At 49.0% G+C, this 57,671-nt stretch carries 60 protein-coding genes and 1 riboswitch (2 of these 61 only partly in view); of the genes, 50 read left to right on the top strand and 10 right to left on the bottom strand.

From position 1 onward, the window contains the following. Positions 1-867, bottom strand: the 5' portion of a protein-coding gene (locus tag KNO76_RS08710) for a SulP family inorganic anion transporter (RefSeq protein ID WP_214884771.1). The gene continues 615 nt to the left of window position 1, outside the view; 867 of the gene's 1,482 nt are visible here — the first part of the coding sequence; it begins with the start codon at positions 865-867; its stop codon lies off the left edge, out of view. A 203-nt stretch (positions 868-1,070) separates the two neighbouring features. Here KNO76_RS08710 and KNO76_RS08705 point away from each other — a divergent pair, with 203 nt between their 5' ends. The 9 genes from KNO76_RS08705 to KNO76_RS08665 all read left to right on the top strand — a co-directional run bounded on the left by KNO76_RS08705 (position 1,071) and on the right by KNO76_RS08665 (position 10,923). Next, positions 1,071-1,388, top strand: coding sequence for an ArsR/SmtB family transcription factor (locus KNO76_RS08705; protein ID WP_214884767.1), 318 nt, complete (start codon positions 1,071-1,073; stop codon positions 1,386-1,388). Between the two features lie 13 nt (positions 1,389-1,401). Beyond that, the gene (gene arsD, locus KNO76_RS08700; RefSeq protein WP_214884764.1) at positions 1,402-1,761 is read left to right on the top strand and encodes an arsenite efflux transporter metallochaperone ArsD; all 360 of its coding nucleotides are present in this window, start codon (positions 1,402-1,404) and stop codon (positions 1,759-1,761) included. Positions 1,762-1,797: 36 nt separating this feature from the next. After that, positions 1,798-3,084, top strand: coding sequence for an arsenic transporter (locus KNO76_RS08695; protein ID WP_214884761.1), 1,287 nt, complete (start codon positions 1,798-1,800; stop codon positions 3,082-3,084). A 12-nt stretch (positions 3,085-3,096) separates the two neighbouring features. After that, complete coding sequence (locus KNO76_RS08690) at positions 3,097-4,755, top strand: FAD-dependent oxidoreductase (RefSeq protein WP_214884759.1); 1,659 nt, start codon at positions 3,097-3,099, stop codon at positions 4,753-4,755. A 195-nt stretch (positions 4,756-4,950) separates the two neighbouring features. Then, entirely contained in the window at positions 4,951-7,872 is a 2,922-nt protein-coding gene (gene pulA, locus KNO76_RS08685; protein ID WP_214884756.1) for a type I pullulanase, read from the top strand. 206 nt (positions 7,873-8,078) lie between these two features. Further along, positions 8,079-9,155 (top strand): nitric oxide synthase oxygenase, encoded by a 1,077-nt coding sequence (locus tag KNO76_RS08680; protein WP_214884826.1) that lies wholly within the window; start codon positions 8,079-8,081, stop codon positions 9,153-9,155. 14 nt (positions 9,156-9,169) lie between these two features. Next, on the top strand, positions 9,170-9,589 hold the full coding sequence (locus tag KNO76_RS08675) for an RDD family protein (protein WP_214703335.1): 420 nt from the start codon (positions 9,170-9,172) through the stop codon (positions 9,587-9,589). 136 nt (positions 9,590-9,725) lie between these two features. Further along, entirely contained in the window at positions 9,726-10,577 is an 852-nt protein-coding gene (locus KNO76_RS08670; RefSeq protein ID WP_214884753.1) for a DegV family protein, read from the top strand. A 19-nt stretch (positions 10,578-10,596) separates the two neighbouring features. Then, a complete protein-coding gene (locus KNO76_RS08665; RefSeq protein ID WP_026825319.1) occupies positions 10,597-10,923 on the top strand; it encodes a thioredoxin family protein in 327 nt (108 codons plus the stop codon). Positions 10,924-11,019: 96 nt separating this feature from the next. On the opposite strand, the gene KNO76_RS08660 is transcribed toward KNO76_RS08665, so the two are convergent. From KNO76_RS08660 to KNO76_RS08650, 3 genes are all read right to left on the bottom strand, one after another. Further along, the gene (locus KNO76_RS08660) at positions 11,020-11,745 is read right to left on the bottom strand and encodes a DUF4261 domain-containing protein (protein WP_214703336.1); all 726 of its coding nucleotides are present in this window, start codon (positions 11,743-11,745) and stop codon (positions 11,020-11,022) included. An 85-nt stretch (positions 11,746-11,830) separates the two neighbouring features. After that, the gene (locus KNO76_RS08655) at positions 11,831-14,152 is read right to left on the bottom strand and encodes an ABC transporter permease (protein ID WP_214884750.1); all 2,322 of its coding nucleotides are present in this window, start codon (positions 14,150-14,152) and stop codon (positions 11,831-11,833) included. A 12-nt stretch (positions 14,153-14,164) separates the two neighbouring features. Beyond that, entirely contained in the window at positions 14,165-14,863 is a 699-nt protein-coding gene (locus tag KNO76_RS08650; protein WP_214884748.1) for an ABC transporter ATP-binding protein, read from the bottom strand. A 161-nt stretch (positions 14,864-15,024) separates the two neighbouring features. On the opposite strand from KNO76_RS08650, the gene KNO76_RS08645 reads away from it, so the two are divergent. Further along, complete coding sequence (locus tag KNO76_RS08645) at positions 15,025-15,855, top strand: DegV family protein (protein ID WP_214884747.1); 831 nt, start codon at positions 15,025-15,027, stop codon at positions 15,853-15,855. Positions 15,856-16,144: 289 nt separating this feature from the next. Further along, positions 16,145-17,824 (top strand): sensor domain-containing diguanylate cyclase, encoded by a 1,680-nt coding sequence (locus KNO76_RS08640; RefSeq protein ID WP_214884745.1) that lies wholly within the window; start codon positions 16,145-16,147, stop codon positions 17,822-17,824. A gap of 43 nt (positions 17,825-17,867) precedes the next feature. Here the strand turns inward: KNO76_RS08640 and KNO76_RS08635 are convergent, their stop codons facing one another. Then, complete coding sequence (locus KNO76_RS08635; protein ID WP_026825325.1) at positions 17,868-18,509, bottom strand: homing endonuclease associated repeat-containing protein; 642 nt, start codon at positions 18,507-18,509, stop codon at positions 17,868-17,870. Between the two features lie 452 nt (positions 18,510-18,961). Here KNO76_RS08635 and KNO76_RS08630 point away from each other — a divergent pair, with 452 nt between their 5' ends. The 6 genes from KNO76_RS08630 to KNO76_RS08605 all read left to right on the top strand — a co-directional run bounded on the left by KNO76_RS08630 (position 18,962) and on the right by KNO76_RS08605 (position 24,862). Next, complete coding sequence (locus KNO76_RS08630; protein ID WP_214884743.1) at positions 18,962-19,774, top strand: undecaprenyl-diphosphate phosphatase; 813 nt, start codon at positions 18,962-18,964, stop codon at positions 19,772-19,774. An 80-nt stretch (positions 19,775-19,854) separates the two neighbouring features. After that, a riboswitch (FMN riboswitch) is annotated at positions 19,855-19,997 on the top strand. A gap of 152 nt (positions 19,998-20,149) precedes the next feature. Beyond that, a complete protein-coding gene (ribD, locus tag KNO76_RS08625) occupies positions 20,150-21,214 on the top strand; it encodes a bifunctional diaminohydroxyphosphoribosylaminopyrimidine deaminase/5-amino-6-(5-phosphoribosylamino)uracil reductase RibD (RefSeq protein WP_214884740.1) in 1,065 nt (354 codons plus the stop codon). Next, positions 21,214-21,855 (top strand): riboflavin synthase, encoded by a 642-nt coding sequence (gene ribE / locus KNO76_RS08620; protein ID WP_214884737.1) that lies wholly within the window; start codon positions 21,214-21,216, stop codon positions 21,853-21,855. The genes ribD and ribE overlap by 1 nt, the downstream gene beginning before the upstream one ends. Next, positions 21,855-23,039 (top strand): 3,4-dihydroxy-2-butanone-4-phosphate synthase, encoded by a 1,185-nt coding sequence (gene ribB, locus KNO76_RS08615; RefSeq protein ID WP_214884734.1) that lies wholly within the window; start codon positions 21,855-21,857, stop codon positions 23,037-23,039. The genes ribE and ribB overlap by 1 nt, the downstream gene beginning before the upstream one ends. Beyond that, positions 23,036-23,500, top strand: a complete 465-nt coding sequence (ribH, locus tag KNO76_RS08610; protein ID WP_026825330.1) for a 6,7-dimethyl-8-ribityllumazine synthase — start codon at positions 23,036-23,038, stop codon at positions 23,498-23,500. The genes ribB and ribH overlap by 4 nt, the downstream gene beginning before the upstream one ends. Positions 23,501-23,626: 126 nt before the next feature. Beyond that, on the top strand, positions 23,627-24,862 hold the full coding sequence (locus KNO76_RS08605; RefSeq protein WP_214884731.1) for an HD domain-containing phosphohydrolase: 1,236 nt from the start codon (positions 23,627-23,629) through the stop codon (positions 24,860-24,862). Positions 24,863-24,901: 39 nt separating this feature from the next. Here the strand turns inward: KNO76_RS08605 and pruA are convergent, their stop codons facing one another. Then, a complete protein-coding gene (gene pruA / locus KNO76_RS08600; RefSeq protein ID WP_214884728.1) occupies positions 24,902-26,446 on the bottom strand; it encodes an L-glutamate gamma-semialdehyde dehydrogenase in 1,545 nt (514 codons plus the stop codon). Positions 26,447-26,617: 171 nt separating this feature from the next. Here pruA and KNO76_RS08595 point away from each other — a divergent pair, with 171 nt between their 5' ends. The 3 genes from KNO76_RS08595 to KNO76_RS08585 all read left to right on the top strand — a co-directional run bounded on the left by KNO76_RS08595 (position 26,618) and on the right by KNO76_RS08585 (position 29,473). After that, on the top strand, positions 26,618-27,421 hold the full coding sequence (locus KNO76_RS08595) for a nuclear transport factor 2 family protein (protein ID WP_214884725.1): 804 nt from the start codon (positions 26,618-26,620) through the stop codon (positions 27,419-27,421). A 12-nt stretch (positions 27,422-27,433) separates the two neighbouring features. Then, positions 27,434-27,871 carry a thioredoxin-dependent thiol peroxidase gene (bcp, locus tag KNO76_RS08590; protein WP_214884723.1) on the top strand — a complete coding sequence of 146 codons (438 nt, stop codon included), beginning with the start codon at positions 27,434-27,436 and terminating at the stop codon, positions 27,869-27,871. 240 nt (positions 27,872-28,111) lie between these two features. Continuing rightward, on the top strand, positions 28,112-29,473 hold the full coding sequence (locus KNO76_RS08585) for an alanine/glycine:cation symporter family protein (RefSeq protein WP_214884720.1): 1,362 nt from the start codon (positions 28,112-28,114) through the stop codon (positions 29,471-29,473). 37 nt (positions 29,474-29,510) lie between these two features. On the opposite strand, the gene KNO76_RS08580 is transcribed toward KNO76_RS08585, so the two are convergent. Continuing rightward, on the bottom strand, positions 29,511-31,214 hold the full coding sequence (locus KNO76_RS08580) for a methyl-accepting chemotaxis protein (protein ID WP_214884719.1): 1,704 nt from the start codon (positions 31,212-31,214) through the stop codon (positions 29,511-29,513). Between the two features lie 214 nt (positions 31,215-31,428). Here KNO76_RS08580 and gatC point away from each other — a divergent pair, with 214 nt between their 5' ends. From gatC to KNO76_RS08520, 12 genes are all read left to right on the top strand, one after another. Then, positions 31,429-31,719 carry an Asp-tRNA(Asn)/Glu-tRNA(Gln) amidotransferase subunit GatC gene (gene gatC / locus KNO76_RS08575; RefSeq protein WP_214884716.1) on the top strand — a complete coding sequence of 97 codons (291 nt, stop codon included), beginning with the start codon at positions 31,429-31,431 and terminating at the stop codon, positions 31,717-31,719. An 11-nt stretch (positions 31,720-31,730) separates the two neighbouring features. Beyond that, positions 31,731-33,173, top strand: coding sequence for an Asp-tRNA(Asn)/Glu-tRNA(Gln) amidotransferase subunit GatA (gene gatA, locus KNO76_RS08570; RefSeq protein WP_214884713.1), 1,443 nt, complete (start codon positions 31,731-31,733; stop codon positions 33,171-33,173). A gap of 12 nt (positions 33,174-33,185) precedes the next feature. Next, entirely contained in the window at positions 33,186-34,616 is a 1,431-nt protein-coding gene (gatB, locus tag KNO76_RS08565; protein ID WP_214884708.1) for an Asp-tRNA(Asn)/Glu-tRNA(Gln) amidotransferase subunit GatB, read from the top strand. 63 nt (positions 34,617-34,679) lie between these two features. Next, positions 34,680-35,678, top strand: a complete 999-nt coding sequence (locus KNO76_RS08560; protein WP_026825339.1) for a diacylglycerol kinase — start codon at positions 34,680-34,682, stop codon at positions 35,676-35,678. A gap of 55 nt (positions 35,679-35,733) precedes the next feature. After that, positions 35,734-37,095 carry a 23S rRNA (uracil(1939)-C(5))-methyltransferase RlmD gene (gene rlmD, locus KNO76_RS08555; RefSeq protein ID WP_214884705.1) on the top strand — a complete coding sequence of 454 codons (1,362 nt, stop codon included), beginning with the start codon at positions 35,734-35,736 and terminating at the stop codon, positions 37,093-37,095. A gap of 197 nt (positions 37,096-37,292) precedes the next feature. After that, positions 37,293-37,712 (top strand): MarR family winged helix-turn-helix transcriptional regulator, encoded by a 420-nt coding sequence (locus KNO76_RS08550; RefSeq protein ID WP_214884703.1) that lies wholly within the window; start codon positions 37,293-37,295, stop codon positions 37,710-37,712. A 241-nt stretch (positions 37,713-37,953) separates the two neighbouring features. Further along, positions 37,954-38,865: an SDR family oxidoreductase gene (locus KNO76_RS08545; RefSeq protein ID WP_251127946.1), complete on the top strand. Its 912-nt coding sequence runs from the start codon at positions 37,954-37,956 to the stop codon at positions 38,863-38,865. Beyond that, entirely contained in the window at positions 38,862-39,269 is a 408-nt protein-coding gene (locus tag KNO76_RS08540) for an ester cyclase (protein WP_214884694.1), read from the top strand. Before KNO76_RS08545 ends, KNO76_RS08540 begins: the two co-directional genes overlap by 4 nt. A 122-nt stretch (positions 39,270-39,391) precedes the next feature. Then, the gene (locus KNO76_RS08535) at positions 39,392-39,928 is read left to right on the top strand and encodes a GNAT family N-acetyltransferase (protein ID WP_214884691.1); all 537 of its coding nucleotides are present in this window, start codon (positions 39,392-39,394) and stop codon (positions 39,926-39,928) included. Positions 39,929-40,033: 105 nt separating this feature from the next. Then, complete coding sequence (locus KNO76_RS08530) at positions 40,034-40,507, top strand: hypothetical protein (protein WP_214884688.1); 474 nt, start codon at positions 40,034-40,036, stop codon at positions 40,505-40,507. A gap of 142 nt (positions 40,508-40,649) precedes the next feature. After that, entirely contained in the window at positions 40,650-41,462 is an 813-nt protein-coding gene (locus tag KNO76_RS08525) for a DUF4839 domain-containing protein (protein ID WP_214884685.1), read from the top strand. Positions 41,463-41,501: 39 nt separating this feature from the next. Continuing rightward, on the top strand, positions 41,502-41,942 hold the full coding sequence (locus KNO76_RS08520) for a hypothetical protein (protein WP_214884683.1): 441 nt from the start codon (positions 41,502-41,504) through the stop codon (positions 41,940-41,942). A 133-nt stretch (positions 41,943-42,075) separates the two neighbouring features. Here the strand turns inward: KNO76_RS08520 and KNO76_RS08515 are convergent, their stop codons facing one another. After that, complete coding sequence (locus tag KNO76_RS08515) at positions 42,076-43,020, bottom strand: DUF5692 family protein (protein WP_214884682.1); 945 nt, start codon at positions 43,018-43,020, stop codon at positions 42,076-42,078. Positions 43,021-43,222: 202 nt separating this feature from the next. Between KNO76_RS08515 and KNO76_RS08510 the strand changes: the two genes are divergently transcribed. The 13 genes from KNO76_RS08510 to KNO76_RS08450 all read left to right on the top strand — a co-directional run bounded on the left by KNO76_RS08510 (position 43,223) and on the right by KNO76_RS08450 (position 51,635). Continuing rightward, the gene (locus KNO76_RS08510; RefSeq protein ID WP_214884681.1) at positions 43,223-43,837 is read left to right on the top strand and encodes a TetR/AcrR family transcriptional regulator; all 615 of its coding nucleotides are present in this window, start codon (positions 43,223-43,225) and stop codon (positions 43,835-43,837) included. An 84-nt stretch (positions 43,838-43,921) separates the two neighbouring features. Continuing rightward, positions 43,922-44,929: a tRNA dihydrouridine synthase gene (locus KNO76_RS08505; RefSeq protein ID WP_483297390.1), complete on the top strand. Its 1,008-nt coding sequence runs from the start codon at positions 43,922-43,924 to the stop codon at positions 44,927-44,929. A 139-nt stretch (positions 44,930-45,068) separates the two neighbouring features. Further along, positions 45,069-45,239 (top strand): hypothetical protein, encoded by a 171-nt coding sequence (locus tag KNO76_RS08500; protein ID WP_214699646.1) that lies wholly within the window; start codon positions 45,069-45,071, stop codon positions 45,237-45,239. Positions 45,240-45,620: 381 nt separating this feature from the next. Beyond that, a complete protein-coding gene (locus KNO76_RS08495) occupies positions 45,621-45,944 on the top strand; it encodes a PadR family transcriptional regulator (RefSeq protein ID WP_214884679.1) in 324 nt (107 codons plus the stop codon). Beyond that, entirely contained in the window at positions 45,941-46,477 is a 537-nt protein-coding gene (locus tag KNO76_RS08490; protein ID WP_214884678.1) for a DUF2812 domain-containing protein, read from the top strand. The genes KNO76_RS08495 and KNO76_RS08490 overlap by 4 nt, the downstream gene beginning before the upstream one ends. Positions 46,478-46,500: 23 nt before the next feature. After that, positions 46,501-46,671: a hypothetical protein gene (locus tag KNO76_RS08485; RefSeq protein ID WP_161634147.1), complete on the top strand. Its 171-nt coding sequence runs from the start codon at positions 46,501-46,503 to the stop codon at positions 46,669-46,671. A gap of 73 nt (positions 46,672-46,744) precedes the next feature. Continuing rightward, entirely contained in the window at positions 46,745-47,395 is a 651-nt protein-coding gene (locus tag KNO76_RS08480; RefSeq protein WP_214703362.1) for an SIMPL domain-containing protein, read from the top strand. Further along, a complete protein-coding gene (locus KNO76_RS08475) occupies positions 47,392-47,832 on the top strand; it encodes a hypothetical protein (RefSeq protein ID WP_214884676.1) in 441 nt (146 codons plus the stop codon). Before KNO76_RS08480 ends, KNO76_RS08475 begins: the two co-directional genes overlap by 4 nt. 56 nt (positions 47,833-47,888) lie before the next feature. After that, positions 47,889-48,356: a flavodoxin family protein gene (locus KNO76_RS08470; RefSeq protein ID WP_026825350.1), complete on the top strand. Its 468-nt coding sequence runs from the start codon at positions 47,889-47,891 to the stop codon at positions 48,354-48,356. A 114-nt stretch (positions 48,357-48,470) separates the two neighbouring features. Next, entirely contained in the window at positions 48,471-48,869 is a 399-nt protein-coding gene (locus KNO76_RS08465) for a hypothetical protein (RefSeq protein ID WP_214703365.1), read from the top strand. 86 nt (positions 48,870-48,955) lie between these two features. Further along, complete coding sequence (locus tag KNO76_RS08460; protein WP_214884674.1) at positions 48,956-50,068, top strand: M14 family metallopeptidase; 1,113 nt, start codon at positions 48,956-48,958, stop codon at positions 50,066-50,068. A 77-nt stretch (positions 50,069-50,145) separates the two neighbouring features. Next, entirely contained in the window at positions 50,146-50,949 is an 804-nt protein-coding gene (locus KNO76_RS08455) for an alpha/beta fold hydrolase (protein WP_214884672.1), read from the top strand. A gap of 257 nt (positions 50,950-51,206) precedes the next feature. Next, positions 51,207-51,635: a CBS domain-containing protein gene (locus KNO76_RS08450; protein ID WP_012727014.1), complete on the top strand. Its 429-nt coding sequence runs from the start codon at positions 51,207-51,209 to the stop codon at positions 51,633-51,635. A gap of 37 nt (positions 51,636-51,672) precedes the next feature. Here the strand turns inward: KNO76_RS08450 and KNO76_RS08445 are convergent, their stop codons facing one another. Further along, complete coding sequence (locus tag KNO76_RS08445; RefSeq protein ID WP_214884670.1) at positions 51,673-52,782, bottom strand: low temperature requirement protein A; 1,110 nt, start codon at positions 52,780-52,782, stop codon at positions 51,673-51,675. A 316-nt stretch (positions 52,783-53,098) separates the two neighbouring features. Between KNO76_RS08445 and KNO76_RS08440 the strand changes: the two genes are divergently transcribed. The 4 genes from KNO76_RS08440 to KNO76_RS14070 all read left to right on the top strand — a co-directional run bounded on the left by KNO76_RS08440 (position 53,099) and on the right by KNO76_RS14070 (position 55,381). Further along, positions 53,099-53,602, top strand: coding sequence for a cupin domain-containing protein (locus tag KNO76_RS08440; RefSeq protein WP_214884668.1), 504 nt, complete (start codon positions 53,099-53,101; stop codon positions 53,600-53,602). Beyond that, on the top strand, positions 53,599-54,492 hold the full coding sequence (locus KNO76_RS08435; protein WP_285800441.1) for an aldo/keto reductase: 894 nt from the start codon (positions 53,599-53,601) through the stop codon (positions 54,490-54,492). The genes KNO76_RS08440 and KNO76_RS08435 overlap by 4 nt, the downstream gene beginning before the upstream one ends. A gap of 134 nt (positions 54,493-54,626) precedes the next feature. Beyond that, positions 54,627-55,025 (top strand): DUF389 domain-containing protein, encoded by a 399-nt coding sequence (locus KNO76_RS14075; RefSeq protein WP_251127945.1) that lies wholly within the window; start codon positions 54,627-54,629, stop codon positions 55,023-55,025. Beyond that, on the top strand, positions 55,019-55,381 hold the full coding sequence (locus KNO76_RS14070) for a hypothetical protein (RefSeq protein ID WP_251127944.1): 363 nt from the start codon (positions 55,019-55,021) through the stop codon (positions 55,379-55,381). The genes KNO76_RS14075 and KNO76_RS14070 overlap by 7 nt, the downstream gene beginning before the upstream one ends. 138 nt (positions 55,382-55,519) lie before the next feature. Here the strand turns inward: KNO76_RS14070 and KNO76_RS08425 are convergent, their stop codons facing one another. Next, entirely contained in the window at positions 55,520-57,214 is a 1,695-nt protein-coding gene (locus tag KNO76_RS08425; protein WP_214884665.1) for a M3 family oligoendopeptidase, read from the bottom strand. A gap of 208 nt (positions 57,215-57,422) precedes the next feature. On the opposite strand from KNO76_RS08425, the gene KNO76_RS08420 reads away from it, so the two are divergent. Further along, positions 57,423-57,671 carry the beginning of a PTS sugar transporter subunit IIA gene (locus KNO76_RS08420; RefSeq protein WP_026825358.1) on the top strand. Its footprint extends 252 nt past the window's final position, so 249 of the gene's 501 nt are visible here — the first part of the coding sequence; the start codon lies at positions 57,423-57,425; its stop codon lies beyond the right edge, outside the window.

The raw sequence follows: 57,671 nt of genomic DNA, 5'->3' as shown, positions 1-57,671 counted from the left end.
ACCTGACGAAACGTTGATGACAGATTGACCGATCATCGCACATCCTGGCATCCCACCGAAGAATCCGGCGATGATGTTCGAAATTCCTTGTCCGCGTGATTCGCGGTTTTTGTTGGAATCTGTACCTGTCATGTCATCGACGATTTGCGCCGTCAAGAGCGATTCAATCAATCCGACAAAGGCGAGCGAAATCGAGTACGGCAAGATAATCATAAGTGTCTCGAGCGTGAACGGCACATCCGGGAACAAGAAGTCTGGAAGCGTAGCTGAAATCGTCCCCATATCTCCAATATTTTTCGTATCAAGTCCGAATGTAATCGCGAGAATGGTCATGACGACAATCGCGATGAGCGGAGCCGGGATCGCTTTCGTGACACGTGGGAACAAGAAGATGATGGCGAGTGATGCGGCGACAATCGCCCAGATGATCCAGCTTTCGCCTTCAAAGTTTGACAATTGTGCCTGGAAAATCAAAATGGCGAGCGCATTGACGAAACCGACCATGACGGCGCGCGGAATGAATTTCATCAACCGGGCGATGCCGAAGTAGCCGAGAATGATTTGAATGATCCCGGTCAAAATACCGGCGGCGAGCAAGTACTGGAGACCATGGTCGGCGACGAGTGAAACGATGACGAGCGCCATCGCACCAGTTGCAGCCGAAATCATCGCAGGACGGCCTCCGGCGATTGAGATGACCATAGCGATAATGAATGAGGCATACAGTCCGACCATCGGGTTGACTCCCGCGATGAGGGAGAAGGCGATGGCTTCCGGGATGAGCGCTAGGGCGACGACAATCCCGGCTAAAATGTCGGCTCGGACATTTCCGAGCCATTCGTGTTTCAACGTATTCAATCTTTCCAAAAGAACACACCTTTCTCTTTATAATATGATGATTTGATTTTCGAGTCTCACGAAAATCAAAATAATGGATTCTGACATTTTCAACGTGTTTCATCATACCGAATTCAACCCAAAATGACAATTGCTTCGTGTTAAAAACTATGTTATTTTCATAACGTACAGGTTATATAACGAAAAAGTTATATGAGAGGTGGGGAATAAATATGTACGCTGTAGATGAACTGAGTAAATTACTCAAGGTGCTCGGTGACCCGACCCGGTTGACGATGTTGAAACAGATGGAAGCAGGCGAACAGTGTGCCTGTAGCTTCGTCGATCGTTTCGACATCTCGCAACCGGCGATCAGCCGTCACTTAAAAATGTTGCGTCAGGCGGGACTTTTATTAGAGCGCCGGGACAAACAGTGGATTCACTATCGATTGAACGAGACGAGCCCGTTTTATGGGATCGTCGTCGATTTACTCGACAAGATTGAGACGGTCGATATGAGTTGCGACTGTGACACCGATTGTGCGATTTGAGGAGGAGTCAACGATGAAACTTGAAGTGTTCGAACCAGCCATGTGCTGCCCGACAGGATTATGTGGTCCGTCAATCGACCCGGAACTGACGCGAATCGCGACAGTCCACTATGTGTTAAAACAGCGAGGATTTGATGTTGTTCGTTATAACCTGGCATCTGAACCGAATCGATTCGTTGAGAATGACACCGTCCAAGCTGAAATCGTGAACGGTCTCGAATCGCTTCCACTGACCCTCGTGAACGGCGAGATCATGAAGCGTGGCGCTTATTTGACGAATGAAGAGATAGCAGAATTGACGTGGTTACCGATTGACGCATTTGCCAAGAAAGATGGAGAAAAACCGAAAGTTCGAATCTCACTCAAGAAATAAGGAGATACTCAATAGAAATTATTGGAGGAACTCATTGTGCAGTGGATTGCTAGTTTAATTTTTCTCGTGACGCTTTTCCTCATCATTAAGCAACCGAAAGGCCTCGGCATCGGTTACTCGGCGATGGGGATGGCCGTCATTGCCCTCATTTCGGGCGTCGTCAATTTTGACGATGTTGGAACAGTATGGGGTATCATTTGGAACGCGACGTTCACATTCATCGCGATTATCATCATTTCGCTCATTTTAGACGAGATTGGATTTTTCGAATGGGCCGCATTACATATGGCCCGAATCGCAAAAGGTGGTGGAGTGAAGTTATTCGTCTACATCACGCTACTCGGTGCGCTCGTTGCGGCACTATTTGCAAACGACGGGGTGGCGCTCATCTTGACGCCGATCGTCTTAGCGATGGTCCGGGCTCTCAAGCTGCCGGACGCGGTCGTCTTGGCGTACGTCATGGCCTCTGGATTTATCGCCGATACAGCGAGTTTGCCGTTCATCGTGTCGAACCTGGTCAATATCGTCTCGGCCGACTTCTTCGGAATCGGGTTCGCCGAGTATGCGGCACGGATGGTGTTCGTCAACGTCTTTGCGGTTGCGGGCAGTCTACTCGTATTGTATTTGTACTTCAGAAAAGACATCCCGAAACAGTATGATGCATCTCAATTGGCTAAACCTGCGTCAGTCATCAAAGACCATACGATGTTCCGCTTATCGTGGGTCGTGCTCGCGTTACTCGTCATCGGTTACTTTACGAGTGACTTGATTGGCATCCCGGTCTCACTCGTCGCCGCTGTCATCGCCCTATTTTTCTTGGTGATGGCGAACCGTTCAGCTGCGGTAGAGACGACACAAGTCGTCAAAGGAGCACCGTGGGCCATCGTCTTCTTCTCGCTCGGCATGTACGTCGTTGTTTATGGATTACAGAACGCCGGACTCACACAAGTGCTTGCGAACTTTATCGACTGGTTTGCGGTGAATGCGTTCAGTGCGACGTTCGGAATGGGATTTTTGGTTGCCGTCTTGTCCTCAGTCATGAATAATATGCCGACCGTCATGATTGATGCGCTCGCCATCGACTTGACGAATACGACCGGCCAGACTCGGGACGCGCTCATTTATGCGAATGTCATCGGCTCAGACTTAGGTCCAAAGATTACGCCGATCGGGTCGCTCGCGACATTATTATGGCTCCACGTACTTTGGACAAAAGGGTTGAGAATTGGATGGGGTGAATATTTTAAAGTTGGGATCATCCTGACGATTCCTACACTCGCCATCACACTATTTGGTTTGTATATCAGCTTACTAATTTATTAAGGAGTTGTTTTTATGAAATTAGTGATTATCGGTTCGGTCGCAGCGGGGACATCCGTTGCAGCAAAGGCACGTCGTAACAACGAAGATGCACAGATTACGATTTACGACCGGGATTACGATATCTCGTATTCGGGATGTGGGATTCCTTACTATGTCGGTGGAGAAGTCGAATCACGTGATGACTTGACGCCGCGTGACGCCGCCTTCTTTAAGAAACGGTATAACATCGACGTCATGACACGACATAACGTGACAGCGGTCGACAAGGATGCGAAAACGGTGACGGTTGAAAACTTAGATACCGGTGAGACGTTCACGGACTCGTATGACGTCCTCGTCCTCGCGACAGGGGCGACAAGCATCGTCCCACCGATTCCTGGAGTGAAATCGGACAACGTCTTCCCAATTCGAAACATCCAACACGCGGAAGCTACACGTTCGTTCTTGGATTCGACAGACCCAAAACATGCGACGATTATCGGGGCCGGCTTCATCGGTCTTGAGATGGCCGAACAGTTGAAACTTCGCGGTGTGGAGGTCACTATCATCGAGCGCGTGCCGCAAGTCATGCCCCCACTCGACAAGGACATGGCATGCCGCGTCGAAGAGCATCTCGAACAGAACGGGATTGAGCTCATGCTCGGTGAGACGGTGACGGAACTCATTGGTGACGGTCATGTGGAGCGTGTCGTCACCGAGAGTGGGAAGACGATTGAGACAGATTTCGTCATCCTATCGGTCGGGGTCCGTCCGAACGTCGAACTCGCTATGCAAATGGGTGTCAAATTGGGTGAAACGGGTGCGATTGCCGTCAATGAGCGGATGGAGACGAACGTCTCAGACGTGTATGCCGCCGGTGACGTCGCGGAGAGCTTCTCCATCGTGACAGGTAAACCAATCTGGCGCCCGCTCGGTTCGACAGCGAATAAGATGGGGCGGACCGCAGGAGACGTCATCACGGGAGGACATCTCGAACATCGGGGCATTCTCGGTACGGGCATCTTCAAAGTGTTTGGACTTGCCGTGGCGCAGACGGGTCTCGCCGAAAAAGAAGCGCGTGAACTCGGGTACGATATTGAGGTGCTTCATAACACGAAACCGGATAAACCAGCCTATATGGGTGGAAAAGATATGACGATTAAAGCAGTCGCGGACCGTGCGACACGTCAACTGCTCGGCGTCCAAATTGTCGGATTCGAAGGGGTCGACAAGCGAATCGACGTCTTCGTCACGGCGATCACGCTCAAGGCAAAAGTAGATGATTTGTTCCACCTCGACCTTGCCTACGCACCACCGTTCTCGACGACGAAAGATCCGGTCATGTATACGGGGATGGTCCTTTCGAACAGCATCGACAAGGCGGCACGACTCATCACACCGGCCGAGCTTCAGACACGGATCGACGCAGGCGAAGACATGCAAATCATCGATACGCGTAAAGCAGCACAGTTCGAGAAGGCATGTGTCGATTGTGCGGTCAACGTCCCGCTCGGTAATCTCCGGGAAGCGGCGAATGACATGGACAAAAACAAACCGACCGTCGTCTACTGTAACGGCGGAGTGACGGGGAACGCGGCACAGAACGTGCTCCGTAACCTCGGATTCACCGACGTGTACAACTTGTCGGGCGGTAACAAAAACTATCAGTTATTCAAAAAGTACGGGAACTAAACAAGACGACGTCCGAGTCATACGGACGTCGTTTTTTGTGAACAGAACTCTCTTTAGTCCATATTCCTCAGGTGACATTCCCATCAACTGATGCCAATTGACCCTTTTCTAAAATAACATTGCTTCGTTAAAGGAAACCGTTTACAATTTTTGTGTAAGCGTTTTCTTAAAATGGTGCTACAAGGAGGGACCCTCATGGTCAAAAAACAATGGAAACCCGTATGGGCAGTTGTGCTAACGTTTGCACTAATTCTGTCAATGTTTCCGATGCCGACGTCCGCTTTAGATAAAGGGGAGTCGACTTTAGTCGTCGTCCATTATCAAGAGGCGCCGGATAATGAAAAGGATTGGAACTTATGGCTTTGGGCAAATGGCCCAGATTACTTCCCGAATAAAGGCTTCACGTTTAATGGGGAGGATTCATTTGGAAAAGTGGCGGCTTATGAATTCCCGGTCGACTCACCTGAAAAGATCGGTCTCATCGTCCGAACGGACAATTGGGACAAAGATAAAGGGTCGGAGAATGACCGCTTCATCACGAACGATATGATCCAAGACGGTGTCGCGGAAGTTTGGATCAAGTCAGGCGACCCGACGATTTATACGTCAAACCCGGACGGGGAGACGGTTTCAACGGAAATCGACATGAAAGTTCACTATTTCCGTTACGACAATACATACACGGACTGGGGTCTATGGGCTTGGCCGGACGGCGGGGACGGACAGAGCATCACGTTCGATGAGACCGATTCATTCGGCGCCATCGCGAACGTGAAACTCGCCAACCCGGAATCGAAAAAATTGATGGGTTTAATCACGAAAAAAGGAGAATGGACGGAGAAGGACGGCGAAGACCGTTTTGTTCTCGGTACAGCGAAAGAGATTTGGCTCGTTGAAGGAGATTCGACCATCTATTATTCAGAGCCACAAATCGACCGTTCCCCTAAACTCGTCGCGTTCTCGGCGGATACGTTCCGACAAGCGACACTCACGACGAACCGTGCCATTACAGACGCGTTCATCGATGAATTGAGCGTAGACGGTGCAACGGTTGAGTCGATTGAAAAGACCGGAGACAAGTCGGTCACGATTCAATTTACAGAAGACATCGATTTAGCGAAGATTATTCAAGCGTCGCATCCGGAATACGGCGAACAGACACTTCAAGCCGGCAAGGTGCTTCGCTCGAAAGAATTCGACGCGAAATATGCGTATGATGGTAAACTCGGCATCACGTACCAAAAATCAAAAACAAAGTTTGTTCTTTGGGCACCGACGGCTCAACAAGTCGAGCTCGAGCTTTGGAATATGCCGACAGACCGACCAACGAACGATAAAGATATGAAAAAAGCCATCAAGATGAAACGCGGTGAGCGTGGCACGTGGGTGACGGAAGTACGCGGTGACCTTGACGGCATCGGCTATACGTACCAAGTGACACATGCGACAGGTAAGGTTCGTGCGGTCGATCCGTATGCGACGGCTGTCGGTGTGAATGGTGATCAGGGCGTCGTCGTCGATCTGAAAGAAACAGACCCGAAACGATGGAACTCGATGAAGCCGAAGTTGAAGCAGTCAACGGATGCGATTATCTATGAGACACATGTCCGTGACCTTTCAATCTTTGATGTGAAGACGGATAAGTATGACTCAGGTATCAAAAACAAAGGGAAATACCTCGGTGTCATCGAACCAGGAACACGTCTCCTCATCGACGGTAAAAAGACGGCGACGAAAACAGGACTCGACCACGTCAAAGACCTTGGCGTAACACATGTCCAGTTCATTCCTGTCTATGACTTCAACACGGCATCGGTCGATGAGACGAATCCGATGGCGACATACAACTGGGGATACGACCCGAAAAACTATAATGCGCCAGAAGGGTCGTATTCAACAAATCCTTACGATGCAAAAGTACGCATCATGGAAACGAAGCAGATGATTCAAGGTTTACATGACAACAACCTACGTGCGGTCATGGACGTGGTATATAACCATATGTTTGATGCCCAGGCGTCGAATTTGCATAAAATCGTACCAGGTTACTACTATCGTTATACAGAAGGTGGGGACTTCGCCAACGGGACGGGTGTCGGGAACGATACCGCGTCCGAACGAGCGATGATGCAAAAACTCATCGTCGACTCGGTCATCTATTGGGCGAAAGAATATCATTGGGACGGATTCCGTTTCGACTTGATGGGCATCCATGACGTCGAGACGATGAATAAAGTTCGTTCGGAGTTGAATCGAGTCGACAAGTCAATCCTCGTCTTCGGAGAAGGATGGGACCTCGGCACACCACTCGATGCCGAATTAAAAGCAAATCAAAAGAACGCCTACGACATGCCGGGAGTCGCACACTTCAACGACAATATCCGTGACGGCTTGAAGGGGAGCGTCTTCTACGATGAGGACAAAGGTTTCGTCAACGGAAAAGAAGGCATGGAAAATCGCGTGAAGACGGGAATCGTCGGAGAAATCGCTTATAGCGACACGATTAAAGGATTCACGAAAGAACCGACGCAAGCCATCACATACGTCGAAGCCCACGATAATCACACACTTTGGGATAAGTTGGAGTTGACGAACCCAATCGCATCTGAATTCAATAAAACGAAGATGCATCGGCTCGCATCAAGTATCCTACTAACGAGTCAAGGGACGACATTCCTTCACGCTGGGCAAGAATTCATGCGCACGAAGGAAGGGGATCACAACTCTTACAAATCACCGGACTCGATCAACCAACTCGATTGGAAACGGGCAGCAGACCGCAAGGCGGACGTCCAGTACATGAAAGGGTTGATTGAGATGCGTAAGGCAAACCCTGGTCTCCGGATGACGAAAGCGAGCGACGTGAAACAATTTTTGACGTTCCATAAAGCGGAAGCGAACGTCATCACGTACACGATTGATGAAGATGCACCTGGTCAAAAGAATGACTTGTTCATCACGCATAACGCCAACCCGACAAATGTCCGAATCACTCTTCCGAAAGGGAAGTGGAACGTGATTGTCGATGGTAACCGTGCCGGAACGAAAACAATCAAGCACGTATCAGGTAAGATTCGTGTTCCAGCCTACAAGACGTTCGTCCTCGAGCGCGACTAAGCTTTGACCCCACTTTTAACGAGTGGGGTTTTTTGGATATGCAAGTTCACTAGGGGACCGACACAAGATGAAGGATGTTTTACATTGCGCTCAAAAAAAGACGGTCATACAGATCGAGACTGTCACGCGAAAGAATAGATAGTTGAAACAAGGGTCTTCTTTTCTCTAAGATGGAGAAAAAGAGAATGAGTGAGGAGACTTATGAGATGAACCTATACGACCAAGCGAGCGACTGGATGCGACAATGGCATGACGACCCTTCTGAACGCCTAAGACAAATAAAAGATGAAATTGAGCGAACAGGTACTTACACATTGACGACAGAAGAGTTGTCGGAAGGGGCCAAGATGGCGTGGCGAAACTCGAATCGTTGCATCGGACGTTTGTTTTGGCAGACGCTTCATGTGATTGACGCCCGTGATGCCGATACGTTTGACGATGTCTACGCTCGACTGGTCGATCACCTTCATTTCGCCACGAACGAGGGGAAAATCCGTTCGACGATGACGGTCCTTCCGAACGAGTTCCAATTGTTAAATGCACAACTGATTCGATACGCAGGATATGAGACGCCAGACGGGATTATCGGAGACCCGATGTCTGTCACGATGACGAAACGGGCCGAACAACTTGGATGGATCGGTTCCGGGACTCCGTTTGATGTTCTTCCGCTCATGATCACAGATGGTCAGGATGTTCGTCTCTACGAATTGCCAAGTGAGGCAGTGCTCGAAGTGGACATCGAACATGAAGACGTTGACTTGTTTGACGGGCGAGCGATCAAATGGCATGCTCTTCCGGCGATCACCGATATGGAGCTTGAGATCGGTGGGCTTCGGTTTACGTCGATCCCATTCAACGGTTGGTATATGGAGACGGAAATCGGGGCGCGCAATTTAGCAGACACGGACCGCTATGACTTGTTGCCACTTGTCGGACGGTCGCTCGGGCTTGAGACGACAAAAGAACGCTCACTTTGGCGTGACCGGGCTCTCGTTGAATTGAATATCGCCGTCCTGCAATCGTTTGAACGAGCGGGTGTTACGATCGTCGATCATCATACCGCCGCTAAACAGTTCAAACGGTTCGAAAAAAATGAGCTAGAAGCGGGGCGTGACGTCACCGGACAATGGAGTTGGCTCATCCCGCCTTTATCCCCAGCGACGACGCACGTCTTCCACGAGCATTATGATGACGTTATCAAAACACCGAACTTGTTTGCGAGAAGCGGATGTCCCTTCTCAGGGTTTCGTCAGCCGGTAAAAGAGGAATTGAAAGGCTAGAACCGAGAGAAAGGATGATTACTGTGGCAGTCCCGCTTTGGAAACGAGCCGTTGCCGGTCAAATCGACCAAGTCGTCTTTCAGACACCGGCCAAGCTGATTGAAAAGGCCATCCGTAAAAAAGTATGGCCGGACAAAGAAATAAAACGGTACTACTTCCCGACCGTTGTGACGATGGCCGGAGAAGTCTACTGTATGCTGTATCGAAATGGTCAGACACTAGGTGACCGTATCGTTGGAATCAAGGTCGTGAGTGCAGATGGACGTCCGCTTTCCTTTGAGCAAGTCATCAAACGGACGCTGTATAAAGATGTCGTCTATCCGGCGACGCTCGGGATTCCCTTAATTCGGGCACTCCAACAGATGAAGTCAAACAAGGACCTCGAGTTGCCGCATGACGAATTCGCCCATACGAAATTGATTTCGACGAAGTGAAGAGAGGCAGGGCGACCGCGTGTCGCTCTGTTTTTTCGTCTCATTCAGACGGCTAGCAGTCGGCTAGGAATAGGGGCAAAAAATAAGGTATAATGAGATTGGACAAAAATGAACGACCATTGGAGGATCTTTAGTTATGACAAAAATCGCATGGATTACCGACAGCATGGCCAACTTCTCCCAAGAAGAAGCAGCACGACTCGGTGTAGATATCGTTCCGATTCAGTTGATTGTGGACGGTAACGGCTATAGTGAAACAAATCTCTCGCTTGAAGACTTACATCGGTATATGATTGACCAAAAGAAAGAAGCGAAGACGTCACAACCGATTTTCGGAGATTTCATCGGGCGCTATGAGCGCTTAAAAGAGGAAGGGTACGATTGTGCCATCGCCGTCCATTGTTCGAACGGATTGAGCAGCACAGCGAAAAACTCAAAAGCAGCGGCAGAAGCGGCTGACTTCAAAGTATATACGATTGACTCGCATGCTGCGCTCGAAGCGCAACAAGAACTCGTTCGAATCGGTAAGGCCGCCGAACAAGAAGGCAAGTCGGTCGAAGAGATCGTCGCACTGCTCGAGGCATGGCGCGACAAGAAGAACTTCTTCATGATTATCGGCAACATGGAAACGATGCGCCGGGGCGGTCGAGTTTCTTCCGGAGAGATGTTCCTTGCGAACATCTTGAACATCAAACCGATTATCACGCTCGATGAGACAGGAAAAGTCATTCCGTTTAAAAAGGCACGTTCGTTGAAGAAGGCGTATGCGGAGATGGTTGGCGAACTCGAACGTTGTCATGCGGAGAACGGTGTGAAGGATAACCGTGTATTCGTCCAGACGGCACTCTCACCAAAGATGCAAGACGACTTTGTCGCGCTCATCGAGTCGAAATTATCGGACCTCGAAGTGGTACGGACACGATTCTGTCCATCCATCGCGGTACATGCCGGCTTTGAAACTGTCGGTGTCTTGTGGCTCGACGCTTAACAAATAGGAGGAATGCAGGATGGAAGCAATGACAACCTTGACTGGATTGAATGAACGGATTGCGGGCGTGGAACAACTGCTCGTCTATGTCTCTCATCCAGGGTGCAGTGTCTGTCATGCGCTGAAACCTCAAATCGAAGAGATGCTCCAACAGTTCCCTGAAATCGAATCAGTTGCGGTGGATTCGGACGAAGTCCCTGAAATAGCAGGAACTTTCTCCATTTTCACCGTACCGGTCGTCCTCTTTTTCATCAATGGGAAAGAGATGCTGCGCCGGGCACGATTTGTCCCAATCGGTGAACTGACGCATCAACTCGAACGTATGCAAGAAATGAGACAAGCATGAACATGAACCTTCATCCATTCATCGGATGAAGGTTTTTTAGTGAGGTGAAAATATTGAAAATAAAAAACGGAGCACCGTTAACGGCACTCCGACAGGTTATTCTGCTGCTTGCGGCACGAGGTAAATCAAGCCGAAAGGGTTATGCAACAAGTTGTCAATCGTCGTCCGCTCGTCTTCGCCCATTTCGACCGTGAAGGCACGACCGTCTTCGAAAGCGAATCGGTCACCATCACCGAACATCGTTCCTCCTGAGATGAGATGGAAGTTGAACGAGTGAATCACGTGGATGGCATCTTCAATATCGAGTGTCATCGGCACGGCCACATCTGCATGACCGAACGCTTTCATTCCCCATGACATATAGGCGTTCTCTTCTTCCGTGATTGCGGTGAGGAGTGAATAGTCGAGCGCGAGATCTGCTTCTTTTGACTCCTGCCATTCTTCTTTTGAGTAGGCGACGCCGGCCGATTCGACCATGACACCGAGCCCGCCTGCGTTTAATACGGCGTTCGCGGCTCGACGTGCCGCAGCGACGTCTGTCAAATCGTTGACGTCGACAATCAAGTAGACGACGTGTGTGTGACGTGCGAGTCCTTTCGCGATTTTCGGTGTGAATCCGCCGGAGCTCGCGTGAATCATTGCCTCGGCTAGAGCAGGGTCACGTTCTACGGCTTCTACGGTGAACGCTTTTCCTGTTTCGTCTTCAAGCAACAGCAGACCGGCCATTGTGTAGCCTTCACTATGTAAACTGATTTGTTCGCTTACGCCTTCTACGGAAGACCAGTTTCCGGGAATGGCGAGCATAACTTGTGTACGATTCATGTCAATCATCCTTTTCTGCAAAAAGTCAGACCCCTCCTCAAGAGAGGTCTGGTCTATCCTCTATTATGCCCTATTTTGGCATAAATTATTCTTGATATGACTTTAATACTTCCTGAAGTGGGATTTGATCGATCTTTCGTCGGCTGACGAACGTGCTCATGAAGAAGAGGAGAGCGACCGCGCCAAGCGTGTAGACAATATAAATCCATTCGAATTCAAGCGGAAGAACGAGCCCATAATCTTCTGCGAAAACGACGATGATGACTCGGAGTGTCAACAGGGCAATCGGAATACTCAAGAGAGCAGAGACGAGTGCGTAGATGAAGTAGCTGTTCAGAATCATCGAGCGGACTTCTCGTTTCTGATACCCCATCACTTTTAAAAGCGAGATCACGTAATAGTTCTTCTCGACCGTGAGCGCCGTCAGAACGAACAGGATACTGAAGGCGATGAGGGATGCTCCGCCGATTAAGACGTTCATCATGAAATTCATATATTGATTGATCGACTCGGACTGCTCAATCAATCCTTGGCGGGACAAAATGGTCGGATAATCCGACTCATTCGGACGCTCCGTCGCATAAATCCCGTTGAACAGGCTATCTGTCACTCCGTCACTTAACAGTTCACTCAATTCTGTTCGAGACAGGTAGGCGAAGTCTCCGGAAAATTCATCGGCGATGCCGATGATCGGGTACGTTAGCGTGTCTCCGTCGAGGTCAACGTCAATTTCTTGTCCGGTCTCAAGACCGAGTTTCAGGGCAAGCGAGGAAGAGACGATCAACCCACCGGATTCCGGTACCAACTTGTCCCCGTCCTCATTCCGAAGCGGAAACAATGTGTTGTCGTCACTCAACCCTTTCAAAGTGATGAGTTTGTCTTCGACAAAGGCGAACGGGTAGGTGAGGAACGGCTCTTGCCCCTCTTCTACAGTCGGTGTCGAATCCGTATAGGCTTCATATTCATAGACGGCATCGTTCAATCCTCCCACGGTCATTCGGTCGACGGCACCGTTCATCATGAGGGCGAAGATGATGAGGATTGTTGAGAACAAGATGCCGAGGAAGAAAATCAAGAAGCTCCCCGTGCTCTTAACCGCGTACAAATATTTAAATTTCGTCTTGCCGCTCGCCTGTTTCATCAGTCGACTGACGAGACGGCTGAGTCGATTGAGCGAGACATTGTCTCGCGGTGACAGGAGGGCGAGGGCGCTCTCTCCCATGATTTTATAGATGACCCCGCCCGCGACAAGCGCGAAGAAGAACAGTGGGGCAAATACAGCCGTCAAAAAGACAAGCGAACTTTGGGCAATCGCGATGGACGGCAAGAGATAAAAGTCGAGATACAGTTCTTTTAATGGATTTGCGAAATAGAGTCCGAGGAAATAACCGATGATGAGCATGAAGAAAGCGAAAATTAAGATAATCACTAGATAAGGCGCGGCGATTTGACGGCGACTATATCCGATTGCTTTTAACAGTCCAATTTGACCACGTTCGGCCTCGAGCATATTCGAGATTAGAATGGCGACGATGATGACGGCGATTGAAACGATAAACAAACTGAGTCCGAGGGCCATCGCCTTCCCGGATGAAATTTCACTATAGATGGCGCCGCTTCGGATTATGTTCTCGGTTTCCATGACCGAGACGACAAAAGGTAGTTCGAGGTCGGTCTCAACCGTTTGGTCGGTCACACCTGATAATCGGAATGACTCTTGTCCGACAATTGACTCGAACGATTCATCCGTCATGAGAAGAAGCGTTTGCGAACCCGGGTCAAGATTGAATAAATTATCATCGAAGAGTGGAAGCGTGTAGTCGGGGAAGAGGACAAACCCGCTCACTGTGAACGGTCGACCGAGATCGATCATGTCCCCGACTTCAATCCCGTTCTCTTCTGCGTATTTTTTATTGAGGGCTACCTCGTCGTTCGTGTTCGGTCTGTCACCTGCTTCAAGGTAGGAGCGATTGATCGTGTCCGATTCTTTAATTAACAGTCCGCGATGTTCGGCACCATCGAGTGTGTACGTGATGGCTTTCAAATCGCGCAGTTCAATCGTCGCATCCGGCATTTCTTTTTCGACCGCATCAATTCGTGAGGTGATGAGACGGTTGAAGACGCCCTCATCGGCTCGTTTGATGTCTGATAAGGTGAAAGTACCTGTACTTGCTAGGGCGGCGACATCGGGGTCACGCAGCTCTTCTTCCGTTACCCGGTTGAGCATTTCAATGGCGAAATCTTCTTGGTTCGATTGCTCTAGATATTCTTCGGTCGGGACCTCGATTCCGCTGATGCCGTAAAACATCATCGTGTATGTGAGCGAACTCATGACGATGATGATAGCAATGGCAAGGAGTTGCATCCATTTTTTACTTAATGTCTTCCATACATTTTTATAAAGCATATCACCACCTCCTTATCCCCAATGGATGTCCCGTGCCGCGACCCGGATGTCATGGTGGGTCACTTCAGTGATTCGACCGGAGTTCATCTTGATGACATCGTCTGCCATCTCACTGATGCCATTGTTGTGCGTGATGACGACAATTGTTTTTTTGTATGTCTCGTTCAAACGCTCTAACAGCTCAAGCACCTTTTTCGAATTTTCTTCGTCGAGCGACCCCGTCGGTTCGTCACAAAAGACGAGGGCCGGATTTTTAGCAAGGCTACGGGCGACCGAGACGCGTTGCTGTTCGCCACCGGACAATTGATACGGGTATTTATCACGTGCTGCCGCGAGTCCGACCTGTTCGAGTAGGTCATCGATCGAGAGTGGGTCTTTCGATAGATCGGATCCGAGTTGCACGTTCTCATAGACGGTCAAGTTTTGAAGGAGGTTGTATTGTTGAAAGATAAAGCCGAGGTGATCGCGTCGAAATGACGTCATCTGCTCAGTAGACAAATCAGTCAGGATGGTGTCCCCGAACGTGATTTTGCCGGATGTGACGGTGTCGAGCCCACTGATGACATTGAGTAGTGTACTTTTCCCACTTCCGCTCGGACCAAGAATCACGACGAACGCGCCCTCACGGATGGTGAGGTCGATGTCTTTCAAGGCGGCTGTTTCCACATCGCCTGTCTTATAGATTTTATTGACGTTCTGTAGTTGAATCATATTAAACACACCTCCTTCATTCGTTATACATACTGTACACTTTTCGAGAAAAGATTGGTCATCAAGCACATAGGATGTTTTGTAAAAATAGTGAAACCGCTTCACCTGTGATAAAATAATATAACCAGGTACTAATAAACTTTTTAAAGGGAGAACTTTTCATGAAGATTGCCTATATTACAGACAGCACAATTGTCCTTCCGGATGCTTTAACGAAACATCCTGACATTCATATCGTTCCACTTTACGTCGTCAAAGGGGACCAACCGTATAAAGACGGAATCGAAGTCGATGCGACAACCGTATACGAGTGGATCGATGCGGGAGAGCGCGTGTCGACGAGTCAGCCTGCAATCGGAGACTTTGTCACGCTCTATGAAAAATTGAAAGAAGAGTATGACATGGGAATCGCGATTCACTTGTCATCGGACTTAAGCGGGACGTATTCGGCATCTGTACAAGGGGCCGAGATTGCGAACTTTAAATTACTCGCCATCGATTCAAGGGCAGGCATCTACACGATGGGACTCATGCTTGAGGAGTTGATTGAACGGGTCGAACGAGGCGATGCGCTCGAAGACGTAGAAGCCTACATGAAGGTGCGCGTCGAGGACGTCCGCATCGAATTGACGATTCAAAATTTGACACAAATGCAAAAAGGCGGACGAATCTCCAAATCGAAGGCGCTCATCGGGAACATGCTTCAATTGAAACCGGTACTACGATTTGAGGATGGGTTGATCGTTCCGTATCAAACGGTTCGCACATACAAGAAAGCACAGGCTTACTTGTTCGAAGTGTTGCGTGCGGCAATCGAGTCCGGCGAGTGTCAAGACGTTTCGATTTTTCACGGGAACGTCCCTGAACTTGCTGAGGAGTGGAAACAACGACTCGGTGACACGATTCCGATCCGAGTCGATACGCTCGCACCACTTCTCGGGGCGCATACGGGCTCCGGGTCAATCGGAATTTCTTATGTTAAAGCGAAGTAATGGTTAAGGGCGGTCCTTCTGTGAGGGCCGCCCTTTCTAAGTATTCTTCTGTTTCCGTAAATAGAGAAATGTGATGGTAAGCGAATAGATGAACAAAAACGTAATCAGGAATAGAGAAAAGTCCATGGTTAGCCCCCTCTTATAAAGGTTGTTGCCGACATCAATATTAGCGAAACATTGAATTGGGAATCTTTTCAATATTTCATTGTCTCAACTTTCAAACAATTGCTGGAATGTTTTTGCATTACGGGTCATACTAGAAAAAATGAACGAGAAGAGGGGGGAGACGATGCGATTTCGGAAGTATCTGGTTCGGAGCTGGCTCGCGTGGATGCTCGTCTTCACGGGTGTGACTTATTTGACCATCCAACATCTTGATTCGTTCGATTGGCCGTTGTTTTGGTTTATTTATACGCTTGGTGCGTTGTTTGTCATGAACCCGCTCAAACGTAGACATTTGCATTTCACGTTTCATGAGATGTTCGTCTTCATCACTTTTTTCCTGTATGGACTTGCTCCAGCTCTCCTGATGGGGCAGTTACTCCTTCTTACATTTCAGGCACGGGCCTTCAATCACAAGGTCGGACGCAGACGATTCTTGCATTTTTATCCGCTTAACACGGTGATTGAAAGTCTCCTCGTCTTGTTACCGGGACTCACCTATATTGGGCTTGGAGGACGAATCGGAGAATCTGTTCACTTGATTCAACAAGGCGTAGCGATGCTCGCATTTTTAGGAATGCTCTTCCTCGTGCTCACGATGAGTTTTGCCCTGTCTTACTTTATGGTCGGGGAACGAATCCCGCTACCGATCATGTTCCGTCTGATTCGTTTCGACTGGCTTGTCGTATCGCTCGAATTGTTATTTACGATGATTGCGATTGAGGCATATTTATTGTTCGATTATGTCGGCTTTATCGTCACGTTCTTCGTCTTGTCCATTTTAAAAATGACAATGTCAAAAGCGACGGAGACGGAAGAGACGAAATCCAAAGTCGACCAGGTCGAACGTTTGAAGGAACAGTTATATCGAGTAAATAGCGAGCAGCTGTTGATTGAGAAATTTTGGAACGGACTACGTGACATTGTTGAAGTAGAGCGTGGTTGGCTTCAAGTCAACAGAAAAGGGGAGCGGACGTTTTATGACATGACGGGTCGCATCATCCCGAGTGTGCCGGACGCATTTATAATCGAGCGCTATCAAGATGTAGATGAGTCGTGTTTCGTTTACGACTCATTACATGAATGGCATCCTGAGCTGCAACGACAACAACAGGAATTGCATCACTCGGCGCTTGTCATTCCACCGGTTTGGGGAGCAGAAACGGCTGTCAGCTGCATGGTATCGACGACAGCCAACGGGGCATACGAGACACCGATTGCCGTCGAAGTGAACAGGCTCCTTAAAACGTTATCGTGGTCAATCGAGCGAATCGACGAACGCAATCGTTTGCAACAGGAGAGTTTGACGGACCCACTGACCGGATTACATAATCAGCGGGCATTACGGAGTTGGACAAAAGAACGATTAAACGATGTCGCCTCTTATCCACTCTCGCTCTTCCTCATCGATTTAGATCACTTCAAGTCAATCAACGATACGTATGGACATGCGTTCGGAGATGAGGTGTTGATTGAAGCAAGTCAACTCTTCACACGAAATGTCCGGGCGACGGATTTGATGACACGATACGGAGGAGAAGAGTTCGTGTTCGTCTTCCCGAGAATGGATGAGGCGGCAGCCCATCTAGTCGGTGAGAAGATACGGGAAACCTTGAAACAGCATGATTTTGGGACAGAAGGAATGCGAATCACCGTGACGGCGAGTATTGGGATCGAAACGATTCATGAGTATGAGGACCTCGATACGGTATTGCGGCATGCGGACAGGGCTATGTATGTCGGGGCAAAATTCAATGGACGTGACCGGGTCGCCCACTATCACGACCTATCGACAGAAGTCAGATAAAAGGAGGACCTCCGCACGGGAATCCTCCTTTTGTATGAAATGATTATGAGTTCGTATTATAAAGTTCAGATTCAACCGCATGAACAGCGGCTGACCAGGAGCCATAGCGATGTAAAATGGCTTTTGTTGAAGGTTTGTTATTCCGCTTCGCCCATTCACGATACGCTTCGAATGAAAGCGAAAATCCCATTTCTTGAATGGCTTCACGAAGAGCATCGGATAGTTCTGTTTTCGAATAGGTCACACTCGCCTCAAGGCCCGCTTCGGCACAGGCATCATGCCACGAACCGAACGTTTTGACGATATGATAATGGCTCGGTGCCTTCGGATGGAGCTTTCGCCATTGCTGATACTTCTTCAAGGTGATAATCGAGCCCATGTCTCGCGAATAAAGTGCGAGCGTCTCGACGATGTCCTCACGTGTATACTTCGGCATTTTGTCTGGCAATTCGACAGTAGATTCTCCATGCCATTCATAGCCTGCGATGGCAAGTGCCTCAGCCCATGACCCGAACTGACGAATGATGGATTCAGGGGATGGCCATTTCTGTTCCATCGCGAAGCGACGGTAGACAGACCGGCGTGGACGTTCCTTCAGCAAGTCCCCGAGAAGGCGGATGCAATGGATCATCCTTTGCTGTTCGGTGGACAAGTGATGGGATTTAGTGGATAGCGTTTGACTCAATGATGGTTCCTCCTTCCGTGGACTCAAATCTGAACCGACAAAGATGAAAAAAATGCTTCTACAATCATACTATCGGATTGTTTTTTGGATTTATTAACGTGAATTTGAAATTTTTTAAACAATTCCTAAGAATTAGGTAGGACTAAAGACTCAGTTGATAATTTCAAAAAATGGTAACAGCTCTATTACAAATTAAATCGAATATCGTGAGAAATGTAAACATAAAGTTTTAATCATCCAAAATTGTCATATTTTATAAAAAAGTACCCAACTGGAGAGTTGGGGTCATCGCCTTCGCTCCAGATGAGTACCCTTCTATAATAAATTTAATTTTCAGACTAATCAATCGAATTATGAAATTAGTTCAAAAAAAATTAAACGACTGGTCAATGAAAGTCCGATTCTGCTAAAATAGCCGCATTGAGTGAAAAACAGAAAAGAGGATCATCACTATGACAGTTTGGTTATTTTATACGTTGCTTGGATTGATTCAAGGTTTCACTGAGCCGATTCCGATTTCATCGAGTGGACATCTCGTTATCTTCCAAGAACTATTTAACATTGACTTGCCGGGATTGTCATTTGAAGTTTTCGTAAACTTCGCTTCGCTTCTCGCTGTCTTAACGATTTATCGAAAGGATGTTGTTCGCCTCATCGTGAGTTTGTGGACCTTCTTATTCAAAAAAGACCGAACGGACGAGACGATGGTCGATGTGAAGTTCATCGGATTACTACTCGTTGCAACGGTGCCAGCCGGTGTCTTTGGTGTCCTTTTCGGGGACTGGATCGGAGAAGTGCTCGGTGGCGTGGCCACAGTCGGGTATACGCTCATCATCACGGGACTCGCCCTTTGGTTCATCCGAGACATGCGAGGGAACAAAGGAGACGGTGGCATCACGCTTCGTGACGCCGTATTGATCGGGCTCGCGCAAGCCGTGGCACTCATTCCCGGAATCAGTCGGTCCGGGGCGACAATCGTCATGGCGATGTTACTCGGCATCAAGCAAGAATCGGCACTTCGTTTCTCGTTCTTCCTGTTCATCCCAATCAGTCTCGGGACGATGATTTTGGATGGTCCGACGCTCTTTACGAATCCAGAGACGCGTGACTTGTTCGGTCCGCTCATCCTGGCATTCATCGCATCTTACGTGTTGACGGCCATTTCGTTGAAGTGGTTCCAGCACATCATGGCGAAAGGCGAATTGAAATATTTCTCATATTATTGCTGGATTGTTGGACTTCTCGTCGTCCTCTTTCTCGCATAATCGGGACGCTACTCTCACGAGTGGCGTTCTTTGTTTTGCGTAATAAAAATAATTGCGATACAGTAAATCTGTACAAACAAATATTCCTTCGGGGTCGGGTGAAATTCCCAACCGGCGGTGATGGGCCCATGCCCTAAGTCCGTGACCCGGGCGCACGTGTGCGAACGGTGGATCTAGTGAGACTCTAGAGCCGACAGTATAGTCTGGATGGGAGAAGGAACAAAAAACAGGTCCGCGTGACCTGTGCTTCGTCGTACGCTTTTCTGTATAGAAAACGTTTATTTGGCTTGCCCAAAAGCGACGGAACCCTCCCACCAAGACCCTAAGGACCTTTCCTTAGGGTCTTTTGTTTGTACGGAAAAAGGAGGGAGAAAGATGAAACAGTACATGGAACAGGCCATTCAATTGGCCAAATCAGCCGATGGTCAAACCGGTGTCAATCCGCTCGTCGGTGCCGTGCTCGTCAAAGACGGACGCATCGTCGGAACGGGTGCCCATCTCAAGGCGGGCGAACCACATGCAGAGGTCCATGCCATCCGGATGGCTGGTCCCGCTGCATACGGGGCGACATTATATGTCACGCTCGAACCGTGCTCGCATCAAGGCAAGACGCCGCCGTGCGCAAATCTGATCGTGGAATCGGGCATCAAACGTGTCATCGTCGCCATGAAGGATCCGAACCCGCTCGTTGCAGGTAATGGGATTATTCGTCTTCAAACGGCCGGTATCGAGGTCAAAGTCGGTCTGCTTGAGGAGGAGGCGCGGGCATTGAATCCCGCGTTCTTGCGGTCGCTTGAGACGAAACGACCGTATGTCATCTTGAAGACGGCGACGAGCCTAGATGGGAAAGTCGCCTTGGAGACGGGAGAGAGTCAATGGGTGACAAGCCCGGAAGCCCGTCGTGATGTGCATGAACTACGTGCCACGGTCGATGCGATTTTGACTGGGATTGGCACGGTGCTTGCGGATGATCCGTCGCTCACGGTTCGATTGGGTCATGAGACGCGTCAACCGAAACGGGTCGTGCTCGACCGTGACCTACGATTACCGTTCGCCAGTACGCTGGCCCGGACCGCAGAAGACGTCCCGGTGCTCCTCTTCACTTCGTCTGATGAAGCAGAGCGACGTGAACGAGCTCAAGCTGTCGGCGTCAAATTATTCGATTATACGTCGCTCGATATGGTCCTCGAAACACTATACGCGAATGGAATCGGGCGTGTATTGATCGAGGCCGGTCCGACGCTCGTCACATCACTCCTTGACGGAGGCTACGTGGATGAATGGGTCGCCTATCAATCACCACGGGTGTTCGGCGGGAAACATGGCGTCTATCGCTCACAACAGGTTGGTTCGATTGAGGACATCTCCCGTTTTATGATTCATCAGGTCGAAACGGTCGGACCCGACTTGAAAGTCGTCTTTCGAAAGGGGGCGTTCTGATGTTCACGGGAATCGTAGAAGAAATCGGGTCGGTCAAAGCGGTCAAGCGCAACGGGCCATCTTTACGACTCGTCTTGTCAGCTGAGAATGTGCTCGATGATGTGAAGATCGGGGACAGTATTGCCGTGAATGGGATCTGTCTCACGGTGACGACGTTCGATGACACGACGTTCTCTGTCGATGTCATGCCGGAAACGTTGAAGGCGTCGAGTTTAGAAGGGGTCAAACCGGGAATACGTGTCAATCTCGAGCGGGCGATGTCGGCGAACGGACGATTCGGCGGGCATTTTGTGTCCGGCCATGTCGACGGGGTCGGACGAATCACGAAGAAGCGACAGCTCGCGAATGCGGTGTATGTCGACATCCGATGTGAACGTGCGCTTCTCTCCTACATCGTACCGAAAGGATCGATTTCCGTAGACGGAACGAGCTTGACCGTGTTTGACGTGTCGGAGCGAGGATTCACACTATCGTTAATTCCACATACGTATAGCGAGACCGTTCTAGGAACGAAACAGACGGGTGATTTGGTCAATTTAGAATGTGATCTGTTAGCGAAATATATGGAAAAAGTAATCGGGCAGTCGAAGATGACACTCGAGTCATTGGCGGAACAAGGATATGGAAAGGCGGGATGGTAATGTTTGATTCGATTGAACGGGCGCTTGAGGAATTGAGACGAGGACGTCCCATCATCGTCGTGGATGACGAGGACCGCGAGAATGAAGGAGATTTTGTCGTACTAGGAGACAAGATGACACCTGAGACGATGAACTTTTTGATTACGGAAGGGAAAGGGCTCGTTTGTAGCGCTGTCGCGGAAGAAGTGGCTGCACGTCTTGATCTTTCGCCGATGGTGACGAACAGTACGGACCCGCACGGTACAGCGTTTACGGTCAGTGTCGACCATATCGATTCGACGACCGGGATCTCGGCGAGGGAACGGTCTCACACTGTTCGTGAACTGGCGAACCCATCTTCCCGTCCTTCCGACTTCCAGCGACCGGGGCATCTATTCCCGCTGATTGCGAAAAAAGGCGGCGTCTCGGTTCGCCGAGGTCACACCGAAGCTTCAGTTGACTTGGCGCGTCTCGCGGGAAGTGAGCCGGTAGCAGTCATTTGTGAAATCATTCGAGAGGACGGGGAGATGGCGCGCGTACCCGATTTGGTCCAAGTCGCTGAACGTCATGGGTTGGCGTTCATCACAATCGAAGCGCTAGTCCGGTATATGGAGACAAACCTCGTCACGCGCGAAGCAGACGTAGCGCTACCCTCATCGAAAGGGACGTTTCGAGTGATTGGCTACGAGAATCGGTTTGATGGGCAGGAGCACGTAGCCCTCGTCACCGAGACGCTCACGGACATCCCGCTCGTACGCATTCATTCGGAATGTTTGACGGGTGACGTCTTCGGGTCGTTCCGGTGTGATTGTGGTCCGCAACTCGATGCCGCGATGGCACGAATCGAGCAGGAGTCAGGCATCGTGCTTTATATGCGTCAGGAAGGGCGGGGCATCGGGCTGTTGAACAAATTGAAGGCGTATGCACTTCAAGAGAAAGGATTGGATACGGTCGAGGCGAACGTGGTACTCGGGTTTCATCCGGACATTAGGGACTACCGGGTGAGCGCGGCGATGCTCCGTGACCTCGGAGTGAAGCGTGTCCGGCTCATGACAAACAACCCTGAGAAAGTCGATGCCTTGGAATCGTGTGGCATCATGGTCGTCGAACGCGTTCCGATTCATGTCGGAGCGCACGAGGCGAACGAATCGTATCGAATGACGAAACAACTCAAAATGAATCATATTGGAGGAGAAAGGACATGACCTATACATTTGAAGGAAACTTAGTTGGAGAAGGGTTAAAGATTGGAATCGTCGTCGGCCGGTTCAACGACTTGATTACGATGCGTCTGCTTGACGGGGCGAAGGATGCTTTGAAGCGTCATGGGGTGAAAGAAGAGGATGTATCGCTCGCGTTCGTCCCGGGTGCGTTCGAACTTCCCCTCGTCGCGAAAAAGATGGCGATGAGTCAAAACTATGATGCGGTCATCACGCTCGGTGCCGTCATCCGTGGTGCGACCCCACACTTTGATTACGTCTGTAACGAAGCGGCAAAAGGGATCGCACAGGCGAGCTATCAATCCGAAGTCCCGGTCATCTTCGGCGTGTTGACGACGGAGACGATTGAACAGGCGATTGAGCGTGCGGGAACAAAAGCAGGCAATAAAGGATGGGAAGCGGCGACTTCCGCCATCGAGATGGCCAATTTATTGAAACAAGTATAATCAAAAGTCGGGTGGTCACCACTTGGCTTTTCAAATGGATAAACTAGGATAAAAAGACTGAAAATTGGGTAAAAGAAGTGCATGGAACGATTGATTTCATTTTAGTTGATAGGGGAGGTTTGGCACGTGGCAACTTCGCATGAATCATTGACGTTACAGTTACAACAACAAGAGCGACTTCATCACCTGCTTTCGTCACTCCTCAATCGCTTTTTGACGACAGAGATTGCGGATTTTAAAAAGCGGGTTGACCAGTCGCTAGCCGAACTCGGACATTACTTTGCGGTCGACCGCGTCTATGTGTTTGATTACGATTTCACGAATCAAGTCTGTCATAACACGTTCGAATGGTGCGCCGATGGGATCACAGCCGAGATCGCCAATCTTCAAGACGTGCCAATCGACGTATTGCCGGAGTGGGTCAACACGCACGTGGCGGGCGAGACAATGTATATTCCTCGTGTAGTTGACTTGCCAGAAGACAATGCAGTCCGCGCAATCCTCGAACCACAGTCGATTCAAAGTCTGCTCGCGGTCCCGATGATGCAAGGGGAGATGTGTCAGGGATTTGTCGGATTCGATTCCGTTGTAACAGAGCGAACGTACACGGAATATGAACAACAAGCGTTACAAGACTTTAGTAGCGCCCTTCTTGGAGCCGTCGAACGCCATCGGATCGAGGCGAGCCGGGAAGAAGCGCAGCGTGTTCTCGCGCAGCGTGAGAAAGAATTGATCGATTATCAAGAAGGACTCGTTCGGACGCTTTTACGCCTATCGGCTCTCCGTAACAATGAGACGGGGAACCATATCGAACGGGTGCAGGATTTATCGACGTTATTTGCGTCGATTTTATATGAACACCATCATCCAGATGTCTCACTGCTATTCATCGAAGGGATTCGACTAGCGGCACCGCTCCATGACATCGGCAAAATTTCGGTCCCGGACTCAATCCTACTGAAGGCGAATACATTATCCGATGAGGAATGGGTCCTTATGCGTGACCACGTGTATGTCGGAGGCGAAGTATTAAAAGTTTTGCAGGCTCAGTTCCCTCAAAATTACTTCATCCAAATGGCCTATCATATCGCGCTCTATCATCATGAACGCTGGGATGGGACTGGGTATATTAAAGGGTTGAAAGATGAAGCGATTCCACTTGAAGCGCGGATTGTCACGATTATCGACGTGTATGATGCACTCAGGACCGTCCGGCCTTATAAATCTGCTTTTTCACACGAAGACGCGATTGCGACAATGCGAGACATGCACGGGACGTTCGATCCGAACTTGTTCGAACTGTTCCTCCTTCATCAAGAAGAGATTGCGATTATGTTTGATCAGACATTTAAAGCACACTGAATCAAAAGAGACGACCCTAAGGGACCGTCTCTTTATCAATTAGAACGTTTCAGATGTTGTCTTCGCTTGCATGTGGAGATGGATATAATCCGGGCCACCTGCTTTTGAATCCGTTCCGGACATGTTGAATCCACCGAACGGCTGATAGCCGACGATTGCGCCTGTACAACCACGGTTGAAGTACAAGTTACCGACGTGGAAGTTTTGGCGAGCAAATTCTTGATTTACACGGTCGCGCGTGAGCACCGCACCCGTCAAACCGTACTCGGTGTTGTTCGCAATCTCGATTGCTTCTTTGAAGTCTGTTGCTTTTGTGAACGCAACGACTGGTCCGAAGATTTCTTCTTGCATGAGGCGCGCTTTCGGGTCAACGTCTGCGACAACGGTCGGCTCGACAAAGTATCCTGTCGAGTCATCAGCGTTTCCACCTGCGACGATGCGTCCTTCTTCTTTTGCGACATCGAAGTACGATGTGATTTTCTTGAAGGCTGCTGCGTCGATGACTGGTCCCATAAAGTGTTCGTTCTTCTCTGTGTTCCCAACAGAGAGTTCGTTCGTAAGTTCGACGACACGATCGAGCACTGTGTCATATACACTGTCGACGATGACGGCACGTGAGCAAGCAGAGCATTTCTGACCTGAGAAACCGAAGGCCGACTTGACGATTGATTGTGCAGCGAGTTCGAGGTCGGCTGATTCGTCGACGACGATCGTGTCTTTTCCGCCCATCTCTGCGATGACGCGTTTGAGCCAGATTTGCCCTTCGCTCAATTTAGAAGCACGTTCGTTGATACGAAGGCCCACATCACGTGATCCTGTGAAACTGATGAAGCGCGTCTTCGGATGGTCGACGAGGTAGTCACCGACTTCTGTGCCCGGTCCAGGGATGAAGTTGAGCACGCCTTTTGGAAGACCTGCCTCTTCCATCACTTCAACGAATTTTGCAGCGATGATCGGTGTCGTCGAAGCTGGTTTCAAGAGAATCGTGTTACCGGCCACGATCGCCGCGACTGCTGTACCGGCCATGATTGCGAACGGGAAGTTCCATGGGCTGATGACGATCCCAACCCCGAGTGGGATGTAGTCATATCGGTTGTATTCGCCTGGACGGCTCTCGACTTTCTTACCTGGCTTGAGTTCGAGCATTTGACGTGCATAGTATTCCATAAAGTCAATCGCTTCTGCCGTATCCGCATCTGCTTCGTTCCATGGTTTACCTGCTTCTTTGACGAGGTACGCCGAGAACTCATGTTTACGTTTGCGGACGATGTTCGCTGCTTTAAACAAGACGTCTGCACGGACGGACGGGTCGACATGGCGCCATGAGTCAAACGCTGTGAGTGCTTCTTGCATCGCACGTTCTGCGAGCTCTTGGTTCGCCTTTGAGACGCGACCGATCACTTCTTCTTTGTTAGCCGGGTTGTAAGACGTGATTTTACCTTCCGTCGTAACCTTTTCCCCACCGATTACGAGCGGATAGTCTTTCCCGAGCTCACCGTTCACTTTCTCGATTGCCGCCTGGATAGCATCGGCATTCTCTTTTTGTGTAAAGTCTGTGAATGGTTCATGTTTGTATGGAATCATTCTCGTTCCCCCTTAAAGTGATGTTGAGCGTTAAAGCGCTTACGTCTGTATTGTATCGAAATTATCGTAGAAATCCTAGTGAAACAATTTTCCAGAAACACATGGCATTGGAGCGAGAAATCGAGTCATGGTAGGATGGGGGAGAACACGGCTTTAGAAAGGACGAACAACATGAAAAAATGGTTCATTCCGCTACTCCTTGTCCTTATGCTCGGGGCATGTGGTAACGATGAAGAATCGACGGTAGAAGAAACGGAACGGCCATTGCTGGATGCCGTGACGGAAGTGTACGCAGACTATCAGGCGGCGCTCGAGTCGGGCGATGCTGAAACGCTCGCGAGCATCGATTATGCCGGACGGTTAACCGATCTTCCGGCAACCGGTGCCGTCACCCGCCAAATTGCCCCAGGTGACATCTATGAGAGTTGGGTCAACGAGGACGAAGATGTGGCATTTCTTGTCCACGAAATGGTCGACCAAGACGGCAACCCGCTTCCGAACCGACTCAGTAAGGTCGCTGTGAAGGAAGGGGAGGACTGGTCACTCGTCATCACACCGGCTGCATTGCCAAAGGATGTGATCGCCGATGTCAGTGAGCTCCTCATCGGGGTGGAGGCGAATGAATATGGGGTCAATGCCGAGGCGAACGCCCGTCTTGCTGAGATTCCGGAGGATGAGGCTGGCCCCATTTATGATCAAGTCAATGCCCAGACCGACTATATGGCGCTCGAGGCAGACAATAACGTCTTCCTGCTCATGGCAGAGACGTTGACAGTTGAGGAGAACCAAACGATCATGACCGATTATTTTAAAGCGTATGAGAAATGGTATACGGACAACGAGGAGACACTTCGAGAAGCGGCTGCGACGGAAAATCCGATTCAGTATATCGAAGTGCTGGACCCGCTAAAAACTAAACTAGAAGAAGCAGTCGATGGTTACGACGAACAACTCGTCGACCCGTCGTTTGGCTAAGGAGGAAAACAGATGCTCGCACCAACATTCTCATTACTGAATCAAAACGGAGACATCATTTCGCTTGAAGATTATCGAGGTAAAAAGGTCGTCTTGTACTTTTATCCCCGCGACTCGACGCCGGGTTGCACGACAGAGGCGTGCGACTTCCGTGATGCGATGCCGAAAATGGAAGGGGCGGTCGTCCTCGGGATTTCGGCGGACAGTCAAAAGAAACATCAGAACTTCATTACGAAGAATGACCTGCCGTTTGATTTGCTCGTTGACGCGGACCATGAGGTGTCGGAACTTTATGGCGCGTGGCAGCTGAAGAAAAATTACGGCAAAGAGTACTACGGCATCGTCCGTTCGACCTTTCTCATCAATGAGGACGGCTATATTGAAGAAGAGTGGCGCAACGTTAAAGTGAAAGGGCACGTGGAAGATGTCGTGGCTGCCATTTGCTCGTGAAGAGAAACAAGCATCGATTTCATTTTTGAAATCGATGCTTGTTTAATTAGAGTTATATTACAATCATATTTCGAAAGTGTTTTCAGAAAGCTTATAACAACAAGGTCGAAAGGGAAATGTAACAATTATATAACGTGTTGAAACCGCTTACTTACAATACCTTGCCTTGACTCGATTGCGAATGTTCTGAAAAATATAGGGAGAGCGCTCAAATCAAGAACGTAGGAGGAGAGCAACACGGTGAATCAAATTGAAAGTTGGCTGGCGAGTTTGTCAAATCTCGTATGGGGGCCACATTTATTAATCTTACTCGTCGGGACGGGAGTCTTCCTGACGATTCGTCTTGGCTTTATTCAGGTGACGAGGCTAGGTGTCGGCTTGAAAGAGGCATTTATTCCGAAGAATGATAAACCGAAGAAGAAGCAACGAGGGGACATCTCGCATTTCCAGGCACTCATGACGGCATTGGCGGCAACGGTTGGTACCGGAAACATGGTCGGTGTCGCAACGGCGATCGTCCTCGGGGGACCGGGTGCCGTCGTGTGGATGTGGTTATCTGGTTTCGTCGGAATGGCGACGAAATATGCGGAGGCGATCCTTGCCGTCAAATATCGTGTCGTCGATGAACGCGGTGAGATTGCCGGGGGACCGATGTATTACTTAGAACACGGATTGAAGAAAAAGTGGCTCGGTATGTTGTTTGCGTTATTCGCATCGGTCGCAGCCTTTGGTATCGGGAATGGGGTACAGACAAACTCGGTCAGTCTCGCCCTGAACAACTCATTTGACGTCCCAATGGTCGTGACAGGAGTCGGCATGATGGCCGTCACAGCGTTTGTCATCTTAGGTGGTGTCAAATCGATTGGGAAAGTTGTCGGCATCTTCGTACCGTTCATGATCTTAGCGTATGTCGGAAGTGGGCTCGTGATTCTCATTATGAACCTTGAATTGGTACCAGGTGCCTTATCGACGATGTTCTCGAGCACATTCAGTGCCGAAGCCATCGGCGGTGGTGCATTAGGTGCAGCGATTCGCTACGGGGTCGCGCGCGGTGTGTTCTCTAACGAGGCAGGACTTGGATCTGCACCGATCGCGGCCGCGGCAGCGAAGACCGACTTCCCGGGACGACAAGCACTCGTTTCGATGACACAAGTTTTGATTGACACGCTCATCGTCTGTTCAATCACGGGGCTCACGATTGTCATGGGTGGTCAATATACGGAAGGGCTTGAAGGAATTGCTCTGACACAAGCGTCATTCGCGTATTTCTTAGGACCGATTGGGGAAATCATCGTGACGGTCTCACTCGTCTTCTTCGCCTATTCGACCGTCCTTGGCTGGTGCTATTATGGGGAGCGTTCGGCGTATTATCTACTTGGGGAGAAAGTGATTGTCCCGTATCGTGTCCTCTATATTTTAGTCGCAGGACTCGGTGCGGTGACGACGAACTTGAATTTGATTTGGTCCATCTCGGATGTGTTCAACGGTCTCATGGCGATTCCGAACTTGATTGGACTACTGTTCCTCTCAGGCGTGGTTGTCGCCGAGACGAAACGATTCGAACTCGAACGTAAAAAAGAAACGGTGCAATCTGCCGCCTGATGAGAAAACCCGCCTGACATATGTCGGCGGGTTCTTTTCATACCTTGAATTGGCGAATCAGTGAGTCGAGTTCTTCCATCTTTTGTTGCGATTGTTCAGTCGCGTGGTTCAGTTCGGTGAAACGTTCGACGGACATCGTCACTTTTTCAGCAATTTCCTGCGTGCCGAGTGCCCCGTTGTTGACGGTCGTCGCTACATCTTGAATGACGCCGATCATGTTCGAAGTCAACTGCTCGAGTTCTCCAGCAGCAGTGGCGAATTCGGTCGCGGTCGTCTCAAAACGTCCCGCGTCCGAGCTATATTGTCCGGCCGCCACTTCCAGTTGATCATAGTCTTTCAAGACGTTCGTGTCGAGGAAGTTGAGCATCTGTCCGGAGCTCTCGTTCAAATGATCGACCGAATGAAGGACGGTTGTTGAGATGACTTGAATACGTTCGACGGTCGCCCGGCTCGTCTCGGCGAGTTTTCGGATCTCGTCGGCGACGACGGCGAATCCACGTCCGGCCTCACCAGCACGTGCCGCTTCGATCGAGGCATTGAGCGACAATAGGTTCGTCTGAGCGGCGATGTCGAGGATGTCGTTTGTGAGCGTCGCAATTTCACGGACGGCTTTCGCATCTTGCATCGCTTTCTCCAAGTTTGCACGCGTCGACTGAAGGACGCTGATCGCGTTCTCTTTCGCCTCCACTGCGTGCGACTTGAGGGAGAGGGCGCGTTCATCGATTTGTCTCGCTTCCGTTTTTCGTTCATCGGCCATCGTCACGATGTGGTGAATCGTCCGCTCCATATCTGAGGCGGAAGCGTTCATCTCTTGTGCGCTTGCGGCCGTTTGTTGCATACCGGCGGTCAAGTCTTCTGTCGTCGCAGCGGTCGTCGTCATATATGTGTCGAGTTCTTTCAACTCTTCGTACATATGTGTCGATTGTTTCGTCACCCCTTTCGTCACGTCGTTCACTTGAAGAATTAACTGACGCAGGTTGGCGATGAACTGATTAAAGTCACGTGCGAGTCCGGCGAACTCGTCACGGCGCTTTACAGGAATCGACGTCGTCAAATCCCCATCACTCGTGGCGAGCTCATGCATCTTCGTTTTGAACTCTTTTAGTGGTTCAAAGATTGATCGGAAGATGAAGAGCATCATGAGGATGGTCATGACGGCGGCGATTCCAAGGACGATGAATAGTGTGAGTTGAACTTGGTCGAACAGCTCAGCGGCGGCGGCTGTGTCTGTCTGGATTTCCTCGCGATTCAAGTTGACGAGGAGGCCAAGGGAGTTCGAGAGTGTATCTGCGCTTGCATCGGCTGTATCACGGATATATGTTTCAGCGGCAGCTGTACCTTCTTCGTTTGAGATACGAAGAAGTTCACTCATCACGTTCTGATAGTCGGTCCAATTCGCACTTGTTTGATTGAAAAGTTGTTGATTCTCGTCCGCGATAATCGTATCGTCATAGCTATCCATCCGCTGTTCCAAAATCGCGACGGACGCTTGAATGTCCCGCTCAATGTTTTGTTTCGTCACCGCGTCATCGACGAGGGCGTGACGAACCAAGTGACGATGTATTTCGAGCAGCTGTTTATCAACTTGATGAATTTGGTCCATCCCAGGTACCCAGGAGACGGTCATGTCTTCTTGTGCTGCTTTTGATACGTTCAGGGCATACCACGAGTAACCGCTTACACCGAGAAGCAACACAAACATGATGCTAAAAGCAGTAATCAGTTTATTCCGAATCGACATACGATTCCTCCTTACGAATCTGTTCTACCTTTAGCATAATCAGAATCTGTCATCGACCGTATAGCTAATTTCGAAAGCGGGTCAATATTCAGACGAGATTCCCCTACTTTATTAAAAATGACACAATTTGAAACGAGATAGATTTTCTTTTTTGTCTTATGAAAAAGTGGTATGATAATGAACGATGTATTGAAAACTGTTGGAGGTGGGAATTTTGGCTCGCATTACAGAAGCTGAAGTTCGGCACGTCGCCGGACTTGCCCGACTTGCGATCACGGATGAAGAAGTGACGCACTTCACGGAGCAATTGACAAAAATTCTCGAGTTCGCCGAGCAACTCGATGAGCTGGATACAACGGGCGTCGCACCGACGACCCATGCCCTAGATTTGAAAAACGTACTACGCAAAGACGAGGTTCGTCCATCGCTTCCACGTGAGGAAGTCGAACGGATGGCACCCGACTGGGAGAACGGTCAAGTCCGTGTCCCTGCGGTCTTTGAGTAAGGAGGCCTTTCATGAGTTTATTTGACCACGGTGTAGCGAAACTGCACACGCTATTAAAAGAAGGCGAAGTCACGGTCACGGACCTCGTCAAAGAGTCGTTCGACCGAATCGAAGCGACAGATGATCAAATCGGTTCATTTTTGACACTGAACGAAGATGCGTTCGAACAGGCGAAACGCATGGATGAACTGGCGAAAACGTCAGACAATCCACTCTTCGGCATGCCGATCGGTGTGAAAGACAACATCGTCACGAAAGGGATGCGCACGACATGTGCCTCGACGTTCCTTGAGAACTTCGTCCCGGCACACGATGCGACAGTCGTCGAGCGTCTTCATGATGCCGGTACCGTCACAATCGGGAAGTTGAACATGGACGAGTTCGCGATGGGTTCTTCAAACGAGAATTCCGCGTTCAAACCAGTAAAAAACCCTTGGGACCCGACACGTGTACCAGGAGGTTCTTCAGGCGGTTCAGCGGCATCGGTCGCAGCTGGGCAAGTCCTCTTTAGCCTCGGTTCGGATACGGGTGGTTCGATTCGTCAACCGGCCGCGTATTGTGGTGTCGTCGGGATGAAGCCGACATACGGCCTCGTCTCACGTTTCGGCCTCGTGGCCTTCGCGTCGTCACTCGACCAAATCGGTCCACTCACGCGTACCGTCGAAGACAATGCTTACTTATTGAATACGATCGCGGGACATTGCGATATGGACTCCACGTCAGCAGAGGTCGAGGTGCCGGACTATACGGCAGCGCTCAACCAAGATTTGACGGGCATGAAGTTCGCACTTCCGGAAGAATTCATGGCAGAGGGTGTCGCACCTGGCGTCCGTGAACAGATTGAAAAAGCGATCGAGACGCTCAAGTCTCTCGGTGCGACGATCGAGACGGTCTCGATTCCGTCTGTGAAGTATGCCCTCTCGGCGTACTACTTGCTCGCATCATCGGAAGCCTCTTCGAACTTGGCTCGTTTCGACGGTATCCGTTACGGACGCCGCGCTGAAGCAGACACGCTCGACGAAGTGTTCACGTATTCGCGTGAACAAGGTTTCGGTGACGAGGTCAAACGCCGAATCATGCTCGGGACATATGCGCTCAGCTCTGGTTATTACGATGCGTTTTATAAGAAAGCACAACAAGTTCGTACCCTCATGAAGCAGGACTTCGCGAAAGTGTTCGAAGAGTATGATGCAATCGTTGGACCAACGGCACCGACGATAGCGTTCAAACTCGGCGAACAACTCGACGATCCGCTCACGATGTATGCGAACGATATCATGACGATTCCGGTCAACTTGGTCGGTATCCCGGCCATCTCGGTCCCGGCAGGTCTTTCAGAAGGACTTCCGGTCGGTCTTCAAATTATCGGGAACTACTTTGATGAATCAACACTTTACCGCGTGGCCCATGCTTTTGAACAAGCAAACGGCGGTTTCAAGATGCCACAGCTCTAAGGAGGACTTACGATGAACTTTGAAACGATCATCGGGATCGAGGTGCACGCCGAGCTGAGCACGAAGTCGAAGATTTGGTGTGGCTGCTCACGCACTTACGGTGCCGAAACGAATACACAGACGTGCCCGATTTGTCTCGGACACCCGGGCGTCTTGCCTAAATTGAACGAAGAAGCGGTCAACCTCGCCATCAAGGCGGCAATGGCACTCAACTGTGAGATTGCGACAGATACGAAGTTCGACCGGAAGAACTACTTCTATCCGGACACGCCGAAAGCGTATCAAATCTCGCAGTTTGATAAGCCGATTGGTTCGAACGGTCACGTTGACGTCGAAGTCGACGGAGAGATGAAACGATTCCGCATCGAACGCGTGCACTTAGAAGAAGATGCCGGAAAGATGAATCACACGGGCGAGAAGCACTCGGTCGTTGACTTCAACCGGACCGGTTCACCACTCATCGAGATTGTCAGTGAGGCAGACATGCGCTCACCGAAAGATGCGGTCGCGTATCTCGAACGTTTGAAAGAAGTCCTCTCGTTCGCTGGCGTCTCGGACGTCAAGATGGAAGAGGGGTCGCTTCGCTGTGACTGTAACATCTCGGTCCGTCCATACGGGCAGGAGAAGTTCGGGACGAAGACGGAGCTCAAAAACTTGAACTCGTTCTCAAACGTCTTGAAGGCGCTCGACTATGAAGAGACGCGTCATCGCAAATTGCTTCTCTCAGGTGGCGTCATGCGTCAGGAGACGCTCCGTTACGACGAAGCTGCGAAAAAGACGATTCTCATGCGTGTCAAAGAAGGGGCAGCGGACTACCGCTACTTCCCGGAGCCGGACCTCGTCCGTCTTGAAATCGATGAGGCATGGAAAGAGCGCATCCGCGCGACGATTCCAGAGTTGCCGGCAGTACGTCGTGAACGCTACATGAGCCAATACGGTCTCTCGGCATACGACGCGAAAGCCCTCACGTCGACGCGTGAGTTCTCGGACTTCTTCGAAGCGACGACAGCGGCTGGAGCGGAACCGAAAGCAGCAGCGAACTGGCTCATGGGTGAAGTGCTCGGTCACTTGAACAAGTCAAATGAAACGGTTGAGACGATGAAGTTGACGCCGGAATCACTCGCAGAGCTCATCCGCTTGATCGCGGAAGGGACGATTTCATCGAAAATCGCGAAGCGTGTCTTCACGGCGATGATGGAAGAAGCGGCTGAGCCGAAAGCATATGTAGAAGCGAACGGGCTCGCCCAAATCTCGGACGAGAACTTGTTACGTGGTTACATCCTCGAATTGTTCGAGGCGCATCCACAAATGATCGAAGACTTCAAAAACGGGAAAGACCGTGCGAAAGGCTTCATCATCGGGCAAATCATGAAACAGACGAAAGGGATGGCGAACCCGGCACTCCTCGATGGCTTGTTCCACGAAGAGATTGCAAAACGCTAAGCAGGCGGCGAGACACTTGTGTCTCGCTTTTCGCTCGAGTTGAGCATAGGGGAGAGAATCAATATGCAACGGAAACGTGCGCGGGTCATTTATAACCCGACATCTGGTAAAGAAGTGATCAAACGGGAACTCCCGTACATTTTGAACCGCCTCGAGGATGCGGGTTATGAGACGTCGACGTATGCGACGAAAGCGATTGGTGATGCCACGCTCGAAGCAAAACGGGCCTCAGCGGCCGAGTTCGATCTCATCATCGCCGCAGGCGGAGACGGGACATTGAACGAAGTCATCTCAGGGCTCGCGCCGCTTGAGAATCGTCCGACGATCGGTCTCATTCCGGTCGGGACGACGAACGACTTCGCTCGGGCGATGCGGATTCCACTGAGCGTCGTCGGTGCACTCGACGTCATCTGTGACGGCTTCGAGATGCCGGTCGACCTCGGGGAAATCGAAGGAGAGACAGGTGACATCCACTATTTCATCAATATCGCCGGCGGTGGGATCATGACCGAGCTCTCGTATGAGGTGCCATCGAAGTTGAAGACGGCGCTCGGTCAGCTTGCGTATTATGTAAAAGGGATGGAGAAGCTACCACTCATCAAACCGACGTACATCGAGCTCGAACACGACGAAGGAACGTTCCAAGGGGAAGTCATGATCTTTCTCACATCGAACTCGAACTCGGTCGGTGGATTTGAAAAAATCTCACCGCACGCATCGTTGAATGACGGGTTATTCGACTTGTTCATTTTGCGGAAATGTAACTTGTTCGAATTCATCCATGTCGTCCGCTTACTCCTCCGTGGAGAGCATTTATCGAGCTCACTCGTCGAACATGTGAAGACGAGTCGCGTCAAGATGAAGACGACAGAGCCGATGAGTTTGAACATCGACGGCGAGTACGGCGGGGAGTGTACAGGGGAGATGCGGAACTTATTCCGTCATTTGACGGTGCTCGCGCCGAACGCCCGGATCCGCGAGATGGAAGAGTTGAATGCACAATATGAACGCGAACAGATGATCAAGCAATTGTTCAATGTTTCGCTCGATAAAGCAGAGTGAAAAGATAGGAATGACGACATCAGTCATTCCTATTTGCAATGGAAGGAGCATTCGTATGCTACCAGTGAAAAAGAATGACCGTCTCGATGTGCATGTCCACGACCTGACCCATGAAGGGGCGGGTGTGGCGCGTGTCGACGGCTATACGCTGTTCGTCCCGAACGCATTGCCGGGAGAGACGGTCGAAATCGTCGTGACGAAGACGAACAAGCAGTACGGGTTCGCCCGATTGTTGAACGTGAAAGAAGCGAGTGCCGATCGGGTCGAGCCGCCGTGCCCGATCTTTTATCAGTGTGGCGGCTGCCAGCTGCAACACTTCAGTTATGAAGGTCAACTTCGCCAAAAACGGGAACGCGTCGTCGATGCGCTCAAGCGTCTCGGTCAGTTCGACGTACCGGTCCATGACACGATTGGGATGCCGGAACCTTGGCGCTACCGCAACAAGGCACAAGTCCCGTTCAAACAAGAAGGGGACCGTCTCGTCTCGGGCTTCTATCGTCCTCGTTCGCATGACATTGTCGAGATGAGCGAATGTTTGATTCAAGATGAGCGCAATGACAAGGCGATCCAAGTCGTCCGTGACGTATTGGATGCTCGCGGTGTGCCGGCGTATGACGAGAAGACAGGACGCGGTGTCATCCGTCACGTCATGACCCGTTACGGGTACCATTCGGGTGAACTGATGATCGTCCTCATCACGAAGACGACGAAGTTAAAAGGCGTGAATGAGATTGTCGCCGACATCGTCGAGCGTCTCCCGAACGTGACGTCGATCATGCAAAACGTCAACCCGGACAAGACGAACGTCATCCTCGGGCCGACGAACAAATTGCTTTACGGCCATGAGACGATTGAGGATAAAATCGCAGGACTCACGTTCACGATTTCTCCGCACTCGTTCTTTCAGGTCAATCCGGTCCAAACGGAGAAGTTGTACGGGAAGGCGCTGGAGTACGCACGACTGTCAGGTACGGAGCAAGTCGTCGACGCCTATTGCGGTATCGGGACGATCAGTCTCTTCCTCGCGCGTAAAGCGGCACACGTCTACGGCGTCGAAGTCGTCCCGGAAGCGATTGAGGACGCGAAACAAAATGCACTCGTCAATGAGATTGACAACGTGACGTACGCATGTGGTGCGGCGGAAGATATGCTCCCACAGTGGAAGAAAGATGGCGTGAATCCGGACGTGATCGTCGTCGATCCACCACGTAAAGGATGTGCCGAGTCGTTTCTTGAGACGATGGTCGAGATGGGACCGAAGCGAATCGTGTACGTTTCTTGTAACGTCGCGACACAAGCGCGTGATATGCGTTACCTCGCCGACCGTGGCTATCACTTGATGGAAGTGACACCGGTCGACATGTTCCCGCATACAGCGCATGTGGAGACAGTGGCGTGGTTGGAGAAAGTAGAATAAGAGATTCGAGGGGGCTTTGTCATGTTGCTTATTGCGAAATGACAGGCCCTCTTTTTCAGAAGATACATTTTGATTTGATATACACCCATATAGTTAGTATACTTATAATAAGTAAGCTAACTATATGATATGAGAAGTGTCGCTTTTTTGGGAGCGGGTCCAAAGAATGTCGAGAACGAAATGAAGAAGGTGATTATTTGGAAAATTTGTCTTATTTGTTGATTAAGTCCTCACGATTTTTAAAGGGAGCGTTAGACAAACGATTGCAAGAGTATAATCTGACAGCTACGCAATTCTCGGTACTGAATCAAATCACGGCTCACAATGGGAACATCACGTCAGCAGAAGTTGCGCAGCGATTAGAGTCCGACCGACCGACCATCTCTGCAATCATCAATAGGCTCGAAAGGGACGACTTCGTTGAAAAAGTGCAGAATCCACATGACAAGCGATCTGCGTACCTCAAGCTGAACGAAGAAACCTTAAAACTTGTAGACGAGCTGAGACGTGTTTCTGATGAAGTGAATGAAACGGTATTTGAAGCGTTCACTGAAGAGGAAGTGTCTAACATGAAAGCGTATTTAGTCAAACTGATGAAACGCTTTGATGACATGTGATTCGATGCAAAGAGAAATCGTTCTATTCTCATGACCGGAAGAAAATATTTTCACGTGTCCTTCGAGATATACGTTCAGACATATCACAATGATGCAAATTACTTTGTTGTCAGCTCACCAACGATGACAAAATTGATTTCAACACGTTTGAAAGACAGAGGCATACGAAAGAAAAATATCATCAAGGACACGTTCATCGGATGATAGGCGTTAAAATATGAATGCAAGGAGTGAAGGGTTGATGGGTTCAATTCTCGTGACTGGAGCGACGGGGAATGTAGGGAAACATGTCGTCAACTATTTGAACGGTCGAGATTCAGACGTTGTGGTGGCAGGACATCGCATAAAAGAACTAGAAAAGAGCTATCCGGGGATGAAAGCGGTCAGATTGGATTTCGAGGATCCGAGTACGTTTGAAGAAGCGTTACATGGCGTCGACCGCGTATTCTTGATGCGACCGCCTCAGATTGGGGACGCTGAAGTCTTTCGACCGTTTGTAGAAGCGATGAAGGCACAATCCGTGCGTCTCGTCTCATTTTTATCGTTGATGGGGGTTGAACGAAATCCGTTCCCGCCTCACCATAAAATCGAAAAAATGATTGAGGAGGCATCGATTCCTTACGCGCACATTCGCCCAGGTTTCTTTATGCAAAACTTAACTGGTGTCCATGCCGAAGAGATTAGGAAGAATCGTGAGATATTCATTCCTGCCGGTAACAGTAAGGTGAGTTTTATCGATGCTGAAGATATCGGTAAAGCGATCGCTCATGTTCTCCTGCACCCTAACGCTCATCAACATGTGGCTTATACGTTGACGGGTCCTGAAGCACTCGATTACGTGGACATCGCCAACCAACTAACCTTATTGACTGGGGAAAAAATCACCTATGCCAAGCCGAGTATGCTTCACTACCGCTCACGCTATATCAACGAACGGGGACTTAGCCCAGAGTACGTAAACGTAACGATGGCTCTTTATTTGATGACGCGCCTTGGCACGGCAAAGGCGATTACACATACGTTCAAAGAGTTGACAAGGGACGAACCACGGACGTTTTTCGAGTTCGCCAAAGCTCATCTTCATGAGTTCGAGCGAAAAGACGATGGAGATTCAACAAATGATCTATTTGACCTGAAGGAGGCGAACGTATGAATCGAGAGGAACAGATTCGTTTTGCGGCGTATCAAGTGATGGAGCTCGGAAAGATGGAAGTCGTCCCCGAAGTGTTCGCTACAGAATATGTCGCGCATGCAGGGGAACGGACGTATAAAGGCTATGCATTCATTCGACGTTTCTCAAAACAGATGAAGACTGCGCTTCCTGATGTCAAGGTGAAGAAGGTCGAGGTACTCGTTCAGACAGAAGATACTGTCACGTGGCAGCGTACACTTGTCGGGACACATCAAGAAAACATGATGGGCATCCCTGCGAGCGGGAAACAGATCGAATGGGTGGACATGGTCGTCTCCCGTTTCCAAAAAGGGTTGATTGTTGAGGAGTGGGTCGTCTCTGAACTGATGGGCGAGTTATTGGTGAAACGACCTAAAACAAAGTGATGGTGAAATGGGAAAGTACTTATGACTCAAACATAAGTGTTTTTTTGTTCGTCGCCAAAGAAACAAAGAGTATGTCTGATATGATGAATGTATGATCGAAAACGTATAGTCGGGGGAATGACATGAATATTCAACAGATGATGGAGTTCGAAATCGGGAAGGCACTCGACAAACAGTTGACCGAGTTACTCATGAAGTCTTTTGATTCACTTTATCATGAACGAAGCTACTTCAAGCAGTTGCCGCATCTTCGATTGATTGCATTTGATGAACAGCAGCACGTCATCGGGCAAGTCGGTTTAGACTTTCGCGTGATGAATTTGAACGGGGACCCGATTCGAGTGCTCGGGATTATCGACTTATGCGTTCAAGAAGAATGGCAAGGACGCGGGATCGGAGGAGCGCTGATGGAACGGGTGATTGCTCTCGGTAACGAGCATCGGATCGAATTTCTCCTGTTATTCGCTGACCGATCGGACCTTTACGAACGGATCGGGTTTCATACGGTATCGAACACATGCATGTGGCTTCAAATCGATGACCAAAACCAGACGACACGAGGGATTGGGGAGGCACCATTTGACGAATTGATGGTGAAGCCGGTAGGAGAAATGCAATGGACGGAAGGGACACTCGACTTGCTCGGATACTTATATTAGGAGGATACCGATGAACTATGAACAGGTGACAGAAACATATGAGGCGTATGCACAAAAGATCGGGGACCGGAAGCGCATGTATGAAACGATTGCGAACATTTTGACGTGAAGCGGGCGCTCTATCCCGGAAGTCACGTCGATATCGCCCCGTCCTTCGTCATCCCGCACGTCATCTATGTCGACAGTTTCAAAGGGGCGATTCGCTTTTTCAAGAAACTCGAAACGGTACAGGAACTGATTGATCAAAGAAAGGAATATGATGAGCCGTGTACCATTGAATTCTTTGGTCAAGACTATACGCAGCCGCTCGACATCGAACCGGTCGATTTGGTCATCTCGCAATATGCGGGATTTGTCGGGCAGGCGACGAAACAGTATTTGAAGCCGGGTGGCATCTTGCTTTGTAACGATAGTCATGGAGACGCGACGTTGGCGCGGTTCGATAAGGCGTTCGAATTGATTGGGGTCATGGGAAGTACGAATGAACTCGTTCAGACGGGGCTCGACGAGTATTTCCATTTACCGAAAGGGAAAGACGTCGATATCGCAGAAGTGAAGAAGGCAATGAAAGGTCCTTGATATACGAAACAAGTGGAGAACTATGTGTTTCAGAAAGTATAAAATGGAAATAAGTTAAAATATAATCTTCTTGTGGAAATCTAATCTTTTTATTGCCATACTTTATTAATGGACGATTCGATTTTCAGGAGGATGATGACTTATGAACAGAAAAATTTTAAATGGCATAATGATTTTTAGTCTGATTTCAATTCTAGTTGGATGTGGGGATGAGGCAAGTGATCACGAGGGTCAAATAAAGATTTCTACATCTGCTAGCTATTATGAAGGCGAAAACTATAAAGAAGTGATTGCTGACCTTGAAAAAAGTGGATTCAAAGATATTAAAACAAAAGCAATTGAGGACTTAGTTACTGGTTGGATTACAAAAGATGGAGAAATTGAAGAAGTTTCTATAGGTGGGAAAACTGATTACTCTGAAGGACAATGGGTTTCAGAAGATGAAGAAATTATCATCACATATCACACATTTGAAAATGATGAATCAAGTGAGAGCAATAGCTCTGAAGACGAAAAAGATAGTTCGAAAAATGATGAAGAAGTTGAAGAGGTAACTGAAGAAGAACCAGAAACGCTGACAAGAGATAATAATAAAGAATTAAATGCTGTATTAAGTGTGGATTTCGAGTCTGACCCATTGCTTCAAGATTTTGCAAAAGAATATAAAGGTAGCGTAATTGAATTCGATGCACATACTGCATATGTAAATAAACATGGAAGTTATGATACTCGCTTCGATTATTTGATACTTGTGGGTGACTACACAGAAGGCGAAACACCAGGCCCCAATTTTCAGCTCCGTAATGTAAACTACTCTGGCTTAAATTTAACGGGCGAAAATATTCCAGACCCTTTTGGAATTGGTCACAATATACGTATCACTGCTGAAGTGGTGGAGTATGAAACGGCATCTGAATTATTTTTAATTGATCCTATTTCTATCCAAATGAGATAAGTGTGATTCGTCCAAAAATGTAAATTTAGGAGGAATTCGATGAAACAATACACGATTCGAAACAGAAGCGTCCCGCTTTCCTTACATGATGCGGTCATCACAGAAGCGGCAGTGACCGGTTCGATGATACGTCTCGTATTTGCGGATGGAATCCGTGATTTGTTCAAGAAAGAACCTGTGTGGACAGGCCGCGCTACCGTGACGATTTCGAACGTGAACCGGGATTCTTCGTCACTTACACGCTTTGGTGAAACGACCTATTTGATGTGTCCAATCGAGCAACTCAGTCAGTTCGTCAAAACGGGACGCTTCGAAATCGTAGATGAGTTGTATGGTTATCGCCAGCTGTTATTCCGTTGCATGTGGTTGACCGATACGACATGTGAGACGGTGGAGCTGAGTCTATCCCATTCAAGTGAGCTCGTCATCCGATGGGAAGACGAGCCGATCGAAGAAATGTATGGATCTGAATCATTTTGAAGACATCGTAAGTCCTACATGTTGGGCGACTGCTCTCGCGACGTCTTGTTTTGATCGATAATCCGTTATCATTTCTTCTGCTTAAAACACCCCATAGCAAGTGGAATTTAGTTTCCACTGCTATGGGGTGTTTTCATGCTGTCTTTGGATTAGGTGATTCTGTTTCTCGTAACGCATCGACTTGTTTATATTCTTCGGTATCGGTCCACATCTCATCTTTCAACGGATTGAGACGTCGTTTGACGATGCGTGACACCTGCATGACGGCGAGGACGACGTTTAGAGCGAGACTGATGATTGCGAGCGTCCAGTTCGCTGTCGGGTTATAGGAGACGCTGACGTTAAACGTACTACCGACCGCAAAGAAGTAAGGGAACGTCATGACCCACATCATCCAAATTGTGAGTGTCTGGGCTCTGTTTTGCATCCACGTACCTTTCGCCCAAAGAAGGGCCGGAATCGTTGCGGCGATATTCAACGCGAATCCGGAATAGAATGCGTTGCCGGGAGCGCAAGAGTAAACATAGGAGATGTTCCAAATCCCGTATGCGATGATCCACAACTTCGTCTGGTCCGGCCAAATCATGTCCACTTTCTTACCGGACGTCGCAAAGATGCCGAACCATCCACAGATCAGGAGGACGTTCAAAATACCGGCGACGGCGTTCACGTAGTTCCAACCACCGGAGATATAGTACATGCCATCGACGACCCCTTCAAATCCCATGAATCCGACTTGAAATTCCCGGATGACCGCCTCGATGATATTGATAGCGAGAATGGCTGGAACGAGTACTAAATACCAAGGGTGCTTCTTATGGTAGTTCGTGAAGCGGATGACCATATAAATTAGTGCGCCGGTCAATGCGGAATACACTTTCACCCAATGGAACCAAGACGTTATTTCTGATTCGACGACGAACAGCCAAATCGGAGTCAAGGCGATTGGAAGCGCGATGAATAGGAGTTGACTCGCTCGTTTACCGGAACGGACGAACTCATTCAACCCAATCAAAAGCCCAAGTACGACGAACCACATGACGACGTTATGCCAAGGAATCGACTCAAAGAAAAACATAAAACGACACTCCTTTCGAAAATGAGATGATATGAAATAAATGCAATGGATAAACATACCGAACGTTCGTTATGCTTATGTGAAAAGTGTAACAATATATTGTAAGCGCTGTCAATAGAAGTCGCGGGCTCACACGGAAGTGTCGAAAGTTCACCACATCATTATGATATAATGAGCGATGAAAAACAGAGGAGGGTGCGAGATGATGATGAACGAAGGAAAGTTGAAAATTTTACAAGCCGCGCGTGAAATCATCGTCGAACAGGGCATCAAAGGCACGACACTCCGAGGGATTGCGGAGCGGGCCGGATTCAGTACAGGTGCGATTTATCATTACTACACCTCCAAAGAGGCGATTCTATATGACGTGATGGACGAGGGACTTGGAGAAGTCAAACGCATTGAGACCGTCTCCCATGACGATCAAAAAGAAGCGGCCGTGATCATCCAGGAAATCTATGAAGGCATGCAGGAACGGTTTCAAAAGGATGCGGAGAGCCGACTCCAGTTTTATCTTGCTCATGAAGCGATGATTGGAAATGAAGATATTCAACAGAAGTTCAAAGTGAAGTATGAAGATTGGATCACACGGATTGAGGCCATTTTTGTACGGGCTTACGGTGTCAAACAAGGACCGATGACTCGGGCGGTCGCCACGTGGACGATGGCCGGGATCGATGGGATGGTCCTCCAGACCCTACTTCGGACGGGAACAATTGAACCGGAATATACGAATCGTGTGCTTCATTATTTATTGACCGAAGGGTTCCCGAACTTTTTTCAACTCATTCACTCGAAAGAAACGGATCATGAGTAATGTCAGTTGATACAATCCGACGGACATAATAGAATAGATGAGTGATTTTGTTGGACTGTATGGATGAAAGGAACTGATTTTACGATGAAAGAAAACTTTTGGCGCGACCTTCCGCGTCCGTTCTTTATACTTGCCCCGATGGAAGATGTGACCGATGTCGTCTTCCGTCATGTCGTCGCCCATGCGGGACGCCCGGACGTCTTCTTTACGGAATTCGCGAACTCGGACAGCTATTGCCATCCGGAAGGGAAAGGCAGCCTCCGTGGCCGTTTGACGTTCACCGAGGACGAGCAGCCGATGGTCGCCCACATCTGGGGAGACAATCCGGAATATTTCCGTCAAATGAGTATCGGGATGGCTGAGATGGGCTATAAAGGACTCGATATCAACATGGGTTGCCCGGTACCGAACGTCGCGAAACGCGGAAAAGGGAGCGGCCTCATTCTCCGTCCAGAAGTGGCAGCCGAACTCATTCAAGCAGCGAAAGCCGGTGGACTCCCGGTCAGCGTCAAGACGCGACTCGGCTACTCGAAGCTCGATGAGTGGCGTGACTGGTTGACGCATATCTTGAAACAAGATATCGCCAACTTGTCCATTCACTTACGGACACGCTCGGAGATGAGTAAAGTCGACGCGCACTGGGAAATGATCCCGGACATCGTGAAGCTACGAGACGAGATCGCACCGGATACGCTCATCACAATCAATGGAGACATCCTCGACCGTCAAATGGGACTCGAGCTCGTTAAGAAATACGGGGTCGATGGCGTCATGATCGGTCGCGGGATTTTCAAGAACCCGTTCGCATTCGAGAAAGAGCCACGCGAGCACTCGATGGAAGAACATCTCGATCTATTGCGTCTGCAACTGGACCTTCAAGATAAGTTCCAAGAAGACGTGCCACGTTCGATTTCGAACTTGCACCGTTTCTTCAAGGTTTATGTCAAAGGATTCCGTGGGGCGAGCGAGCTCCGTCATAACTTGATGGAAACGAAATCGACGGATGAGGTACGGGCGCTACTTGATGCCTTTGTCGAGAAATATCATGAAGAAGAGGCAGCGCTCGCCGAGAAGGTCTCGACAGTCGAATAATTTTTGAGGGGATTCAGTTGTGCTGAACCCCTTTCTTGTGTGCAAAAAAGAAAAAGTAGGAAGGAATAGGATGGGAAAAATGAAACGTTTAATGCGATCGATTCGTATGAAATAAATGGAAGGAAGAGGAGGGGTGAACATGAACGAATGGCGTGAATCAGCAGTCGGGCTTGGCCTTGTGTTTGGAACGGCTGGCGGGATAATCATCTCTTTGTTAGTCGATTTTCCGTTTATGTATGGCATTGTCATCGGTTCAATCATCGGATATGGGGTTGGGCTTTTCATCTCCATTCGTACGATGAAATCATAAAGCATAAGATAATCAAAGGTCAGGAGGTTTATATATGAGTGAATTCCAATTTATGACGAACAATCGGAGTGACCTCAAGTCTCAAAAAAATTAGAACAACGTTATGCCAGAACGGGTCGATTGAAACAAGAAAATAATGAAGTAGGTCATTCAATGTTTGTGGGAAACAATGAAGTGCAGCACAGGGGGTCAGTACATACTGGGTCCTTGTTTTTCATGTTCCATCAGATGAGACACGATTCCCCGGGTTGTACAAATGATTGGACTAGATATAGAGAATGAATATATTTTGTCATGACTCTTGCCTTATAACCAGAAATAGGATATTTTTGATATATCGGATGGCGATATAACGAATAACGATACAAAGGAGCAGGATACGTGACGCAACAGTCAAGTACAGGCGCATTAACCGAGGCAGTCTATTATATATTACTCTCCCTGCAAGTCCCGAGGCACGGGTACGGCATAATGCAATTTGTCCAGGAACTGAGTCATGGGCGAGTTCAGCTTGCACCCGGTACATTATATGGGGCTCTTAGTAGTTTAGTCGAAAGAGGCTGGATTGAGGCACTCGAAGGAACAGGGCGGAAGAAAGAGTATGAGATCACGGAAACTGGTCGAGAGGCACTCCGGTCAGAATTAAATCGGCTAGAAGAACTGGTGCGACATGGTCATGAATGGACGAAGGAGTTGGATACATGAAGACGAAAACGGTCTATCGCATATTTGTTGATTATGAGAAGGAAGAGAAGTGGCTCAATGAGATGGCTCAAACCGGATGGGCGCTCGAATCCTTTCGTTTGATGAGATATGTGTTCAAACAAGTTGAACCTGGGACGTACACCTATCGAATCGAACTGTTGTCCAACTTACCTTCTCACCCTGAGTCGAAGGCGTACATGGCATTCCTGGATGAAGTGGGCATCGAAGTGGTCGACACCTCGTATCGGTGGATCTTCTTACGAAAACGAACGAGTGACGGACCGTTCCAATTGTATTCGGATTTTGATTCGATGATTCAGCGAGAAAAACGAATCATCCAACTGTATGGCGCAGTGCTAGCCGCCAACTTTGTTGTGGTGGTAGCGAATCTTTCCAATCCATATGCGCAGTGGACCGTCCTATTGAACATAGCTGTCGTCGCAATGTTGGCTTATGCGGTACAACATCATACTCGGAAAGTCAGGACGCTAAAAGGTCTCAAAGCGATTGGAGAGATGAAGTCGTCAGATTGAGCGCATGGGTTAGGAGGAGCAAGATGGATTCACCAGAATGGAAAGACTGTATCATTTGTTTTGGATTGATTGCGGGGACGACACTCGGTGTAATCCTCTCGTTCTTCTTCGGTGTTCAGTTGACGTACGGGATCGCGAGCGGAGCGATGCTAGGATATGTCGGAGGGCTTGTTGCATCGATTTGGAAAAAATGACTATTTTGTAAAAAGGGAAATCTGAAGTGTGTACCGAATTTCTGTATAACAAACGACAGAGGAGCGGATCAATATGGAACGGAAGATTACCGTTAAAGGGACAGGGAACGTCTCATCTCGACCGGATTTGATTGTGATTCACATGGACCTCGTCTCGAAAGCGCCACGATACGAAGATACGATGACCGAGGCAGCAAGTGCGGTGTCCCATCTTCAAAAAGCCATCACGCGCGCGGGTTTTGACAAGACGGAACTCAAAACGAGTGACTTTTCTATCGATACGGAATATGAGAGCTATCGCGATCGAGATGAGAATTATCGGTCGCGGTTTGTCGGATATGTCTGTAAACAGAAGACGAAGCTCGAATTTGCGCTCGATACGTCCAAACTATCGGACGTCATCGAACAAATCAGTCAATCTCGGGCAAATCCGACACTCTCGATTCGCTTCACGATGAAAGACCCAAATGCGATTGAAGATCAGTTATTGGTGAACGCTGCGGAAAATGCGAAGAAACGAGCGGAACTCCTTGCGAAAGGAGCAGGCGCCGAACTCGGGGACTTGCTTCAAATTGACTATACGTGGGGGGAGATTCATCTGTTTTCGCCTACAAACGTCCTCTATAGCCAGGACATCGTCTATTCGGAATCACGGATGCCTGAACTTGAGCCAGATGACATTGATGTCAGTGATTCGGCGACATTTGTCTGGAGCTTGAAATGAGGCGACTGATTTTCTTGATTCTCGTTTCACTCTCGATTACGCTGCCCGTATCTGCTCTTTCCTTTGCCTATACGTTTGTCGTGTTCGACCGAAACGCATATGAAGTGCTCGACACAACAATCGATGAGGGTTCGCTCGGTGACGTGATCGGTGAAGTGGGAACAACGGTCAACGATGAGACGGGACGATACTACGGGAATGCCTCGAACGGATATCCGATCGGGACAGTGTACCGTGAAGTCGACGGGGAGTCCGTGGAGGACGTCATCGCGGTCGAAGACGGCTCAGAATGGAAACGAGCGGAGTATCGATTCGAAGCACCGTACCATTCACGTGACTTTATCCAATTCTGCGGTTACGGCCTACTTGGAATGGGCATTGTGATGTTGAGTTGGACGTTCTACAAGCGAAGTTCGCTGTACAAAAAAGAGGCATGAACGAACGTGGAAATGGGAAGGGAAATAAAGAAAGGTTCGGCAAAGGGGGATTCATGATGAACATCTTGATTATTTTTGACTCACTATATGGTCATACAGAAAAGATTGCCCATGCGATGCAGGAAGAACTGTCAAAGGGGCATGAAGCACGTATGGAACACGTATTGAATATCGGATTGGGAGATCTCGCGCACATTGATCTCGTTGTGATCGGTTCACCGACGCATGGAGGGTATGAAACCGAGGACATTAAAGTGTTTTTAGACGGAATCTCAGACAATGCCCTACGAGGGAAGCAGACGGCTGCGTTTGATACGAGTGTCGTCAAAGAAAAACAAAATCCGATTCTCGGTAAAATCATCGACTGGTTCGGTCATGCGGTAAACCGCGTCGAAGGGGAAATGATTGAAAAAGGCGCAACGAACGTTCAAAAAGAATCGTTTTTGGTTGATGGGGAGACGGAGATGTTGAAAGAAGGCGAACTCGAACGCGCGAAAGCGTGGGCGCGAGAGTTGGTGAATTAATTAGTGATACGCATTCCATTATCGGGATGCGTTTTTTTGATGGAATCGGACAAAAGATTTTGGAAAGCGGGTAAATATTAAGTATCTAAACCTACCGAAAAGGAGTTGGTTGTGATGAGAAAAATGGAACGTGATGTATTCGTCGGTTGGATTGTCGTCTTGTTAGTCATTTTGGTGCATTTCCTCATCACCATCTCTCTCGGAAATTCGTACTTTGCCGAGAGTTCGTTGAATCGAATGATGTGGCTCTCGAGTTTTCCAGCATTCTTGATTACCTTCGTTGCAGCTTTTTTTCAAAAAACGAACACGATGATGTTAGCGGTTCGTCGGGGATTGCTATGGACCATTGAGTTGATTGTCGCTTTTACCGTTCTCGCTTGGGTGTTCCGTTCATTTGAAGGATTGTATGCGTATGCCGGTCTGTATTGGTTGTTCGGTGCCGTCCTGATTGCTCCTATTTTCTATCTGATGGCATTCCGCCGCCAACATACGAAACGGATCCGGACACCTTGACAGTAGCGCTTCCTTCTGAAGGAAGCGTTTTTAGATTGCCGTAGGATGGGAATGGGTGTAGAAAGTATAGATTGGAGGAGAGTGTGATGAGCCAATATTTTTCATCATCCTATGAAGAATCACGAGAGAAATTTATGAATTTACTGTCTGAGGTGAAACGATTTTATCCGAAGGCAGAGCTGTTGACGCATTCGATTGGGGACGAAAGTATCGACGTCATTTTAGGGGAGCCGAAACGGGATCGCAAAACAATGCTCCTCATGACGATTGGAGAACATGGGATTGAAGGATATGCGGGTGCTGCGGTGACTCACCAATTCGTTCGGACGCAACTCTCACATGTACGACATGAGACGACCGGCATTTGTCTCATCCATGCCGTCAATCCGTGGGGAATGAAACACTTTCGGCGGGTCAATGAGCACAATGTTGACTTGAATCGAAATTACGTCATCGACCGTGAATCGATTTCGTACAACGTCAATCGTGAATATGAACTGATGCGCCATTTATTCGTTCCGGATGGGGTGATTGACGACTACCATGAAGCAAGGGAACAGATTTATTCATTCCTCGGTTCTGGAATCAAACTCGACGGATTCAAAGCGATGAGTGGGGCGAAAGGAATGGGGCAGTACCAATTCCCGAAAGGTGTCTATTATGGAGGAGATAAAGACGAGTCGTCAGCTACCTTCTTGAAAGGAGTTCAACATGATTTGCTTGAACGCTACGGGAAAGTGGTGCACATGGACTGGCATACGGCACTCGGACCAACGAATGAGGTCACGATGGTCATCAGTAGGCGAGACGGACGAACTGAAGAAGAATTGAAACAGGCGTACGGTATCGACAACGTCAACGTGTATGATCCGGATAAGGTACTCGGAGACTCGACCAATCATTTTTACTATGTACGCGACACGGAATATCCGGACAAGGGACTCGTCTCCGCATTGTTTGAATTCGGGACGTTCGGGACTTCAACGAAAGCCTCCATTCGTGAATTTCTCACGATTATCTTAGAGAATCGGCTGTACTTTGAAGGAACGAAAGACCCTGAAGCACGTAACGGGATTCAAAATGAGTTCATGGCAATGTTTTATCCGGATAATCCGATCTGGCGGGAAGCCGTGTTGCGGGAAGGTGCGACAGCTATCGAAGGCTGTTTAAAAGGAGAGTCACTTTGGCGTGACGCATAGTAGGGTTTTTTGGAGTCGGAAACGGGAACAAGAAGGTTGTGAGTGTTTACGCTTAACATTGAAATAGTGGAGGGTTGATGATGGGATACATTACAGCACACGATGGCACGAATTTATATGTCGAAGACGTCGGTTCTGGGGAACCGATTGTTTTCTTACACGGTTGGCCAGCGAACAACAACATGTTCGAGTATCAGAAAAATGCACTCGTGGAGGCAGGATATCGCTATATCGGGATTGACTTCAGAGGATACGGGAAGTCCGATGCCCCGGCAACGGGATATGATTATGAAACGATGGCGTCGGACGTGCACATGGTTGTTTACGGACTTGGCCTGAAAGATTTCACGCTCGTCGGGTTCTCGATGGGCGGGGCGATTGCGGTCCGATATGCGGCAGATTATAAAGAGGACGGTCTCAAAAAGTTAGTATTAGCTGGAGCCGCGGCGCCAATTTTCACACAACGTTCAGACTATCCATATGGAATGACGACCGATGAAGTCGATGCCTTGATTGAGGATACTCGAGCGGACCGACCGAAGATGCTTGAAGGATTCGGGGAAATCTTCTTCGAGAAAGAACATTCGAAACCGATGCAAAACTGGTTCCACCACCTTGCGCTCGTCGCGTCGAGCCATGGTACGATCGCCTCGGCACAGGCGTTACGTGACGAAAATCTACGCGATGCCCTGCCGAAGGTTGATGTCGAAACGTTGATTATCCATGGGGTACATGACAAAATCTGTCCGTTCGCGTTCGCTGAACAGATGGAACAAGGCATTCCGAACGCACGAATCGAACGTTTCGAAGAGAGCGGACATGGTACCGTGCTCGACGAACGAGAGAAATTTAACGATACGCTACTACAGTTTGTTCAATAATTTTTGGCCTCCTAATGGGGGGCCTTTTGTATGTTTCGATGGATAAGAAGCAACTAAAAAGGGTATAAATCAATTGGAGTTCCTTTCCAATTTTCTCAAATCATCTGAACATTGCTGTGACAAGAATCACGATGATTTTTCGTGTCGTTATGGAGAAAGGGGGATAAAAATACGACGGGATTGTTCGATTAGTTCAACCTGTCCTACCATTCATGGTACAATAACGGGGTGGATTAACAGATTGAGGAGAGATTTAAATGAACATCGCTTTCTTTTTATATCCGAAAGAAGACGTCAAATATTTGGACCCCGAATCAACGGTGCGACAAGCGCTTGAAAAGATGAAACATCATCGATTCACGTCTGTCCCACTCGTTTCGGAGAACGGTTTTTATGCCGGGACGATGACAGAGGGGGATTTACTTTGGGCACTTGCAGAACAACTTCGAGGGGAAGAAGACTATGAAAAAGTGCTCCGGACACGTCTAAAAGATATCAAACAACGCGTTCGATATAAGCCGGTCTCGATTACGGCGCAAATTGAAGAACTCGTCGATGCGATCACGGACCAAAACTTCGTGCCTGTCGTCGATGACGGAAAATATTTCATCGGCATCATCCGACGTCGTGACATCATCGAGTATTACTCGACAAAGTTGAAACAACTCGAGAATGAAGTCCGATAATAAACAAGCCAGAACCGACTCGCGGTTCTGGCTTGTTTTACGTTTCTTCCCGCTTTGTTTTTAAGAAAGGGAGTGGGGCGATGATTGAAATGTAGTAAATAAACGTGATGACGAGCAACAAGATGATTGCCGGTAAATAAGGGCCAATCAGTGGAATGACGAGCAGGACCGCAAGAAACGCGAGTCGCTTCCAAGATAGATTGAAAAATAGTCGATTGAAGTAAATGACACCGTATCCAAACAGGACGATCGCGACATACAGCGTGATACGATGTGCCAAATCGAGTGTCTGCATCGGATCGTGTATGATTGCAATCTTCACGACGGCGAGTAAAATGATGCCGAGAAACATCGAGAGGTGTGACCAATAGAATCCGGCCTTAGCTGTCTGATCTCGTTTATCCGTGTGCATGTTATAGAATCGATTTTCACGTTTTTCATCGTCTTTCACATAGGAGTACCAGAGTAGAACGGTTAGGGTGAGTGCTAGAATCATCGTCAAGACGACATCGGACGTTAAATCCTCATCAATCGCGGCTCGACCGGTCGAAGCAATTGTTTCACCAAGGGCAATGACCAAGATGAGATAATGACGCTCAAGGAAGTGCCAGGATGACACTTCGAATTGACCTCTGTTTTTTTGTACGAGGGGTCCCAATACCGCCACAATCGCGACAATTCCCCATACAATCAGGCGCACATTGCCCTCGAACAGCGAAGCGACAAGGATGATGATGCTAAACGAGATATTATATGGAACGATGGCGAGCATAGCCTTTTTCGTATCGTCATTACTGTGAAGCAAGAACAATGTTGAATGTACTGCGACGATCACTAAAAAACCAAGTCCAAAAATAAATCCATCTTGATTGTATGCATTTGGGATCGCAACGGAAATCAACATGAAGCCAATCATTCCGAGCGTCATGAAGATTTGATGATTTCTTCTTGTCAATTTGGTCGTATTCGTCAACCAAATATACCCTTCAAAGATATACCAAATGAGAGCCATGAGAACGAGAACCTCTAAAAACGTATGAATAGTGAGATGACGTTCAAGTTTTAAGGTGAGTTGTATGAACGTAAAAACAAAAACTAAATCAAAAAACAGTTCAATTTTTTCTACCTTTTCATGATGAGGGGGCATAGGAGAACTCCTTTTTCATAGATTCATTGTTATTTACCCGTCTGCTTCCCGAAAACACCCTTCGTTTTTAAAATGAAGGTGGAAATCAATCCAATAATGAGAATTCACATGTTGATTAGAATGGTAGGGACTAAAAGTGTCCATGAAAAAACAAAGGGACTTAAAAACAATCCGGTTGAAGTAACGCTAGATCATTGGTTGTAGGTAGCAAGTTTCATCATGTGCACTTGAACAGCAATCACGGTCATCCACTACAGGTAACCGTTTTTTGTATGGAGAAGTCGGGTAAATGGACAGAGACAAGGAGGGAGTTAGGATGGACTTAGTGACCTTTATGTTTACAGATGACGGTTCCATTCCGAATCATCCGGATTATCCGGCGCTCTTGTATCGCGGTGTCTTTGATGACCCGAGCGGCATGCGAGAGACGTTCGCCCATAACGAATGGACGAACAGTTGGGTAAACGGGGTGTTCGACTATCATCACTATCACAGCAACTCGCATGAAGTGCTAGGCGTGGTACAAGGTGAAGCGACCCTTCAACTCGGAGGAACGAACGGGGACCTCGTCCGCGTCAGTACGGGTGATGTCCTCATCTTGCCAGCAGGGACGGGACACCGCCGAATCGAGGCGAGCACAGACTTCCAAGTCGTCGGGGCATATCCGGACGGTTGCGACTATGACACGCTGACCGGGAAGACGGAAGAACGACCGGACAGCTTGAAGCGAATCGAACGAGTTGAGAAACCGACATTTGACCCTGTCTTCGGGACGACGGGTCCGTTACATGAAGCATGGACAAAGGAGGAAATATCATGAATCAACGACTTCCACACTCTTTATTACTTGCAGCATTAAAGCAAAACGTCGTCGAATTGAAAGACGGACGGGAGATGCGTACACTTGGACAAGGCACGTGGCGTATGGGGGAAGAGGCATCGAAGCACGACGCTGAGGTCGAAGCGCTTCGAACGGGGCTCGACTGTGGGCTCCATGTCATCGACACGGCAGAGATGTACGGAGAAGGTGAATCCGAGCAGTTAGTCGGTGAAGCCATTCAAGACCGACGCGAGGACGTTTTCCTCGTCTCGAAGGTGTATCCGTACAATGCGTATGGCGACAAACTCGTCAAAGCATGCGACGCGTCACTCAAACGACTCGGGACGGATTATCTCGATCTTTACTTACTTCACTGGCGAGGCGACGCCCCGCTTGAGGAAACGATTGCCGGGATGGAGCAGCTCAAGGCAGAGGGCAAGATTCGGGCGTGGGGTGTCTCGAACTTTGACGTCGAGGATATGAAAGAGCTTCTCGCATTACCGAACGGTGACCATTGTGCGGTCAACCAAGTACTCTATCATCTCGGTAGCAGAGGGATTGAATATGACCTGCTTCCTTACATGAAGGAACAAGGCATCCCGGTCATGGCGTACGCCCCGCTCGCTGAAGGAAGTGACGTGAAAAAAGACGTCTTCGAAAATGAGACGGTCAATCGAATCGCGGAGGCGTATAGTGCCTCGGTCGCGCAAATTTTACTTGCCTGGACGATTCGGAGCGGACATGTGATTGCGATCCCGAAAGCGGGACAGGCCGAGCACGTCGAGGAGAATGCCGCAGCGCTCTTGCTCGATTTGAGTGAGGAAGATTTCGCGGCGTTCGATGAAGCTTTCCCACCACCGACGACAAAACAACCGCTAGATGTCATTTGACGATGTGAACTGGACCGATCAATGGTCCAGTTTTTCTTTTGTCGAAATCGATTGTCACGCACATGTTGCGGGTAAATAAAGGAAGGACTTGCTTGTGTAGAGGAGACTGATACGACAAGGGAGCTGAATTCAGAATGGAACAGACGTTTACCGCGGAAGAGTTCAAAGAGAAGATGTACTCGAATTTGAAAGTGCGGCCGAGTGATTCGGTTATTTTGATGTGCTCGATTTTTATCGCGTCTATCGGATTAAACATGAACTCGATTCCCATCATTATCGGGGCGATGTTGATTTCACCTCTCATGACGCCAATTTTAAGTATCGGTCTTGCCCTCTCACTTTATGATATGAAACTGCTACGGGCAGGGATACGTCTGCTTCTCGTTCAAGTCGCGGTCAGTCTGACGGTCGCTACAATCTATTTCGCGATTTCTCCCATCACGTATGCGAGTAATGAAATCATCGCACGGACCGAACCGACGATTTGGGATGTCATCATCGCTTTCGCTGGGTGGGTATCTCACAAGTGTTGACGAAGCAAGACGCGAACCATAAAAAAATCAATCGACTTCTCATTGCCTTGTCTGTCTTCATCGTCGTCCCAAGTATCTTCTCGGCCGCGACGCTCGTTCAAGACAGCATCATTCGGACCGGGATCAACAATTTCATCGAAGAGGAGTTTTCAGACGCCATTATCATCAGTCAGGACTACCAGGAAGATGATGATTTGCTTCTCGTGACGACGACAGGGAAACGGTTGACCGAAGAGGAGCTTGCCGAAATCGGATCGCGCCTGCCGGACTACGGGCTTCGCACTATTGAACTCTCGGTGACGCAAGTGCCAGATTTGAACGGGTTGTCCGGAGAGAAGGTAGCCGAGCTGCTTTAAAAATATTTAGAAAGCCGCCTGCAACAATTCAACTTGTTCGACAGCCGTCAAATCGATTTGGATGACTTGCCGTTCGAACTGCAGAACGAAATCAATCCAAACTAAAAGACCATCGATTTTTTTCGATGGTCTTGCTCGTTAGTTTGCGAGCGGATGTTTCAAGAGATAGTCTTCGATTTGATCGATCGTTTCTTTCAACACGCCGTCTGCGAACGGAGACTTGAGACCCGCCAGTTCAACGAGTTCGAGGAACGAGCGGCTTCCGCCTGCCTGACAGAGCGTGAGGTAATCGCTCCATGCCGCTTCGCGGTCTTCATGCATGCGCACCCAGAACTGGAACGCACACACTTGCGCGAGCGTGTAGTCGATATAGTAGAACGGGCTTTGGAAGATGTGGCCTTGTTGGTGCCACCATGCGCCAGACTCAAGATAGTCGTTCGTCTCATAATCGCGGTGCGGGAGATAGACCTTCTCTAAATCGCGCCATGCTTGACGACGTTCGGCTGCTGTCATCTCTGGGTTGCGATAGACGACGTGTTGGAACTCATCGACGAGCACGCCATATGGAAGGAACGTCATGCTACCGGCCAAGTGATTGAACTTATACTTGTCGACTTGGTCGCCGAAGAAGAGCTCCATCCATGGCCAACAGAAGAACTCCATCGACATCGAGTGAATCTCGCACGCCTCATATGTCGGGAAGGCGTATTCCGGAGTCGTCAAATGACGGCTCTCATACACTTGGAAGGCGTGACCGACTTCATGCGTGAGGACGTCGATATCCCCGGCAGTTCCATTAAAGTTTGAGAAGATGAACGGAAGTCCTTCAGACGGTAAGTACGTGCAATAGCCACCGCCAGATTTACCTGGTTTCGCCGTCAAATCGAGGGCGCCGCGTTTCTGCATGTATTGGAAGAACTCGTCTGTCTCATTTGAGAGCTCACGGTACATCTTGTTCCCACCTTCGATGATGAACGACTCGTCCCCTTGCGGTGTCGCGTTACCGTCCGGGAAGACGAACGACTCATCGTAGTAATAGAGGTGGTCGACACCGATTCGTTTCGCCTGTTTTTCTTTCAAAGCGGAAGCGAGCGGTACGATGACATCACGAACTTGCTTGCGGAAGTTGTCGACCATCGACTCGTCATATCCGACACGTTGCATACGCGCATAGCCTAGCTCAACGAACGACGGGAAGCCAAGCGCGTGAGCGATTTCTGTACGCACACGTACGAGTTCGCCGTAAATGCGGTCGAGCTCGTCGCCGTTGTCTGAGAGGTATGTATAGCGGGCGACGGATGCTGGTTTTCGGACATCGCGGTCTGGTGACTGAAGATACGGACCGAACTGTGACAGGTTGAGCATCTTGCCGTCAAATTCGATTTGTGCCGCTGACATGACTTTTTGATAGGTCGTCGCGAGACGGTTCTCTTCTTGCAGTTTCGGGATGAGCGACTCCTCGAACGTCTCGAGCGCACGCTCGGCGAGAGAAAATAATTGACTGCCCCATTCGGCTTCGAGTTCAGTGCGAAGCTCGTGGTTCGTCAAGACACGGTAGTACACTTGGATTTCTTTCTCGTAGACGGGAAGTGCATCGTCAAAGAAAGATTGTTCTTCCTCATAAAAAGTATCGCGTGTATCGACCGAGTGTCGGATTGCGACGAGTTGACTTTGTGTTTCAAAGTCATTACGTTCCTTGTTGATTTGGCGAATGAGTTCGTTCGCTTCTTCGAGTGTACTCGCTTGCTGTAATTCGGCAGAATAGTCCGACAATCTGCTGTTCAGAGCGTCTAAGTCGGGTCGTTCATATGACAATTTTGTGAAAGTCGTCATTGTAAGCGCCTCCATCGTGTGAAATTTTTACAAAGTGTAAAAAGGGCTTGCAAAAGCGATTGCACACTCGTATTCTTACGATGTGTAAAACGATTTCGCACTACCTTATTACCACTATACCGTTTATAAGGTAGGGATTGAAGTTTTAGCTTTTCGGGTATAAAAGGTAAGACTTCGATTCAATAGAACATGTTGGAGGGATTAAGCTATGGGATTCTTTAAAAAACTATTTGGTGGTAAAGAAGAACAACTCAACGCGGTTTCACCGCTTACAGGAAAGGTCATCGACATCACGAACGTACCGGACCAAGTATTCTCGCAAAAAATGATGGGTGACGGAATCGCAATCGAGCCGACAGAAGGTAAAGTCGTCTCACCGGTTAGCGGAACAATCGCAACAGTATTTCCGACGAAACACGCAATCGGTATCAATGCGGACAACGGTGCGGAGTACTTG

The sequence above is a fragment of the Exiguobacterium sp. s101 genome (assembly GCF_018617835.1).
In the GTDB taxonomy this organism is placed as follows: domain Bacteria; phylum Bacillota; class Bacilli; order Exiguobacteriales; family Exiguobacteriaceae; genus Exiguobacterium; species Exiguobacterium marinum.
This window is presented reverse-complemented; position numbering and strand designations above follow the sequence as displayed.

Bases quoted from the DNA above. Each gene is read 5' to 3' on its own strand.
- KNO76_RS08705 (WP_214884767.1), top strand. From the start codon at position 1,071: ATGTACGCTGTAGATGAACTGAGTAAATTACTCAAGGTGCTCGGTGAC.
- arsD (WP_214884764.1), top strand. From the start codon at position 1,402: ATGAAACTTGAAGTGTTCGAACCAGCCATGTGCTGCCCGACAGGATTA.
- KNO76_RS08690 (WP_214884759.1), top strand. From the start codon at position 3,097: ATGAAATTAGTGATTATCGGTTCGGTCGCAGCGGGGACATCCGTTGCA.
- pulA (WP_214884756.1), top strand. From the start codon at position 4,951: ATGGTCAAAAAACAATGGAAACCCGTATGGGCAGTTGTGCTAACGTTT.
- KNO76_RS08680 (WP_214884826.1), top strand. From the start codon at position 8,079: ATGAACCTATACGACCAAGCGAGCGACTGGATGCGACAATGGCATGAC.
- KNO76_RS08675 (WP_214703335.1), top strand. From the start codon at position 9,170: ATGATTACTGTGGCAGTCCCGCTTTGGAAACGAGCCGTTGCCGGTCAA.
- KNO76_RS08670 (WP_214884753.1), top strand. From the start codon at position 9,726: ATGACAAAAATCGCATGGATTACCGACAGCATGGCCAACTTCTCCCAA.
- KNO76_RS08665 (WP_026825319.1), top strand. From the start codon at position 10,597: ATGGAAGCAATGACAACCTTGACTGGATTGAATGAACGGATTGCGGGC.
- KNO76_RS08660 (WP_214703336.1), bottom strand. From the start codon at position 11,745: ATGAATCGTACACAAGTTATGCTCGCCATTCCCGGAAACTGGTCTTCC.
- KNO76_RS08655 (WP_214884750.1), bottom strand. From the start codon at position 14,152: ATGCTTTATAAAAATGTATGGAAGACATTAAGTAAAAAATGGATGCAA.
- KNO76_RS08650 (WP_214884748.1), bottom strand. From the start codon at position 14,863: ATGATTCAACTACAGAACGTCAATAAAATCTATAAGACAGGCGATGTG.
- KNO76_RS08645 (WP_214884747.1), top strand. From the start codon at position 15,025: ATGAAGATTGCCTATATTACAGACAGCACAATTGTCCTTCCGGATGCT.
- KNO76_RS08640 (WP_214884745.1), top strand. From the start codon at position 16,145: ATGCGATTTCGGAAGTATCTGGTTCGGAGCTGGCTCGCGTGGATGCTC.
- KNO76_RS08630 (WP_214884743.1), top strand. From the start codon at position 18,962: ATGACAGTTTGGTTATTTTATACGTTGCTTGGATTGATTCAAGGTTTC.
- ribD (WP_214884740.1), top strand. From the start codon at position 20,150: ATGAAACAGTACATGGAACAGGCCATTCAATTGGCCAAATCAGCCGAT.
- ribE (WP_214884737.1), top strand. From the start codon at position 21,214: ATGTTCACGGGAATCGTAGAAGAAATCGGGTCGGTCAAAGCGGTCAAG.
- ribB (WP_214884734.1), top strand. From the start codon at position 21,855: ATGTTTGATTCGATTGAACGGGCGCTTGAGGAATTGAGACGAGGACGT.
- ribH (WP_026825330.1), top strand. From the start codon at position 23,036: ATGACCTATACATTTGAAGGAAACTTAGTTGGAGAAGGGTTAAAGATT.
- pruA (WP_214884728.1), bottom strand. From the start codon at position 26,446: ATGATTCCATACAAACATGAACCATTCACAGACTTTACACAAAAAGAG.
- KNO76_RS08595 (WP_214884725.1), top strand. From the start codon at position 26,618: ATGAAAAAATGGTTCATTCCGCTACTCCTTGTCCTTATGCTCGGGGCA.
- bcp (WP_214884723.1), top strand. From the start codon at position 27,434: ATGCTCGCACCAACATTCTCATTACTGAATCAAAACGGAGACATCATT.
- KNO76_RS08580 (WP_214884719.1), bottom strand. From the start codon at position 31,214: ATGTCGATTCGGAATAAACTGATTACTGCTTTTAGCATCATGTTTGTG.
- gatA (WP_214884713.1), top strand. From the start codon at position 31,731: ATGAGTTTATTTGACCACGGTGTAGCGAAACTGCACACGCTATTAAAA.
- gatB (WP_214884708.1), top strand. From the start codon at position 33,186: ATGAACTTTGAAACGATCATCGGGATCGAGGTGCACGCCGAGCTGAGC.
- KNO76_RS08560 (WP_026825339.1), top strand. From the start codon at position 34,680: ATGCAACGGAAACGTGCGCGGGTCATTTATAACCCGACATCTGGTAAA.
- rlmD (WP_214884705.1), top strand. From the start codon at position 35,734: ATGCTACCAGTGAAAAAGAATGACCGTCTCGATGTGCATGTCCACGAC.
- KNO76_RS08545 (WP_251127946.1), top strand. From the start codon at position 37,954: ATGGGTTCAATTCTCGTGACTGGAGCGACGGGGAATGTAGGGAAACAT.
- KNO76_RS08540 (WP_214884694.1), top strand. From the start codon at position 38,862: ATGAATCGAGAGGAACAGATTCGTTTTGCGGCGTATCAAGTGATGGAG.
- KNO76_RS08535 (WP_214884691.1), top strand. From the start codon at position 39,392: ATGAATATTCAACAGATGATGGAGTTCGAAATCGGGAAGGCACTCGAC.
- KNO76_RS08525 (WP_214884685.1), top strand. From the start codon at position 40,650: ATGAACAGAAAAATTTTAAATGGCATAATGATTTTTAGTCTGATTTCA.
- KNO76_RS08520 (WP_214884683.1), top strand. From the start codon at position 41,502: ATGAAACAATACACGATTCGAAACAGAAGCGTCCCGCTTTCCTTACAT.
- KNO76_RS08515 (WP_214884682.1), bottom strand. From the start codon at position 43,020: ATGTTTTTCTTTGAGTCGATTCCTTGGCATAACGTCGTCATGTGGTTC.
- KNO76_RS08510 (WP_214884681.1), top strand. From the start codon at position 43,223: ATGATGATGAACGAAGGAAAGTTGAAAATTTTACAAGCCGCGCGTGAA.
- KNO76_RS08505 (WP_483297390.1), top strand. From the start codon at position 43,922: ATGAAAGAAAACTTTTGGCGCGACCTTCCGCGTCCGTTCTTTATACTT.
- KNO76_RS08500 (WP_214699646.1), top strand. From the start codon at position 45,069: ATGAACGAATGGCGTGAATCAGCAGTCGGGCTTGGCCTTGTGTTTGGA.
- KNO76_RS08490 (WP_214884678.1), top strand. From the start codon at position 45,941: ATGAAGACGAAAACGGTCTATCGCATATTTGTTGATTATGAGAAGGAA.
- KNO76_RS08485 (WP_161634147.1), top strand. From the start codon at position 46,501: ATGGATTCACCAGAATGGAAAGACTGTATCATTTGTTTTGGATTGATT.
- KNO76_RS08480 (WP_214703362.1), top strand. From the start codon at position 46,745: ATGGAACGGAAGATTACCGTTAAAGGGACAGGGAACGTCTCATCTCGA.
- KNO76_RS08475 (WP_214884676.1), top strand. From the start codon at position 47,392: ATGAGGCGACTGATTTTCTTGATTCTCGTTTCACTCTCGATTACGCTG.
- KNO76_RS08470 (WP_026825350.1), top strand. From the start codon at position 47,889: ATGAACATCTTGATTATTTTTGACTCACTATATGGTCATACAGAAAAG.
- KNO76_RS08465 (WP_214703365.1), top strand. From the start codon at position 48,471: ATGAGAAAAATGGAACGTGATGTATTCGTCGGTTGGATTGTCGTCTTG.
- KNO76_RS08460 (WP_214884674.1), top strand. From the start codon at position 48,956: ATGAGCCAATATTTTTCATCATCCTATGAAGAATCACGAGAGAAATTT.
- KNO76_RS08455 (WP_214884672.1), top strand. From the start codon at position 50,146: ATGATGGGATACATTACAGCACACGATGGCACGAATTTATATGTCGAA.
- KNO76_RS08450 (WP_012727014.1), top strand. From the start codon at position 51,207: ATGAACATCGCTTTCTTTTTATATCCGAAAGAAGACGTCAAATATTTG.
- KNO76_RS08445 (WP_214884670.1), bottom strand. From the start codon at position 52,782: ATGCCCCCTCATCATGAAAAGGTAGAAAAAATTGAACTGTTTTTTGAT.
- KNO76_RS08440 (WP_214884668.1), top strand. From the start codon at position 53,099: ATGGACTTAGTGACCTTTATGTTTACAGATGACGGTTCCATTCCGAAT.
- KNO76_RS08435 (WP_285800441.1), top strand. From the start codon at position 53,599: ATGAATCAACGACTTCCACACTCTTTATTACTTGCAGCATTAAAGCAA.
- KNO76_RS14075 (WP_251127945.1), top strand. From the start codon at position 54,627: ATGGAACAGACGTTTACCGCGGAAGAGTTCAAAGAGAAGATGTACTCG.
- KNO76_RS08425 (WP_214884665.1), bottom strand. From the start codon at position 57,214: ATGACGACTTTCACAAAATTGTCATATGAACGACCCGACTTAGACGCT.